A 56,095-nucleotide genomic window follows, 5' to 3' on the forward strand; every position below is an offset into this window, starting at 1 on the left:
AGTTCGAGCGAGAACGCGTCCCAGGGCGCGGGCGCCGCCTGCATCATGGCGGTGCCCGGCCCGAAGGCGAGCGGGCCGTCCGCCGCGAAGAGGCGCGTGGTGGCCGCGTGCGGCGACACCACGCCCTTGGGGGCGCCGCTGGTGCCCGAGGTGAAGAAGACGGCGGCGGGCGTGTCGCCCGGTCCGTCGTACGCCGTGAACCCCCCTGCCCGCCCGTCGGCCCAGTCCGCGCGGGGCGTCGCGCCGGCCCCCGCCGGACGGTCCGGGCCCGTGCCGTCGCCCGCATCGCCCGCGTCCAGGGCCGGGGGGTGCCACACGCGCCCGGCGCCGGGCGTGTCCCGCGCGTCGCTCACCAGTACCGGCGCGTCCAACTGCCGCAGCACGCCCTCGACCCGGGCGTCGGGCCAGCGCGGGTCCAGAGCCGCGTACCCGGCGCCGCACTTGAGGACCGCGAGCAGGGACACGTACAGGGCGGCCGATCGCGGCAGCAGCACCGGGACCAGCGCGCCGGGCCCCACCCCGGCACGGGCCAGCCGCTCGGCCCAGGCGTCGGCCAGGGCGTCGAGAGCCGCGTACGAGAGACGTGTGGCGCCGTCCACCACCGCGACCGCGTCCGGCGTCAGACGCGCCTGGCGGTTGACGGCCTGATGAATGAGCACAATTCCCACGGAACATCCCTCCGATGCGTCGGGCTGATAAACCTAGGCGCCCGAGAGGCCCTTTACACCCGTCGCCCTGTCCCCGGTTCTGGGGACAGCGGACGACATTGACGCCGGATCCCGTGGCAGGGAGATTAATCCCGGTCCGGCGAAGAAGAGCGTTCCTCCGGGACGCGACGCCCCGCCGGTCCACCGTCACATCCACCGCCACAGTCGCCACCACGTCACCGCCACCGCATTCGGTCTTCCGGTCCTTCCCCATGGGGGTTTATTCGATGAGCGCTCTCGATCCGGCGGCAGCCGTCCTTCCCGACCCGGCCCTCGCGGCCGCCGGCGGCACCGTCGAGCTCCTCGACTACGACGCCGTGCCGGGCCGGCCGGGCGCGGGCGGAGCCCCGGGGCACATGCTCCTGCTGCACGGATTCGGCGGCGACAAGGAACAGCTGCGTCCCGTCGGTGACGCGCTGTGCGGCGAGAATTCCGTGGCCGTCTACCCCTCCCTGCGGGCCCACGGCGACAGCCACAAGCCGGCGTGGGGCTATTCGGCCCTCGACTTCTCCGCCGACCTGCACCGATTCGCCGACGCCCTGCCGGACGAGCTGCACCTGGTCGGCTACTCCTACGGCGGCCTGGTGGCGGCGGTCTCCGCGATCACCTGGGGCGCGTCGCGGGTGCGCAGCCTCGTGGTCGTCGACCAGTCCTTCGACGCCCACCCCGACTGGCACGTCGCGGACGAGTGGGCCGAGGGAAGCCTGCTGCGCTGGCACTACGACTTCGGCCACCTGCCGGACCTCCTCGAACGCCTGGGCATCCCCGTCCTCGTCCTGGCCGCCGCGGAGAGCCCCAACATTCCGGCCGACGAGCGCGAGCGCCTGTCCCGTCGCGACAGCGCCCTCTTCTCCCTGGAATTCATTCGGGGTACGCATGCGGACTGCCATCGCAATACCGGCGAGATAACCTCCGCCATGCGCGATTTCTATCTCCGTCATTTCGACGGGACGAACGAAAAGGAAAGCGTCGAATGAAAACCGGATTCATCGAGCAGGGGCCCGGTCGAACCCTGCTTGCGGGAACGCTCGCCAATTCGCTCGGAAACGGTGTGTTCCTGACGGTTTCGGCGCTCTATTTCACCCGGATCGCGGGCTTCTCGGCGGCACAACTCGGCCTTGGACTGAGCATCGCGGGCGTCGCCGGCCTCTTCGCGGGCGTGCCCTTCGGCCACCTCGCGGACCGCAGGGGCGCCCGCGGCACCTCCGCCCTGCTCCTCGTGCTGGCGGGACTCGCCACCGCCGCGTACCTCACCACCGACTCGTTCCCGCTGTTCGTCGTGATCGCCTTCTTCTACGCGATGTTCGAGCGCGGCGCACACGCCGCCCGGCAGGCGCTGATACCCGCGGTACTGAGCGGCGAGAGCCTGGTCCGGGTCCGTGCCAAGATCCGTGTCGTCACGAACGTCGGCGTCTCGGCCGGCGCGGGCTTGGGCGGGCTCGCCCTGCTGTGGGACACGAGCACGGCGTACCACCTCACCTTCGCGCTCAACGCGGTCAGCTTCGTGGCGTGCGGGCTGCTGTTCCTGCGGCTGCCCGCGGTCGCTCCCTCCACGCGGCGCGCGCCCGGCGAGCCCCGGCTCGCGGTGCTCCACGACCGCCCGTACGCGCTGCTCGCCCTGATCAACATGGTGATGCTGCTGCACATCCCCATCCTGGAGGTCGTCCTCCCGCTCTGGATATCCCTGCACACCGGCGCACCCCGCTCGCTGACCGCGGCACTGCTGCTGCTCAACACCCTTGCCGTGGTGGGGCTCCAGGTACGGCTCACCAAGAGGATCGACGCCCTGGAACCGGCCGTCCGCGCCTTCCGCACGGCCGGAGTGGTGCTCCTCGCCTCCTGCACGGCCTTCGCCCTGTCCGCCGGCCGCGGCGCCGTGACGGCGACGGCGGTCCTGATCGTGGCCGCCGCCCTGCACGTGTACGGCGAGATGGTCCAGTCCGCCGGCTCCTGGCTGATCGGTTACGAGCTGGCCCCCAAGGACCGGCAGGGCCAGTACCAGGGCCTGTTCAACACGGGCATCGCGGCGGTCCAGATGTTCGGGCCGGTCTCGCTGACCCTGCTCCTGATCGACTGGGGCACCCCCGGCTGGCTGGTGCTCGGCGGGGTGTTCCTGGCCGGCGGGGTGCTCATGGCGCCCGCCGTGCGGTGGGCACAGCGCCGCGCCGCCGCCACCGCCGACGGAGCCGGTCCGACCGCGCTCACCACTGCCTGAGCCGTCCGAGAGCCGCCACCTACGAAGACGGCCGCGCGGCCCGCCAGGGCCCGCGCGGCGAATGGGGGAAAGACCATGGTCCACTGGGACGTCGCCACCACCGAGCCGGCCTCCGCCGACCGGGGCAGGGACGGAGTGGAACTCCAACTGTGCGACGTGTGGCGCAAGTTGCTGGGCCGCACCGATGTCGGGATCCACGACGACTTCTTCTCGCTGGGCGGCCACTCGCTGCTCGCGATCCGCCTCACGGTGGAGGTGCGCCGGCTCTTCCAGGTCGACCTGACCGCCGCCGACCTGCTCGCCGCGGCCACCGTGGCGGAGCTCGCCGAGATCGTCCGCCGGGGCTCGGCGGGCGGCACCGGACAACTGGTGCGCATCCAGGCCGGTTCCGGCGGCAGCCCCGTCTACGCCCTGCCGCCGGTCTCCGGCACGGTGCTCCTCTACCCGCCCATCGCCCGCGCGATGGGGACCGACCAGCCCTTCTGGGCCGTGCAGTCGGTCGGCCTGCTGCCCGGCGAGACGCCGCTGGCGTCGCTCGAAGAGATCTCCGAGGCCTTCATCGAGCAGCTGCGCGCGGTCCACCCGGAGGGCGCCGAGTGGAACCTGATCGGCTACTCCATGGGCGGCCTGCTCGCCTACGAGACCGCCCGCAGGCTGAAGGAGCGCGGCGAACGGGTCGGGCTCGTGGGCCTGCTGGACACCCGGATCGTCGTGGAAGCGGGCGCCGACCCCGACTTCGCCCTGCGTGCCCTGCTCTGGCGCGGGCTCAAGCTGGAGGTGGACGTCGACTGGCTGCGCTCGCTCACCCCGGAGGAACGGGCCAAGGAGCTGGTGGAACGGGCCGTCGCCGCCGGGACCATGCCGGCCGACTTCGACGCGGACCGGCTGCGCCGCATGATCGACATGTACCAGTTCAATCTGGACGCCCTCGCCGCGTACCGGATCGAACCCTACGACGGCACGGTCACCGTCTTCCGCGTGACGGACCGCTCCATGGAGGACGGCACGCTCCCCGAGGACCTGGGCTGGAGCGAGGTGGCCGCCCGCGCCGTGGTGTGCGACGTGCCCGGCGACCACTTCACGATGGTCGAACCCGGCCAGGTCGAAGTCCTCGGCCGCCGCCTCAGGGAACAGCTCGCCCTCGCCGGCGACGCGCCCGACACGGCGCTCGCCTGATGCCCCCACAGGAGGGAACAGCCCCCATGACACAGGAGCAGGACGCCGGCGCGCCCCGCGTGACGCGGGACCAGGAGGCCGGCGCGGTGCCCGGCGCGTACCTCGTGCGTCCCATCGGCACCGTCCGCTCGCCCCGCAGCGTGCCGAGCCACGACCACTGGGGTGCGGTCGGCGCGCTCATCGAACTGGACCCCGCCCAGCTGCGGCCCGACGCGGTCGCCGGCCTCGACCTCTTCTCCCACCTCGAAGTGGTCTTCCACTTCCACCTGGTGCCCGACTCCGCCACCGTGACGGGATCGTGCCACCCCCGGGGCCGGACGGACCTGCCGCGCCTGGGAATCCTCGCCCAGCGGCTCAAGGAGCGCCCCAACCGGCTCGGTGTGTCCCGCTGCGAACTGGCCGGCGTCGACGGCCTCACGCTCCACGTACGAGGCCTTGACGCGCTGGACGGCACCCCGGTGCTCGACGTCAAGCCCTACCAGCAGATCTTCCAGCCGGAGCCGGAAGCAGTGCGCGAGCCGACCTGGCTCCGGGCGGCCATGTCCGCCTACTACTTCTGACCGCTCCCGCCCTGCCCGGCCACGAGCCGCCCGCGGACGTCCACAGCAAGGAGACCCCCTTGTCCAGCATGCCCAGCCTGTCCAGCCCCGCCACCGACGGCAGCGCGGCCCCCGTCGACCTCGAACTGAACCTCGGCCGCCTCCTGGACCGCAACCCGCAGCTCCAGATCCCCCGCGACGAGTACAACATCAACGTCACCTCGAACGAGGGCGACCGGCTCGAAAGCGACGAACTCGCCGCGCAGTACGGCACGTTCCCCGGCGCCGGCCACCCCGCCCACCTGTACTTCCACCTCCCGCTGTGCAACTACATCTGCCACTTCTGCAACTACGTCAAGCGCCTGGTGCCCCGGGGCAAGGAGGACCCGTCGCTGCGCCTGTGGTCCGACCTCCTCATCGAGGAGTCGCGCCGCTACCTGGACCGCTTCGACTGGATACCCCGGGCCCGCATCGAGTCCTTCTACATCGGCGGCGGCACCGCGGCGCTGCTGCTCAACAGCCCCGAGTACATCGAGCCGCTGGTGCGCCACGTCCGCGAGAACTACGACCTGTCCGGGAGCGTCGAGTTCAACATCGAGGGCAATCCCGAGAACTTCCAGCGCCACCACCTGGAGACGGCGCAGGAACTGGGCTTCAACCGGTTCAGCCTCGGCGTCCAGTCGCTCCAGGACGAGGTCAACGACTTCACCAAGCGCCGGCACTCCGCGGCCCAGTCCATCGAGGCCATCGAGAACCTGCTGGCCACCGGAAGCCCCTTCAACGTCGACATGATGTTCGGCCTGCCCTACCAGACCCCGGAATCCGTACGCCACGACATGACGGTCCTCACCGATCTCGGCGTCCCGACCATCACCATCTACCGGCTCCGCAACGCCGACCGCGAGGAGATGGGCATCGGCAACCGGGCCGTCTGGAACAACCCCGCGGTCCGCGAACGCCTCATCAGCGAAGGCCGGTTCCCCGACCTGGACTCGACGTACGCGATGCGCCAGGAGGCCGTCGAAGTCCTGCTGGAGAAGGGCTACTACCCGAGCCCCTGCGGCTGGTGGAGCCGCCCCGGCACCTACGAGGGCGGGAACATCCCGCAGACCTCGAAGAACAAGTGGGAGCACTACAACACCATGATCGCGTACGGTCCCGGCGCCTACGGCTGGCTGACCGGAGACCAGGAGGAGTTCCTCCAGACGCACAACATCACCGACATCGGCAAGTACGTCTCCTTCATGCAGAAGAACGAGGGCCTGCCCCTGAACTTCGGCCGCAGGCTGTCCGGGCACAAGGCCATCGGCACCGCGCTCGGCTTCAACTTCAAGGCCAACCAGCCCATCGTCCTCGACCGCTACCGCGACCGGTTCGGCGCCGACCTGATGGAGATGGAACCCTTCGCCTCCGCCTTCGCGGAACTCCTCGACCGCGGCCTGGTCGAGACGGTCGGCGACGGCACCGCCCTGAAGCCCACCCTGGACGGCGAGGCGCTGCACGAGGAGATCATCTTCCACTACTTCCACCAGCGCATCGGCCTGTCCGACGCCCCCGTCTGCCGGCGGTGACCGTGCACTACGCGACCACGGCGGCCCCGGCCGCCCCCGCCACCGCCGCGCAGCGGGCCGAGGCGGCGTTCGCGCGGCTGCACGGCGCCGATGCCGCGCTGCTGCTCCCCAGCGCCGTGACGGCCACCACGGCCGTGCTGCTGGCCCTCAGCAATCCGGGCGGCCACATCATCGTCTCCGACCAGACCTGCGACCCGCTGCGCGCGGCCCTGGACGCCGAACTCACCGGATCCAGACGCACGGTCACCTTCGTCGACTGCACCGAGGTCGACGCGGTCGTCGCGGCCGTGCGGCCCGCCACCCAGGTGGTGTACACCCCGTCCCTGAGCGATCCGCTGATGCGCCTCGCCCCGCTGGGCGACCTCGCCACCTACGCGCAGATGAACGATCTGCTGCTCGTCGTGGACAACACCGCGTTGTCGCCCGCCGAGGTGCGGCCCCTGGAGACGGGCGCCGTCGTCGTCATCGAGGACTCCTCGCCCTGCCTCGACGAGTGGGGCGACGTCAGCGCGGCGTTCGTGACGGGAGCGGGCCGCCACCTGGCTCCCGTGCGGGAACAGGCCGCGCGTTTCGGGGGCCAGGTGGACCCCTGGGCGGCCCACCTCCTGGAACGGTCCCTGTCCACCCTCGGACTGCGCCTCGCGGCCCGCCGGCACAACGCGGAGCGGGTCGCCGACGCGCTGCGCGGACACCGAGCCGTACACGCCGTGCACCGGCCCTCGTTCGACGACGCGCCCTGGGCGCTGGAGACCCACGACGGCTTCGGCGGCCTGCTCGCCTTCGAGGTGGCGCCCGAGGTCCACGACCTCGGGGCCGTGCTGGACGCGTGCGCCGGGGACGCCGGGGACGGTGGGGCCACGGCCAGCACACTGCGTCTTCCCGCACTCACCACGCACGCCCACCTGAGCGAGCGTGTACGCCAAGAGGGCGGAATATCACGGCAGTTGGTGCGTGCGTCGATCGGTACGCAGGACCCCGCGCCGCTGATCCGCGGACTGCGCAGGGCCCTCGACGCGGCCGCCGAGCCCCGTCCCCGTCCCCGGACCGGAGGAGAGCGATGCTGAACGGGGTCGATTTGATGGCCCGTCAGGCCCTGGCCGAGCAGATCCGGGAGGATTCCTGGGAGGCACAGCTGAGCATCGGCGTGCACGCCCGTCCCGGGCCCGGCGGAGAGTGCCGGGTGGACACCGAGCCCATGCGCCTGGGGTCGAGCCGCGTCGCGCGGTCCTTCACCCTCCACCAGAGCCGCGGGGCCGGCCCCGGATCCTCCTCCGGGCCCGCGCCCACCAGCGCCGCGCCCGCGGCTTCCGGAGCGGCGGGCTGCCTCGACCCGGTCGGGTCGGTCCTGGTCGGCCTCGGCGCCTGCGTCGCCGACGGCGTCGTGACCCGGCTGACCGGGGAGGGCTGCCGCCTCACCGCCCTGGAGGTCGTGCCCGTGGCGGAGGTGGGCGGCGGTTCGGCGCACCTTTCCTACGTGGTGCGCGTCGAGGGCGAGGTCTCCGCGGAGCAGGCCCGCCGCGCGGTCCGCGCGGCACGTGAGCGGGGCAGCGGCCACCGCACCCTGGAGGACCCCAACGAGATCCGCGTCGTGGTCCAGACCGAACAGGACGTGCACCTCACCGCCCGTCCCGCCGAGGCCGCCGCGCAGCTCTCCGCCCCGGCCCGGCGCCGCACCGCGCGGGTGGCCTGGGAGGTGGGCGCCCATGTGATCGCCGAGGCGGACGGCGTGCGTGCCGAGTCCGACCAGCCCAAGCAGCTGTTCGGCGCCGACATCGCGCCGAGCGCCCAGGAGTACTTCCTGTCCGCGCTCGCGGCCGAGGCGCTGCTGTTCGCGGCCGACGCCGACGCCGGGTCCGGGACCGGGTCCGTATACGACGCCGGGTCCGCTTCCGACGCCGAGGGCCCCGGCCCCCAGAACGCCGTACACGCCTCGGGCCGCATCGACCTGCGCGGTCCGTACTCCACCCAGGACGCTCCGGCCGGCCTGCGCAACGTCCTCGTTCAGCTGCTTCCCGCCGACCCGTCGGCCAAGGACGGCGGCGGCGGCCCGGCCGACGCCATGCGCGGCTGGCTCGCGGAGGGGGACGCCCTCCGCCTGATCAGGGACGCGCACCCGATACGGGTCGAGGTGGTCCTGAACGGAACACCGATCGCTTCCGGCCCCGACGGGGTCGCCACCGACACCGGTACCGACATCGACACCGGTACGCACGACACGAAGGAGCAGCACAGTGCCCCGTGAATGGGACGCCAAAACGTACGACTCGCTTCCCCTGCCGCACCAGCAGTGGGGCAAGCGCACCCTGGGCCGTCTCAACCTGCGGGGGACCGAGACCGTCCTGGACGCCGGGTGCGGGACGGGCCGCGACACCGCGTCCCTGCTCGACCTGGTGCCCGGGGGCCGGGTGATCGGCGTGGACGGGTCGAGCCGGATGCTGGACCAGCTGCGCGCCAAGCTCGCGGACCGTCTCGACCGCCTCGACGTCATCGAGGCCGACCTCACCAAACCGCTTGACCTCGGCACCCAGGTCGACGCCGTCTCCAGCGTGGCCACGTTCCACTGGATCACCGACCACGCCGCGCTCTTCGCCAACCTGGCCCAATCCCTGCGCACCGGCGGCCAGTTCGTTGCGGAGTGCGGCGGCGAAGGCAACGTCGCGCGGATCAACGCCGCCGTCGAGGAGGTGCTCGGAGCCACCGGTGAGCGCGAGAAGGTCTGGTACTTCGCCGGGGTGGACGAGACGACCGAGCGGCTGGAGGCGGCCGGCTTCACCGACATCGAGGTCAACCTGCTGCCCGACCCCGCCCGCCTGGAGCCGGGCGAGCAGCTGTGGAGCTACCTCGCGACGGTGGTGCTCGGTTCGCACCTGGACCGGCTGCCCGAGTCCGACCACGAGGACTTCGTCCGCTCGGTCGCCGCCCGGCTCCCGGAGCCGGTCGTGGACTACGTCCGCCTGAACATCACCGCACGCCGGGCCTGAGCCGCGCGCGGGGCGGCCCGTGCGCGGACGATCCCGCGCCCGGGGCGCCCCGAACCCGTACCCTGCCCGCACCTCCACTCCCCACCTCCACTCCCCACCTCCACTCCCCACCCCCTTCCTGTTCGCCCCCTCCCCGTGACCTGCGACCGGAGGCCGCCCCATGGGCCCTGCCCGCCCGCGCCGAGCGCCGTCCCCACCCCCCGAACTGCCCCTGCTCCTCCTGGTGCACGACCAGGGTTCCGCCGCGCCCATGCGGGTCCTCGCGGCGGCCCGCGGCCTGTGCCGGGTCGTGCTGCTCTGCGAGCAGGGGGACCCGGAGCTGGCCGCCGGGCTGCGCAGTGTGGCGGGGCACGCCGACATCGTGGACCTCACCGGCCTCGACGACGAGAGCGTGTGCCGCCTGGCCGCCGGCCTCTCACCGGCCGGCGTGGTCACCTTCAGCGAACGGCGCCTGCGCCTCACCGCGTTGGTGGCCGCCGCGTGCCGGCTGCCCTTCCACCGCCCCGAGACCGTGGACGCCCTCACCGACAAGTTCGAGCAGCGGCGGATCCTTCGGAACGGCGGGGTGCAGGACACCCGCTGCGCCCTGGTGCGCGACCCGGCCGGCCTCGCCGGCGCGCTCGCCCTCGTGGGACTGCCGGCCGTGCTCAAGCCGAGGTTCGGAGCGGGCAGCGTCGACACCTGCCTGGTCCGGTCGGAGCGGGAGTGCGGGTCCCGGCTCGCCGAGTTCACCGAGGGCGGCGACCCCGCAGGGCAGCGGGACTTCGTCCTGGAGGAGTACCTGCACGGGGATCCCGACGGGGCCGGCCACGGGGTCGGCGACTACGTATCCGTGGAGTCCGTGGTGGTCGACGGTGAACCGCGGACCGTCGCGGTCACGGGCAAACCCCCGCTCGTTCCTCCCTTCCGGGAGACCGGGCACATCCTGCCCGCACCGCTGGCGCCCCCGCTCGCGGCGGACGTCATCGGCCTCGAACAGCGGGCGATCCGCGCGCTCGGGGTGTGGCACGGCGTGACCCACACCGAGGTCAAACTGACTCCCGACGGGCCGAGGATCATCGAGGTCAACGGACGCCTGGGCGGCCACGTCGCCGAGATCGTGCAACGCGCCCTCGGATACGACCTGGTGGCGGCGGCCCTGCGCGGGGCGCTGGGCCTGCCGGTCGCCGAGCCCCGGCCGGCGCCCTGCGAGCCGGCGTCCCAGCGGCACGGCCGGGTCGCGTTCCAGTACATGCTGGTCCCGCCGGCCGACGCACGCGGGGCGGTCCGCCCGGCGGAACTCGTCGAGGAGCTGGCCGGGCTTCCCGGCGTGGACCTGGTCGACGTGCCCGGGACCGACGGGCGGCCCGCCCATTGGCGCGCGGGCACGGCCGGCGCCCTCGGCATCGTCTACGGGTCCGCCGACGACCACACCGCGCTGCGGGCCCTGCTGGATCAACTCCAGGTCAAAATGGCCGCGTTCTGGCTGAAACCCTCCGTAGAACCCGTCTGACACCCCCGCCGCGCACCCCCGTACGCGGCGTACGGTGGACCATGATCGCTCCCTCCTTGTGAAAGGCGCAGCACATGTCAGAGAGCAGCACCCGGGTCGAGGTCGTCTCCGATCCGGTCGGCCGGGTGGTCGGCGGCCGGGCCGAGGTCCGCGACGACGAATGGGGAGAGGTGTCCGCCGTGATCCGCCTCGACGAGGCGCGGTTCGGACCGGAGGCCCTCGCCGGCCTCGACTCCTTCTCGCACGTGGAGATCGTCTACCACTTCGACCGGGTCCCGGTCGCGAAGGTGGAGACCGGTGCCCGGCACCCGCGCGGCAACACCGACTGGCCCCTGGTCGGCATCTTCGCCCAGCGCGGCAAGAACCGGCCCAACCGGCTCGGTGTCTCCCGCTGCCGCCTTGTGCGCGTCGACGGACTCGACGTCCACGTCCAGGGCCTGGACGCGGTCGACGGCACGCCGGTGCTCGACATCAAGCCCTACATGGCGGAGTTCGGCCCCCGCGAGGCCACCACGCAGCCGGACTGGGCCACCGAGATCATGCGCGAGTACTACTGACACCGCCCCCCCCGACCGGCACGCGGCTCGGGCCTTCGTCCGCAACGGCGCAGGCCCGAGCCCCGGGGCCTTCACAGGATTCTCGCTCGCGCTGCCGAACGACCCCTGCGTAGGATTGCGGGCATCCCGCTGGAGGGCGACCCCCACACGGCCGGGACGAGGGGGATCCGCATGCGTGCCAACGTTGACCGAAGCCGGCTGGACCGTACGGTGTACGGACTGATCTACCGGAACCCCGGATGGGGCACCGCCGAGGTCTCCACCGGTGCGGACTGCTCGCCCGCCGAAGTGGAAGAGGCCTGCGACCGGCTGCTCGCCACCGGCCTCCTGAGCCCCGCCCCCACGGCCCGGTGCGGTTTCGCGACGGTGGAGCCGGAAGCGGCACTCAGCCGCCTGTTCGCCTCCGAGGAACGGCAGGCCGCCGCTCACGCCGAGCGGCTGACGCGGATCAGGTCCGACATCGCCGCCCTCACCGTCAACTTCGCGGACCTGCGCAACGAACGACGCGCCCCGGTCGAGGTCGAGACCCTGGCCACACCCGCCCTGGTCAACTCCTTCCTCGAAGACGCGGGCAGCATGGTGCGCAGCCGCATGCGGTCGATGCACCCGGGCGGCCCCCCGCCCGAGGACGTCATCGACGAGATGCTCCTGCGGGACAAGGAGATGGCGGGCCGGAACATAGAGGTCGAGGTCCTCTATCAGCGACGTGCCGCCGAAGTCCCTTATGTGGCCGCCTACTTGATGGACGCGGCCCGCCGGGGCAGGGAGGCCCGCACGGCGGAGTTCCTGCCCATCCGCATGATCCTCTTCGACGACGACCTCGCGGTCCTGCCCATCAACCCGGCCGACAGCAGCGAAGGCGCGCTCGCCGTCCACGGCCGCGCCCTCATGAGTTCGCTGCACGCCTTCTACGACCACTGCTGGCACAACGCCACCCTTCCGCGCCGGCCCCAGGAGGGCCGGGCCAGCCGGCCGGTCCTCGACAGTCAGGAGCTGATCGTGGTCCGTCTGCTGGCCGACGGCGTCAAGGACGAGGTGATCGCCCGCCACCTGGGCGTCTCCTCCCGCACCCTGAGCCGTCTCATCTCCGGTCTGCTGGAGCGCCTCGGCGTCCAGACCCGCTTCCAGGCGGCGCTGCGCATCGCGGAACTCGACCTCCTGGCGCAGTGACCCGGACCGCGGGGGAGGGCGTACGCGGCGGCCGCCGGCCGGGGCCGCCGCTGGTGCCCCTATCGCCCGTTGTTCGCGTAGCGACGCACCGCGAGCGGTACGAAGACGAGCAGCAGGAAGCCGCACCAGGCGAGCGAGCCCGCGACCGGGTGGGCCACCGGCCAGGCGGCGTCCGCGGCGGGCGCGGCGTTGCCACAGAGGTCGCGCACGGCCGAGGCGACGGCGCTGATCGGGTTCCACTCGGCGATGGCGCGCAGCCAGCCGGGGAGGCGGTCGGTGGGAATGTAGGCGTTGGAGAGCAGCGGCAGCATGAAGGTGGCCGAGCCGAGCTGTCCCGCGGCCTCCTCGCTGCGGGTCGCCAGGCCGAGGAACAGGCCCGTCCAGGTCGCCGCGAGGCGCAGCAGCATGAGGAGCCCGAAGGCGCCGAGGGCGCCGAGCGGCCCGGAGTCGACGCGCCAGCCCACCGCGAGACCCACGAGTATCAGCGGGACCATGCCGAGGGCGGTGGTCAGCAGGTCCGCCGCGCTCTGGCCCACCGGGACCGCGGCCCGGCTCATCGGCAGGGTGCGCAGGCGGTCCATCACCCCGCGGTGCGAGTCCTGGGCGGCCTGGAACATCCCGGTCATCAGGCCGTTCGCGGCGGTGGCGACCAGGAGGCCGGGCACGAGATAGGCGCGGTAGTCCTCGCCGGGCATGGCGAGCGCGCTGCCGAAGACGTAGCCGAAGAACAGCAGCATCGAGATCGGCATGGTCTGGGTGAGGATCAGCACGCCGGGCGCGTGCTTGATGCGCTGGAGCTGGCGGCCGAACATGGCCGTGCTGTCGTAGGCGAGCGAGGTCATGTCACGAGCTCCTTGCGGGAGTGGGAGGAAGAGGTGAGGCGCAGGAAGACCTCGTCGAGGGTGGGCGGGCGCAGGCTCACGTCGAGGATCGGGACCGCGGCGCCGTCCAGTTCGCGCACCAGGCGGGGCAGGGTGAGCGTCGGGTCCATGGAGACCGCCCCCACCGTTCGCGTGGCGGCGTCGAGTTGGGGCTCGGCTCCCGTCAACCGGTCGAGCACCGCGGCTGCTTGCGGCATGACGTCCTCGACCGCCACGACGACCTGGGCGTAGGACCCGATCCGGGCCTTCAGTTCGGCCGGAGTTCCGGTGACGGCGGCGCGGCCCTGGTCGACGAGCACGATGTGATCGGCGAGCCGGTCGGCCTCCTCCAGGTACTGCGTGGTGAGCAGCACCGTGGTGCCCTCGGCGGCCAGGGTGCGGACGGCGGACCAGATCTGGTTGCGGCTCGCCGGGTCGAGCCCGGTGGTGGGCTCGTCGAGGAACAGCACGCGGGGGCGGGTGAGCAGGCTCGCCGCGAGATCGAGCCGGCGCCGCATGCCGCCTGAGTAGGTGCCGGCCGCGCGGTCCGCCGCGTCCGCCAGCTCGAACCGCTCCAGAAGGTCGGCGGCCCGCTCGCGGCCCGCCGCGCCGCGCATGCCGTGCAGCTTGGCGAACAGGCGGAGGTTCTGCCGCCCGGTGAGCTCCACGTCGACGGCGGCCGACTGGGCGGTCACGCCGATGGAGCGGCGTACCGCGTCCTGTTCGCGTACCACGTCGTGCCCGGCCACCCGTGCGGAGCCGGCGTCGGGCGCGAGCAGTGTCGTCAGCAGGCGTACGGCCGTCGTCTTGCCGGCGCCGTTGGGCCCGAGCACCCCGCAGACCGTGCCCTCGGGCACGGCCAGATCGAGCCCGCGCAGGGCACGGACAGGTCCGAAGCGCTTCTCCAGACCCTCACTAAGTACAGCGTACGTAGTTGTCATGCGGCCCACCGTAGCGCACTACGTACGGTGTACGTAACTACGATGGAGGGCGAGGTGATGATCCATGGCAGGGCGACCTGCTGAACCAGAAGTGATCTGGGCGCGCCCCGAGCGCGCCGGACGGGGCCCCAGGCCCGCATTCAGCCGTGCCGACATCGCGGCCGCCGCCGTGCGCATCGCCGACGCGGAGGGCATCGACGCGCTGTCCATGCGCCGCGCCGCGGCCGAACTCGGCTGCGGAACGATGTCCCTGTACAACTACGTGCCGCGCAAGGAGGACCTGTACGAGCTGATGGTGGACGCGGTCAGCGCCGAGTACGACCTGAGCGCCCCGACCGGTGACTGGCGGGCCGACATGCTCGCCCTCGCCCACCAGACCCGGGCCATGATGCACCGCCACCCGTGGGTGCCCCGCCTGATGTCCCCCGTGTACGGCTTCAGCCCGAACGCCCTTCTCTACCTGGAACACTGCATGACGTGCCTGGACCCGCTGGAGGCGCGGTTCGGCACCAAGATGGAGCTGATCGCCTCGGTGAACGGCGTGGTCACCACCTACGTCGCCAACGAGATCGCCACCGCCGAGCGGACCCGCTCGCTGCCCTGGTCGCCCGAGCAGGAGCACGGCGTGCGGACCGCCTACCTCCTCAGCCAGGTCGCCACCGGCCGCTACCCGCGCCTTGCCGCCGCCTTCACCGAGGACTCGGGCCCCATCGACATGGACGCGGTCTTCGACCGGGCCCTGACCAGGACGCTCGACGCCTTCGGTGAGTAGCGGGGCGGGCGGTGCGGATTTCCGGCTGGGCCCCGGTCCGGGCAGGATGGCCCCATGACCGAGATCCGCACCCCCCGCCTCCTGCTGCGCCGCTGGACCGACGACGACCTCGTCCCCATGGCGGAGATCAACGCCGACCCGGAGGTCATGCGCTGGATCGGCGACGGCTCGGTCCGCGACCTGGACAGGACCGCCGCGGACATCGAGAGGTGGGAGGAGGAGTGGGACGACGAGGGCTTCGGGCTCTTCGCCGTCGAGCTTCTCGGATCCGGCGAGATGATCGGCTTCACCGGCCTGTCCGTGCCGCACTTCCTGCCCGAGGCCGAGCACGAGGTCGAGATCGGCTGGCGGCTCGGCCTGCCCTTCTGGGGCCAGGGGTACGCGTCCGAGGCGGCCCACGCCGCGCTGGAGTTCGCGCTCCAGGACCGCGGGCTCGACCGTGTCATCAGCGTCTCGCGCGTGGGCAACGACGCCTCGGAGAACGTGATGCGCAAGCTCGGGATGAAGCTGGAGCGCGAGACCGTCCACCCGGAGTTCGGGCACGCCCTGAACATCCACTCCATCGACCTGAGCGAGTACGCGGCCTGAACCCCGGCCGCCCCGCCCGCGGTTCAGGGCGCGTCAGACGAGGGCGAACTGCCCGCCGGGCCCCTCCTCGTGATGGTCGAGCACGGACGCCGGGCGCCGCGCGGCGTCCGGCACGGGCAGGACGCCGGCGGCGCGCAGTGCCTCCCGCGTCACGGTCTTCGTCACGGCGCGCGTCAACTCGGCCTGCTGTGACCGCAGTTCGTCCAGGAGCGCCAGTACCGTGATCAGCTCGAGCAGGTCGGACGTCCATTCCTGGGGCCAGCCGGCCGGGCCGACCGCGGCGAGCGTGCCCGCCTGCGCGGGACCGGTACGCCGCTCGAACCACAGCTCGAGGATGCGCAGTCCGTCCACCCGGAACTCCCACGCCTCCGGCGGCACCGGTGCGATGCGGCCGCCGTCGCCGATGTGCAGCACCTCCTCGGCGGCGTCGTAGCGCAGCTCCCGCGGGCGCGCCGGGACGGCCGCGCGCACATAGGGCCGCCGCCCGCCGGGCAGCCGCGGCTTGTCGCCGCCGCGCGCCCCGCGTGTCGTCAGCTCGCTCACCCGCTGCCCCAACGCCACTCCGGTGGACCAGAGGTGAGGGTCCTCCGGCAGGGGTACGAGGCAGCCCGCCGCGCTCGGCCGGGCCGCCGCGACGGCCCAGGCGGTCACCTCGTGCGGCGCGACCGCGCGATCGTGGATCCCGGAGAGGAACGCGAGCAGGCCGGGCGCGAGGTTCGGCTCCCGTCCGGCCGGGCGGCGGTACAGCGGGCGGATGCGGCCGGGGCGCCCGGCGGGGGAGCGGCCGTCGGGCAGCACGGCCGAGACGCTCAGGGCGGGCCCGTCGGCCTTGGGCACGTATCCCCGCTCGACCAGGAAGAGCTGGTGTCCGTCGGCCACCCGCCACAGTTCGGGCCGGGCGGCGTCGATCAGGCGCTGGTCCGGGAGCAGCCACTGCTCGTCGAAGGGCCCGTGCCGGAAGCGGACGGGATCGGGGCACGGGCCCCGCTCCTGCGCGAACGGCCCGGTGCCGCGGGCGCTTCCGGGCAGGGCCGCCACCGTGGTGCGCGGCGTACGGGCCCGGCTCGCGCCGAACAACCGTTCCCGCTCGGCCCCTTCGGACCGTACGAGCAGGTCCCAGCGTGCGCGCAGGGTCCGCTCGTCCGGCGCCGTCACCCAGTCGCGGCCCAGCCGCGGCGGGGCCACCGACCAGGGCATCAGGTCGTCGAGGAGAGGCAGGTCATCGCTCACGCCCAGCATGCTAGTGACGGCGCCGCGCCCGTATCAGTGGGCCTCCACGGTCATCGAGAACGAGAAGCGGTCGCCGCGGTAGTGGATGCGGGCCACATCGACGACGTCGCCCTTCCCGTCGTAGGTGACCCCGGTGTAGTGCAGGATCGGGGAGAGCAGCGGAACCTGGAGCAGCTCGGCGGTGACGGGGTCGGCGAGGCGGGCCTCCACGGTGTCCGTGATGCGGGAGATGTCCACACCGACCGCGTCCCGCAGCACCTTGGTCATCGGCCAGCGCGTCAGATCGGCGAGGTCGATCGCCGCGGCCACCTCCGGACGGACCGCGTTGCACGCCCAGTTGGTCGGCTCGCCGCTCTCGTCGTCGCAGCGCAGCCGCCGGTACGTCACGACCTGCGCGCACCCGGGGAAGTACTCCGTGAGATCGCCCGGCACCGGTTCCGTGCCGTGGCCCAGGATCGTGGTGCGCTCGCCCGACTGCTGGGCCACGATCGCGTCGATCGAGCCGAGCAGCCGGACCGGGGAGGCCCGGCGGGCCGAGGGCTCGATGAACGTGCCGCGCCGCCGGTGCCTGCTGATCAGACCCTCCTCCTCCAGCTCCTTGAGCGCCTGGCGCATCGTGAGCACGCTCACCCCGTAGTGCGCCGCCAGCTGCTCCTCGGTGGGCAGGCGCAGCGAGGCGTCGGGGGAGCGCCCCAGTATCGAGGCGCGCAGCGACTGGGACACCTGGTACCAGAGCGGGAGCTTCCGGTTCAGGAGCAGCGAGTCGGGCGCGAAGGAGGAGGTCACAGGGACTCCGTATCAGGTGGTGCTCAGGAGCGGAAGTGGCGCTGAAGACCCTGCCACACGTCGTCGTAACCCCGCTGGAGGTGTTCGGCGGTCGCCGCCTGCGCGGTGGCGGTGACCGGCCAGCGCGTCTCGAACATGAAGGCGAGGCCGTCGTCGATCTTCTGCGGCTTCAGCTCGGCACCGCTGGCCCGGTCGAAGGTGTCCCGGTCCGGGCCGTGCGCCGACATCATGTTGTGCAGCGAGCCGCCGCCGGGCACGAAGCCCTCCGCCTTGGCGTCGTAGGCGCCCTCGATCAGGCCCATGTACTCGCTCATCACGTTGCGGTGGAAGTACGGCGGCCGGAAGGTGTCCTCGCCGACCAGCCAGCGCGGCGCGAACACCACGAAGTCGACGCCGGCCAGGCCCGGGGTGTCCGACGGCGAGGTGAGCACGGTGAAGATCGACGGGTCGGGGTGGTCGTAGCTGATGCTGCCGATCACGTTGAAGGTGCGCAGGTCGTAGACGTACGGCGTGTGGCTGCCGTGCCAGGCGACGACGTCGAGGGGCGAGTGGTCGTAGGTCGCGGTCCAGAGGTTGCCGCAGAACTTGTTGACCACCTCGACCGGGCCCCGCTCGCCGTCGAGGTCCTCGTACGCGGCGAGCGGGGCCCGGAAGTCCCGCGCGTTGGCGAGGCCGTTGGCGCCGATCGGGCCGAGCTCGGGCAGCTCGAAGGGCCGGCCGTAGTTCTCGCACACGTACCCCCGGGCGCTGGCGTCGAGCAGCTCGACGCGGAAGCGGACGCCGCGCGGGATCAGGGCGACCTCGCCGGGGCGGGCGGCGAGCAGGCCGAGCTCGGTGCGCAGGAGCAGCCCGCCGCGCTCGGGGACGATCAGGAGCTCGCCGTCGGCGTCGCTGAACACCCTCGACTCCATGGCGGAGTTGGCGTGGTAGAGGTGCACGGCCATGCCGGTGCGCTGCGTGGCGTCGCCGTTGCCGCCCAGCGTCCACAGACCGGCCAGCCAGTCGGTGCCTGCCGGGGGCTCGGGCAGCGGGTTCCAGCGCAGCCGGTTGGGGTCGGGCGCGGTCTCGGTGAAGGGCGCCGTGCGGATGCGGCCGTTGTCGGTGCGGGTGAACGGCGGGTGCGCGGCCGATGGCCGGATCCGGTACAGCCAGGAGCGACGGTTGCTCGCGCGCGGCTCGGTGAAGGCGGAGCCGCTCAGCTGCTCCGCGTACAGGCCGAGCGGGGCGCGCTGAGGTGCGTTGCGGCCGTGCGGAAGAGCGCCGGGGACCGCTTCCGAGCTGTGCTCATTGCCGAATCCGCGGGAGTGGCCGAGGCCCTCCGCGATCTTCCTCGCCTGGTCAACGGTAGATGACGTCATCGTGCGCTCTCCTGCTCCCGTGTGCTCCCGCGCCGAAATCCTATGCTCAACCGTAGGATTACGATGCGGTCGCGTCAACGGGAAAACCGGCCGCGCGGGGGATGATGGGCGCGTGTCTCCTGCTCCTGACCTCCACGCCAACCTCCGCAGGGCGCCCGTGCAGCAGCGCAGCGCCGAGCGGCTGTCCCGGATACTCGACGCCTGCGCCGAGCTCCTCGACGAAACCGGTTACGAAGACCTCTCCACACGGGCCGTCGCCCAACGCGCCGGGGTGCCCATCGGCTCGGTCTACCGCTTCTTCGGCAACAAGCGCGCCATGGCCGAGGCCCTCGCCGCCCGCAACCTCGACCGCTACGCCGGCATGATCAACACGCGCCTCGAAACGATCGACGCGGCCGACTGGCGGGGCGCCGTGGACGCGGTCCTGGACGAGTACCTCGTCCTGAAACAGACGGTGCCCGGATTCAACCTGGTCGATTTCGGCGGCCCCCAGCCGGTGCCCGACCCGGACGCCGACGCCAACCACCTCCTGGCCGCGCGCCTGTCCGAACTCCTCCCGGCGCAGTTCGGCCGCACCCTGGACGCGGATCTGCGCCGGACCATCCTGGTCGCGGTGGAGGCGGCCGACGCGACCCTGCGCCTGGCCTTCCGCACGAATCCGCAGGGCGACCCGCAGATCGTCGCCGAGACCCGGCAGCTCCTGCACGCCTATCTCGCCCGCACCCTGGACTGACCCCGCCCGGGGCCTCCCGCACATGCCTACCGGTCGGTATGCTCCGATGGCTCGCGCGTCGCCGCCCCGGGAGGACGAATGTCCCGCACCGCCCTGCGTATCTGCCCGCTCTGCGAAGCCACCTGCGGGCTGAGCCTCACCATCGAAGGGGCCCGGGTCACCGGCGCCCGCGGAGACGCGGACGACGTGTTCAGCCGGGGGTTCATCTGTCCCAAGGGCGCCTCCTTCGGAGAGATCGACGCCGACCCCGACCGCCTGAGCGGACCGCTCGTGCGCCGCGACGGGGTGCTGCGGGAGGCCACGTGGGACGAGGCCTTCGACCTGATCGCGGCCCGGGTGCGCCCGCTCGTCGAGACGTACGGGCCGAACGCGGTCGGTGTCGTGCTCGGCAACCCCAACGTCCACACCATGGCCGGCGCCCTCTACCCGCCCGCCCTGCTCGGCGCGCTGCGCACCCGCAACCTCTTCACCGCGAGCACCCTCGACCAGATGCCCAAGCACGTCTCCAGCGGGCTCCTGTTCGGCGACCCGTTCGCCATCCCGGTGCCCGACCTCGACCGCACCGACCATCTGCTGCTGCTCGGCGCCAACCCGCTGGAGTCCAACGGCAGCCTCTGCACCGCCCCCGACTTCGCCGGGAAGCTGCGCGCCCTGCGCCGGCGCGGCGGCACCCTCACCGTGGTCGACCCCCGGCGCACCCGCACCGCGAAGCTCGCCGACCGGCACGTGGCGATCCGGCCCGGCACCGACGCCCTGCTGCTCGCCTCCATCGCCCAGGTCCTCTGCGAGGAGAAGCTCACCGCGCCCGGCGCCCTTCGAGCGCGGGCCGAGGGCCTCGACGAAGTGGCGGACGCCGTAAGGGAGTTCACGCCCGAGGCCGTCGGGCCCCGGTGCGACGTGGAACCCGACGCCATCCGCGCCATCGCCCGGGAACTGGCCGCCGCGCCCACCGCCGCCGTCTACGGCCGGATCGGCAGCTGCACCGTCGAGCACGGCACCCTGGCCAGCTGGCTCGTCGACGTGCTCAACATCCTCACCGGCAACCTGGACCGGCCAGGCGGCGCCCTCTTCCCGCTCTCCGCCACCGACCGGGCACCCCGGCCCGCGGCCCCCGGCAAGGGCTTCGCGCTCGGGCGCTGGCACAGCCGCGTCGGCCACCACCCCGAGGTGAAGTCCGAACTGCCGCTCGCCGCGCTCGCCGAGGAGATCGAGACCCCGGGCGAGGGACGGATCCGTGTCCTCATCGCCTCCGCCGCCAACCCGGTGCTCTCCGCGCCCGACGGGGACCGGCTCGACCGGGCGCTCGCCGGGCTCGACTTCATGGTGAGCATCGACCCGTACCTCAACGAGACCTCGCTGCACGCCGACGTCGTCCTGCCCCCGCCGCCGCCCTCGCAGAGCGCGCACTTCGACTTCGCGTTCAACGGCTTCGCCGTGCGCAACCAGGTCCGCTACACCCGGCCCGCCGTGCCGCTCGCCGAGGGGCGCATGGACGAGTGCGAGATCCACGCCCGCCTGGTGCTCGCCGTGAGCGGCCCGCACGGCGCCGGACCGGGCGCGGTCGACGCGATGATCGTCGAACGCACCCTCGGCAAGGAGGTCGCCGATCCCCACTCGCCCGTGCACGGCCAGGACGCCGCCGCCCTCGCCGCCCGCCTCACCGGCACGGGCGGCCCCGAGCGCCGCCTCGACCTCATGCTCAGGCTCGGCCCGTACGGCGACGGCTTCGGCGCGAACCCGGACGGCCTGAGCCTGGAACGCGTGCTCGCCCACCCCCATGGCATCGACCTCGGACCGCTCACGCCCCGCCTCGCGCAGGTCCTCAGGACCCGCAGCGGCCGGATCGAGCTCCTGCCCGCCCCCATCGCCGCGGATCTGCCCCGGCTGCGCGCCGCCCTCGACGCGCCGACCGACGCGCTCGTCCTGGTCGGCCGGCGCCATCTGCGCTCCAACAACAGCTGGCTGCACAACATCCCTGCCCTGAGCGGCGGTTCCAACCGCTGCACCCTCCAGATCCACCCCGAGGACGCGGCCCGGCACGGCCTCGCCGACGGCGCCGACGTACGGATCACGGCGGACGGGGGAGCGGTCGTGGCGCCGGTGGAGATCACCGACAGCGTCCGCGAGGGCGTGGTCAGCCTGCCGCACGGCTGGGGACACAGCAGGGCCGGCAGCCGGCTGACGATCGCCGCCGGCCGCCCCGGCGTCAACGTCAACCAGCTCCTGGACGGCTCACGGCTCGACCCCCTGTCGGGTACCTCCGTGCTCAACGGATTCCCCGTCACCCTGGCACCCCTGCCGTGACCTGGAGTTTTGCTCGTATTGCTCGCGTGTCAACGTCTTGTTAAGGAGGGAAACGGCCACCTAGCGTCATCCGGACCGCCAGCCCCTGGCGGGAGTTCAAGGGTGAACGTTAGGTGTCCTCCATGCTGACCATCCTCGGCTTCGGCATGATCGCGACCTTCCTGGTCCTGATCATGCTGAAGAAGATGTCGCCGATCGCGGCGCTGGTTCTGATCCCCGCTCTCTTCTGCGTCTTCGTCGGCAAGGGAGCACATCTCGGCGACTACGTGATCAAGGGCGTGGGTTCGCTCGCACCGACCGCCGCGATGCTCATGTTCGCGATCATCTACTTCGGCGTGATGATCGACGTCGGCCTCTTCGACCCGGTCGTGCGAGGCATCCTGCGCTTCTGCAAGGCCGACCCGATGCGGGTGGTGGTCGGCACCGCGGTGCTCGCCGCGATCGTCTCGCTCGACGGCGACGGGTCCACCACCTTCATGATCACCGTCTCGGCGATGTATCCGCTGTACAAGCGGCTCGGGATGAGCCTCGTGGTGATGACCGGCGTCGCCGCGATCGCCAACGGCGTGATGAACACCCTGCTCTGGGGCGGCCCCACCGCCCGCGCCGCGACCGCGCTCAAGGTGGACGCCTCCGACATCTTCGTGCCGATGATCCCCGCCCTCGCGGTCGGCCTGGTCGCGGTCCTTGTCCTCTCGTACGTCCTCGGCCTGCGCGAGCGCAAGCGCGTGGGCCACCTCTGTCTCGACAAGGTCCTCCAGCCCGAGAGCGAGCCCGAGACCGTGCTCGTGGGGGCCGGGGGCCCCGGCGGGGCCCCGCGCACGACGGGCGGCGGCGTAGGGCCGGACGCCTCCGAGGGCGACGACGACGGCTTCCAGGGGCTCGACTCCGCACGCGAGACCCTGCGGCCCAAGCTGTACTGGTTCAACGCACTGCTCACCGTCGCCCTGCTCACCTCCATGATCATGGAGTGGCTGCCGATCCCGGTGCTCTTCCTCATCGGCGCCGCCCTCGCGCTGAGCGTGAACTTCCCGCACATCCCGGCCCAGAAGGCCCGCATCGCCGCCCACGCCGACAATGTCGTGAACGTCTCCGGCATGGTCTTCGCGGCCGCCGTCTTCACGGGCGTCCTCAACGGCACCGGCATGGTCAAGCACATGGCCGACTGGCTGGTCGGCGTGGTGCCGGACAGCATGGGTTCGCACATGGGCCTGGTCACCGGCGTGCTCAGCCTGCCGCTCACGTACTTCATGTCGAACGACGGCTTCTACTTCGGTGTCGTGCCGGTCCTGGCCGAGGCCGGCGCCGCCCACGGGGTCTCCTCCCTGGAGATCGCCCGCGCCTCGCTCGCCGGCCAGGCCCTGCACATGTCGAGCCCGCTGGTCCCCGCGGTGTACGTCCTGGTCGGCATGGCCAAGGTGGAGTTCGGCGACCACACCCGTTTCACCGTGAAGTGGGCGGCCCTGACCTGCCTCGTCGTCCTGGGATCGGGCATCCTGTTCGGCATCGTCTGACCCTTCGCGCGGTCCGGTCCCGCCGGCCGCCCCTGGCGCCCAAAAACTAACAGCGCTAGTTTGAGCGGCGGAGGACAACGGTTCGGCTCGGGAGGAATGTGATGAAGGCCCACGACGGCATGTACATCGGCGGCGCGTGGCGGGCCGCCGCGGGCCATGACGGCATCGCGGTGGTGAACCCGGTCGACGAACAGGTCATCGCCGAGGTCCCGGCCGGCACGGCCGAGGACGTCGACGCCGCGGTACGCGCCGCGCGTGCCGCCCTGCCCGGCTGGGCCGCGACCCCGCCGGCCGAGCGCGCGGCGAAGCTCGCGGCGCTGCGCGACCGGCTGGCCGCCCGCAAGGACGAGATCGCCGAGACGATCAGCGCCGAGCTGGGCGCCCCGCTGCCGTTCGCCCAGGCCGTGCAGGCGGGCCTGCCCATCGCCGTCGCCGGTTCCTACGCGGAACTCGCGGCCACGTACGCCTTCGAGGAGAAGGTCGGGAACTCCACGGTCCACCTGGAGCCGGTCGGTGTCGTCGGCGCGATCACGCCCTGGAACTATCCGCTGCACCAGATCGTGAACAAAGTGGCACCCGCGCTGGCGGCGGGCTGCACGGTCGTCCTCAAGCCCGCCGAGGACACGCCCCTGACCGCGCAGCTCTTCGCCGAGGCGGTGCACGAAGCGGGCCTGCCCGCCGGTGTGTTCAACCTCGTCACGGGTCTCGGGCCGGTCGCGGGCCAGGCGCTCGCCGAGCACGAGGGCGTCGACCTCGTTTCCTTCACCGGTTCGACGGCCGTCGGCAAGCGGATCGGCGCGACGGCCGGCGCGGCCGTCAAGCGCGTCGCCCTCGAACTGGGCGGCAAGTCGGCCAACGTCATCCTGCCCTCGGCCGACCTCGCGAAGGCGGTCGCCGTGGGTGTCGCCAATGTGATGGGCAACTCCGGTCAGACGTGCAGCGCCTGGACGCGGATGCTGGTCCACGCCGGTCAGTACGACGAGGCCGTCGAGCTGGCCTCGGCCGCCGCGGCCAAGTACACCGTCGGCGACCGCGTCGGCCCGCTCGTCAACGCCAAGCAGCGCGAGCGCGTGCGCGGCTACATCGAGGCGGGGGTGCGCGAGGGCGCCCGCATCGTCGCGGGCGGCGCCGACGCGCCCCTTGAACGGGGCTACTACGTCGCGCCGACCGTTTTCGCCGACGTCACCCCCGACATGACCATCGCGCAGGAGGAGATCTTCGGCCCGGTCGTCTCGATCATCAAGTACGAGGACGAGGACGACGCCCTGCGGATCGCCAACGGCACGGTGTACGGCCTGGCCGGCGCGGTCTGGGCGGGCGACGAGGCGGAGGCGGTCGCCTTCGCGCGGCGCATGGACACCGGCCAGGTCGACATCAACGGCGGCCGCTTCAACCCCCTGGCCCCCTTCGGTGGTTACAAGCAGTCGGGGGTCGGCCGCGAACTCGGCGTCCACGGCCTGACCGAATACCTCCAGACGAAGTCGCTCCAGTTCTGAGACCCGCCTCCGCCCCGCTTCCCACCGCTCGCCCAGGAGTCAAACCCACCATGGTTCGCGCCGCCGTACTGCCCGCCGTCGGCTCTCCGCTGGAGATCACCGACATCGACCTCCCCGAGCCCGGCCCCGGCCAGGTGCGGGTCCGCCTGGCCGCCGCCGGGGTCTGCCACTCCGACCTCTCGCTCACCAACGGCACGATGAGGGTTCCGGTCCCCGCCGTCCTCGGCCACGAGGGCGCGGGCACGGTCGTCGCCGTCGGCGAGGGCGTCACCTCCGTCGCGCCCGGCACCCAGGTCGTCCTCAACTGGGCGCCGTCCTGCGGCAGTTGTCACCCCTGCTCGCTCGGCGAGGTGTGGCTCTGCGTCAACGCGCTGAACGGCGCGGCCTCGGTGTACGCACGCACCGCGAACGGCACGGAGCTCCACCCGGGCCTGAACGTCGCCGCGTTCGCCGAGGAGACCGTCGTGGCGGAGAACTGCGTGATCCCCCTCCCCGCCGGCATCCCCCTCACCGAAGCGGCGCTGCTCGGCTGCGCGGTCCTCACGGGATACGGCGCGATCCACCACTCGGCGCGGGTGCGCCAGGGCGAGACGGTCGCGGTGTTCGGCGCGGGCGGCGTGGGCCTGGCCACGCTCCAGGCCGCCCGGATCGCGGGCGCGGGGCAGATCGTCGCCGTCGACGTCTCCCCGGACAAGGAGGGGCTGGCCCGCGAGGCCGGGGCCACCGACTTCGTCGTGGCGTCGGACACCACCGCGAAGGACATCCGCCGGCTCACCGGCGGCCAGGGCACGGACGTGGCCGTCGAGTGCGTGGGCCGCGCGGTGACGATCCGTACCGCCTGGGAGTCGACCCGGCGCGGCGGCCGCACCACGGTCGTCGGCATCGGCGGCAAGGACCAGCAGGTCACCTTCAACGCCCTGGAACTCTTCCACTGGGGACGCACCCTGGCAGGCTGCGTCTATGGCAACTGCGACCCGGCGAAGGACCTCCCGGTCCTGGCCGACCACATCCGAGCGGGCCGCCTGGACCTGAACTCCCTGGTGTCCGAACACATCCCCCTGGACGCCATCCCGAAGGCCTTCGACAACATGCTGGCCGGCAAGGGCGGCCGAGCGCTGGTCGTGTTCTGAGCGGAGGCCCCACGGGGGACCCCATGACAGGCTGAGGCGGCCTGCACTGGGCACCCCGCCAAGGTCAATCCCGCCAGGGGCGCGGGGAACGGCGCGGGACGCGGGCACGGTCCGCACACGAAGGCGGTTTCAGGGGCGCGGGGAACGGCGCGAGAAGCGAGCACGGTCCGCGGACGTGAGCGGGGTCAGGGGCGCGGGGAACTGGGCGACCGGTCACACACGACCCGCACCCAACCCGAGCAACCCGCCCCCGCCCCACCTCAAACCCGCCCCCGCCCCACCTCAGTCGACCCGCCCCACACCCACTTCCCCCGCCCCCTCGCCAGAGGAAGGGGAAGAGGAAGCGGACCCCGGAACCGGCCCCGCCACGACCGCCGCCGTCGCCCCGGCCGCGCGCGAGCGCGAGCGCGAAACAGCCACCCCCGCAAGGCAGATCGCCCCGCCCACCAGCGTCAGCACCCCCGGCACCTCGTCGAGCACCGCCCACGACATGAGCACGACCATCGCCGGCACCACATACGTCGTCGCGCCCATCCGGCTCGCCGAGGTGCGGGCCAGCGCGTACGCCCACGTCGTGAAGGCGAGCGCGGTGGGGAACACGCCGAGGTACACCATGTTGAGCGTCGCCGAAGCGGGCGCGTGCGCGGCGTCCGACAGCAGCTGTCCGCTGAACGGCAGGCAGGCCACCGCCCCCACCAGGCAGCTGAAGAAGGTGACTTGGAGCGGGCTGCCGTGGCGCAGCGCGGGCTTTTGCAGGACGACGCCGGCCGCGTACGTGGCCGCGGCGAACAGGCACAGCGCCACGCCGAGGACGGACGCGTGCCCCTCGCCCGACTTGGAGAGCCCCACCGCGACGGCGCCCGCGAAGGACACCGCCATGCCCGCGATCAGCCGGGGCGGCAGCGCCTCGCCGAGGAAGCGCGAGGCGAGCAGCGCCATGAGGATGGGGCCGATGTTCACGATCATCGCGGCGGTCCCGGCATCGACCTGCTGCTCGCCCCAGTTGAGGGCCACCATGTAGCAGGCGAACCACAGCACACCGGAGGCCGCGATGCCCGGCCAGGCGGCCCGCGGCGGCAGCCCCTCGCGGCGTATGAGGAGCAGGAGGCCGAGCACGACCGCTCCGGCCAGCAGCCGGCCCAGGGCGAGGGCGCCGGGCGAGTAGGCGGCTCCGGCGCTGCGGATGGACACGAAGGCGGAGGCCCACAGCACCACGGAGACCCCCGCGGCGAGGAGGGCGAGCCGAGCGGACCGCTGCTCGGGTGAGGAGTTCGTCATGTCAGGACAGTAGGCGCAGGACGCTTTGGCCCTCGCCGAATTTTCGCCCCCGCCCCCGGGCCCCCGGATGCCGGCGGAGGCGGGACCTGCCCGTCGCCGGTACGGGACCTGCCCGTCGCCCGTACGGAACCTGCCCGTCGCGCCCCATGCCCGCGAAGGCCCCGTCAGGCGCCGAGCGCCTCGTACTGCAGCGCGAGCCCGTCGAGCAGCGCCCGCAGGCCCGTTTCGAAGGCGCCCTCGTCGATCTTCTCCTGCCGTTCGGCGAGGAGGTGCGCCTGGCCCAGGTGCGGATAGGCCGCCGGGTCGTACGCCGCCTCGTCGTCCACGAAGCCGCGGGCGAAGGAGCCGAGAGCGGAGCCCATGATGAAGTACCGCATCAGCGCGCCGATGCGGGTCGCCTGGGCGGGCGGCCAGCCCGCCGCGACCATCGCGCCGAACACGGCGTCCGCGAGCCGCAGCCCCGCCGGACGCCGGCCGGGGCCCTGCGCGAGCACCGGAACGATGTGGGGATGCCGGGTCAGGACCGCGCGGTAGGCGACCGCCCAGTCGTGCAGCGCGGAGCGCCAGTCGCGGCCGTCGTCCTCGTCGAACATCGACAGGTCGACCTGCGCGGAGGTGGCGTCCGCGACGGCCTCGAGGATGTCGTCCTTGGTGCGGAAGTGGTTGTAGAGCGAGGGCCCGCTGACGCCGAGCTCGGCGGCGAGACGCCGGGTCGACACGGCCGCGAGGCCCTCCGCGTCCACGAGCGCGCTCGCCGCCGCCACGATGCGGTCGGTGCTCAGGAGGGGCTTGCGCGGTCGGGCCATGCGGCACATAGTAGGCCTGCCAACCGAAAACTAGCAGTGGTAATTAAATTTGGGGTGCAGGGACATGAACCTGGAGCTGAGCGAGGAACAGGAAGCCGTGCGCCGGCTCGCCAAGGACTTCGTCGACCGTGAGATCACCCCGCACGTCGTCGACTGGGACCGCTCCGAGAACGTCGACAAGTCGATCATGAAGAAGCTCGGCGCGCTCGGCTTCCTCGGCCTCACCATCGACGAGGAGTACGGCGGTTCGGGCGGCGACCACCTCGCCTACTGCCTGGTCACCGAGGAGCTCGGCCGCGGCGACTCCTCGGTCCGCGGCATCGTCTCGGTCTCGCTCGGCCTCGTCGCCAAGACGATCGCGTCCTGGGGCGATGAGGAGCACAGGCGCGCGTGGCTGCCGCGGCTCACCTCCGGCGACGCCATCGGCTGCTTCGGCCTCACCGAACCCGGCACCGGCTCCGACGCCGGCAACCTCGCGACCAGGGCGGTCCGCGACGGCGGCGACTACGTCATCGACGGCGCCAAGATGTTCATCACCAACGGCACCTGGGCCGATGTGGTGCTGCTCTTCGCCCGCACCAACGACACCCCCGGCCACCGCGGCGTCTCCGCTTTCCTCGTCCCCACCGACACCCCGGGCCTGACCCGCCGCACCATCCACGGCAAGCTCGGCCTGCGCGGTCAGGCCACCGCCGAGCTGGCCCTGGAGGGCGTACGGGTCCCGGCGAGCGCCCTTCTCGGCCCCGAGGGCAAGGGCTTCTCCATCGCCATGTCCGCGCTCGCCAAGGGCCGGATGTCGGTCGCGGCCGGCTGTGTCGGCATCGCCCAGGCCGCGCTGGACGCGGCGGTCGGGTACGCCGGGGAACGCGAGCAGTTCGGCAAGCCGATCGCCCACTACCAGCTCGTCCAGGAGCTGATCAGCGACATCTCCGTCGACGTCGACGCGGCCCGGCTGCTCACCTGGCGGGTCGCCGATCTCATCGACCGGGGTGAGGAGTTCGCGACCGCCGCCTCCAAGGCGAAACTGTTCGCCTCCGAAGCCGCGGTCCGCGCCGCCAACAACGCCCTCCAGGTCTTCGGCGGCTACGGCTACATCGACGAGTACCCGGTGGGCAAGCTGCTGCGCGACGCCCGCGTGATGACCCTCTACGAGGGCACCAGCCAGATCCAGAAGCTGATCATCGGCCGCGCCGAGACGGGGGTCTCCGCCTTCTGAGCGCCGGGCCTTCCGGGAGTCGGGCCGTCTGAGTACGTCCTGAGTACACGAGCGGATGTGGCACGGGCCACATCCGCTCCATGCTGTCCGTCATGAGTGAGACACAGGTCAAGCAGCAGAACACCGCCGCCTACTACGGGCAGGCCGTCGCCGCGTTCGCGATCGCGCTCGGCGCCACCGCGCTCGGCATCCTCCGTCTCCAGGCCGACGCCTGGGTGCGTGCCTTCCTGGGCATGGCCGTCCTCTACCTCGTGACGTCCGCCTTCACCCTGGCCAAGGTGATCAGGGACCGGCAGGAAGCCGGCCAGATCGTCAGCCGCGTCGACCAGGCACGCCTGGAGAAGCTCCTCGCCGAGCACGACCCGTTCCAGAAGCTCTAAGCGCTTGCTCACCTTCGGGGTATGGTGTTCGTCCTGCTGAACGACGGTGCTGACGGGCGAGAGGGGCGAGCGATGGACATGGCCGACGTGACCGACGAGATGGCCGGCGGCGAGGAAAAGCCGTGGGGCGAGGTCACCCCCGAGGCCGCCAGGAGGCTGCTCGTCGCCGCCGTCGAGGCCTTCGCCGAGCGCGGCTACCACGCCACCACCACCCGGGACATCGCGGGCCGGGCCGGCATGAGCCCGGCCGCGCTCTACATCCACTACAAGACCAAGGAAGAGCTGCTCCACCGGATCAGCCGGATCGGCCACGACAAGGCCCTGGAGATCCTCCGGTCCGCGGCCGAAGGCGAGGGCGGCGCCGCCGACCGGCTCGCCGCCGCGGTGCGCTCCTTCGTCCGCTGGCACGCGGGCCACCACATGACGGCCCGCGTGGTCCAGTACGAACTCGACGCGCTCGGTCCCGAGCACCGCGCCGAGATCGTCGAACTGCGCCGCCAGAGCGATGCGGCGGTGCGCCGCATCCTCAACGACGGGGTGGCGGCGGGGGAGTTCGACGTACCGGACGTGCCCGGCACCACGCTGGCCGTGCTCTCGCTCTGCATCGACGTGGCCCGCTGGTTCAACACCGAGGGCCGCCGCACGCCCGACGAGGTCGGCGCGCTCTACGCCGGCCTGGTGCTGCGCATGGTGGGCGCCCAGGCATGACGGGGCCGGGCCCGGCCCGCCCCGAGGGGCACGCCGGGCCCGGGGGTCCGCTCAGAAGTAGTAGCGTGAGACCGATTCCGCCACGCACACCGGCTTGTCGCCGCCCTCGCGTTCCACGGTGACCTTCGCGGTGACCTGGACACCACCGCCCGCCTCCACGACCTCCGTCAGCGCCGCGGTGGCCCGCAGCCGCGACCCGACCGGCACGGGGGAGGGGAAACGGACCTTGTCGGTGCCGTAGTTGATGCCCATCTTCATGCCTTCGACGCGCAGCACCTGCGGGACCAGCGTCGGCAGTAGCGAGAGCGTGAGGTAGCCGTGCGCGATCGTCGTACCGAACGGTCCGGCGGCGGCCCGCGCGGGGTCGACGTGGATCCACTGGTGATCGCCCGTGGCGTCGGCGAACAGGTCGATCCGCTTCTGGTCGATCTCCAGCCAGTCGCTGTGCCCGAGCTGCTCGCCCACACCGGCCTTCAGCTCCTCGGCGGACGTGAAGATCCTCGGCTCTGCCATGCCCTGGTCCCTGCCTCTCGCGACGCTCTCGCGGTCATGTCCAAGCGCTTGCTCAGCTAGCTCAGCATGGTTGGGGCCGCCGGTCCTGTCAACGACGTGCGGCACCGAGCGGGCGGAGGGAAGCGCGGGGAGGCGGTGGGCGGCGCGGGGGGCGGCCAGTAGGGTTCGAGGGGTGCCGCAGATTCCAGAGAAGGTCCACGAGCTCACGGTCGGGCAGTTGTCCGCGCGCAGCGGGGCAGCCGTGTCCGCCCTGCACTTCTACGAGTCCAAGGGCCTCATCACCAGCCGCCGCACCTCGGGAAACCAGCGCCGCTACGGCAGGGACATCCTGCGCCGGGTCGCCTTCGTACGGGCCGCGCAGCGCGTGGGGATTCCCCTGGCCACGATCCGGGACGCGCTGGCCGGGCTTCCCGAGGAGCGGACCCCCACGAGGGAGGACTGGGCGCGGCTCTCCGAAACCTGGCGGACCGAACTCGACCGGCGGATAGCCCAGTTGGGCAAGTTGCGCGATCACCTCAGTGACTGCATCGGCTGCGGCTGCCTCTCGCTCGACACCTGCGTCCTGTCCAACCCGGACGACGTGTTCGGCACCGGCCTCACCGGCTCCCGCCTCCTGGCCGAACGCACGACCTGACACATTCCGCACGGCCCGCCCCCGCTACGAACAGGCCAGGGCCGCCGTCACCAACTGGGCGTTGCAGCGCGCCCGGCGGCCGTCCGGCAGAAGCAGCACGTCCTCCAGGCCGATCCGGGTGTCGAGCCCCAGCCGCCGCGCCAGGCGCAGCACCGGCCAGGCGCCGTCGTCCTCGCCGTGCAGGAGGACCGGCCCGTCGTGGGCGGTGCCGAGCTCGGCGAGGAGGGCGCGGGCCGCTGACTCGGCGGCCTCCTCGGTCGTCCCGGTCACCTCGGCGAGGACGCGCAACACCTTCGGCGCCGACCGGGAGCGCAGGAAGCGGCGGGCGCCGTCCGTGCCGGACCAGACGCCCGCCTCGACGCCCACCCCGCGGTCGAGCAGCGCGGTCGCCACCTCCTCGGCGCCGTCCTCGTGCCAGTTGACCGACGCGTAGTCGGGCAGCACGGTCCAGGACCGCACGTGCGCCACCCGTCGCGCCGGGTCCGGCTCCGCCCAGGCGCCCGTGGTCACTCCCACCGGCACCCGCACGGCGGCCCGTATCGCCTCAAGTGCCGGGCCCACCACGCCAGGAGAGAGCGAATCGCTTCCGCAGGGCGTCTTGGGGTGGACATGGATCTCGGCGGCGCCGGCCGCCACGGCCGCCGCCGCGGACTCGGCAAGGGCGGCAGGGGAGAGCGGAACCGCCGCGCCGTCCCGCGCGCTCCGCGTGCCGTTCAGACAGACCTGGATCATGGCTTCGATGGTGCCAGGCACCACTGACAGCGCGCGGCCGCCGCCGGGAGGTCCGTACACCACGCGGGGGCGAGCCGGCTCGCCCCCGCGTGCCTCATGCCGCCGATGCCAGCGCTCCGCGCCGTGCCGCCTTGGACCGTGCCAGCGCCTCGCAGGTCAGCACCGGCTGCGGGACCAGGATTCCGCACCCCGTGCAGACCGGACCGAACCAGGGGTCGTGGTCCAGGTCCTGGCTCCACACCAGCCGGCTGGTGTCGCAGACCGGGCAGTGCGCGCCGGGCTCGGCCCGCAGCGCCGAGATCATGCGGCCGAGGACCTCGGCCAGCGGTCCGTCGGGATGGGTGCCGGGGTCGTCGCACCACGCCACCCCGAAACCGCCCCAGGTGCGCCGGTGCCAGTCGTCGAAGGAGCCGGGGCGCCGCAGCCCGGCGTGCTTCTCGCGCTTGCGGCGCTTGGCGAACTCCACTTCGTAGGCGAGCCAGACGGCCCGTGCCGCCTCCAGCTCGTCGAGCGCGGCCACCAGCCGCGCCGGATCGGGGGCCCGGTCCTCGGGTCCGATGCGGTGCCTGCCGCACAGATGGTCCCAGGTCGCCCGGTGCCCGTAGGGAGCGAATCGCTCCAGACACTTGCGCAGCGAATACCGCCGCAGCGCGAGATCGTTGCGCGGGTCGCGCACCTGTCTTGCCAGACTGCGGAAACCAGCCATGGCCCTGCCACCTCCGTCGCTCGTACTTCGGCGTCGACGAATGGACGTACCCGAAGGCGATCCGGCTCCATCGAATTTCCGATGACGTCCATTACGGGGGTTTCGCCTACCCTGCCCCAAGGGTTGGAATCCGTTTCTCACGAACTCCTCAGAACGTGGCCCATATGCAGCGGTCACCCCGCCCACCTGCTGGAACGGCCGAAGTGCCAGGCAGGGGGCGGGGCGAAGGAAGATCCCCGGACGGCGAGGAGCCGCGCCCCCGGCACCTCCGGAGTCCCTTCAACCCATCTGTTCCCTACGGGCACTTGGGCCCCAGGGGCACCTGCGGCATTTCCCCGTCCCGCGGCGCACCCGCCGCGGCCCGGATCACGTACGCGTGCCGACGCGGGCGCGAAGGGCGCGGCTTCCGCAGGCGACCGTCGTGATCGCGGAGGGGATCGGGCGGCCCTGTGCCGGCGTGTGGGGATTCGGAGAAGGTGACGCATGTTCACCTTACGCGGCGCCGTACTCCTGAGTAGCCTCCCGCGCATCGGCCCCCACTAGGAGCGCGCATGCGACGACGCACCGCAAGGCTCAGAACCGACCGCCAACTCACCAGTGCCGGAACGGGACTCCACCGTCCGAAACAAGGTGCCGGACGGGGCGGCACCGCGCGCGGCAGGATCGCCGCCTGCGCCGCCACCGTCACCGCCCTCTGCGCCGCACTGCTCGGACCCGTGGTCCCGGCCGGCGCCGCCGAGCCCGCCGACGGCGACCACTGCCAGGGGCAGTGCTCCGACATCCTGCCGCCCGGCGCCAACGGCAATGCCACCCTCGCCGAGATCCTCGCGAACAAGGTGTTCGGGACCCACCCCGCTCACAGCGACGACGAGCTCGGCAAGTACGACGCCCTGGTGGCCGGCCAGTCCTCGCTCACCGACGACAAGCTCAACACCTTCTTCAACGACGCCTCCTTCGGGGTGCCCGGCGGGCAGGTCCAGTCGACCGCGTCGCCCCGCCCCGACGTCACCATCACCCGCGACAAGGCGACGGGCGTCCCGCACATCAAGGGCACCACGCGGTACGGGACCGAGTACGGCGCCGGGTACGCGGCCGGGCAGGACCGGCTGTGGCTCATGGACCTCTTCCGCCACATCGGCCGCGGCGAACTCACCTCGTTCGCGGGCGGCGCCCTCGCCAACCAGGGCCTTGAGCAGGAGTTCTGGCCGCAGGCTCCGTACACGGAGGCCGATCTCCAGGCGCAGGTCGACCGGATCCGCACCGCCAACGGCGCCCGAGGCGAACAGGCCATGGCCGACGCCCAGGCCTACGTGGACGGCATCAACGCCTACGCGAAGCAGTCCAAGGACGGCCGCTACTTCCCCGGCGAGTACGTCCTCACCGGCAAGATCGACGCCATCACCAACGTGGGGGAGATCCAGCCCTTCAAGCTCACCGACCTGATCGCGCTCGCCTCCGTGGTGGGCGGCCTCTTCGGCGGCGGCGGTGGCGGCGAGGTGCAGGCCGCGCTCTCGCTCCAGGCCGCGCAGGCCAAGTACGGCGTGGCCGACGGCACCAAGGTCTGGGAGTCCTTCCGTGAGCGCAACGACCCCGAGGCGGCGCTCACCGTCCACGACGGCACCAGCTTCCCGTACGCCGGCAAGCCCGCCGACGCCAAGGGCGCCGCGATGCCCGACCCGGGCTCCGTCGTCCCCGAACAGCTCGTCTACGACCGCTCCGGCTCGGCGGTCACCGGTGCCAAGGCCGCCGTGAAGGTGCCGCCGAAGCTGAAGCCGCTGGAGGGCATGTACGACAGCGGGGCGCTGCCCGGCGTCGACCTCGGCAAGCCGCGCGGTATGTCCAACGCCCTCGTGGTGTCCGGTTCGCACACCGCGAGCGGCAACCCCGTCGCGGTGTTCGGCCCCCAAACGGGCTATTTCGCGCCACAGTTGCTGATGCTCCAGGAGATCCAGGGGCCCGGCATCAGCGCCCGTGGCGCCTCCTTCGCCGGCGTCGGCATGTACGTCCAGCTCGGACGCGGACAGGACTACGCCTGGTCGGCCACCTCCGCGGGCCAGGACATCACCGACACCTACGCCGTCGAGCTCTGTCAGGACGCCACCCACTACCTGTACCGCGGTGTGTGCACGCCCATGGAGAAGATGGAGAAGACCAACTCCTGGAAGCCGACGGTCGCCGACACCACCGCGGCCGGCTCCTACCGGATGCAGGTGTGGCGCACCAACTACGGCATCGTGACCGCCCGCGCCACCGTCGGCGGCAAGCCCGTCGCCTACACCTCGCTGCGCTCCACCTACCGCCACGACGCCGACTCGATCATCGGCTTCCAGATGATGAACGACCCCACCTTCGTCAAGGACGCCGCGTCCTTCCAGCAGGCGGCCCAGTCCGTCGACTACACCTTCAACTGGTTCTACGCGGACTCCCGCACCGCCGCGTACTACAACAGCGGCCTCAACCCGGCGCGCGACCCCGATGTCGATCCCTCGCTGCCCGTCAAGGCGGAGCAGGCCTACGAATGGCAGGGCTTCGACCCGGCGAACAACACGGCCGCCTACACCCCGCCCGCCCAACACCCCCAGTCCGTCGGCCAGGACTACTACGTGTCCTGGAACAACAAGCAGGCCAAGGACTACTCCACGGCCGGCTTCGGTGACGGCTCCGTACACCGCGTCAACCTCCTCGACGACCGGGTGAAGTCGCTGGTCGCGCAGGGCGGCGTCACCCGCTCCTCGCTCACCCGGGCGATGGCCCAGGCCGCCGTCACCGACCTGCGCGGCGAGGACGTCCTGCCCGAGCTGCTCAAGGTGCTGCGCAGCGCTCCCGTCACCGACCCCCAACTCTCTACCGCGGTACAGCAATTGGAGTCATGGCAGGCCGACGGCACGCAGCGCCGCGAGACCTCGCAGGGCTCGCACACGTACACCCACCCCGACGCGGTGCGCCTGATGGACGCCTGGTGGCCGCTGCTGGTCGAGGCCGAGTTCCGCCCCGGGCTCGGCGACCCGCTCTACGCCGCCCTGACCGCCAACCTCGGCACCGACGAGGCGCCGTCCGCCGGGCACGGCCCGACCGGCTCGCACGCCGGTTCCGCCTTCCAGTACGGCTGGTGGAGCTATGTCGACAAGGATCTGCGTACGGTGCTCGGGGAGCCGGTGCAGGGCCCGCTGGCCCGCGCCTACTGCGGCGGCGGCACGGTGGACGCCTGCCGCGAGAGCCTGCTCGGCACGCTGAAGCAGGCCGCCGCCAAGACCCCGGCCCAGGTCTATCCGGGGGACGCCGGCTGCAAGGCCGGTGACCAGTGGTGCGCCGACTCCATCGTGCAGCGTCCGCTCGGCGGCATCACCCAGTCCGCGATCAACTGGCAGAACCGGCCGACCTACCAGCAGGTCGTCGAGTTCCCCAGCCACCGCTAGAGGTGCCCGGCCGCGGGTCAGGTCGTGACGATCCGGCCCGCGGCAAGCACCACCCGGGCCAGCTCCGGATGGCAGATGTCGCTGTGCGCACCCGAGGGCGGCCCGCCGCTCTTCACCACGGCGGCCGCGTCCACGCTCACGCACCCCGAGTCGGGCACGCCGTCGCGCAGCGCCTCGGCCAGCGTCAGCGTGGTGCAGGGGCTCACGGCCTGGATCCCGTCGTGGCCGATCGCCCACCACCGTCCGTCCTGGCCGGGCAGGGCGCTCGCGTAGTCGCCGGACAGTGCGGAGGCCAGTGGGTAGATGACGCCGAGCGCGGTGTCGAAGTGCGAGTAGCAGGAGACGACCGGCCCGTCGAGCCCGTTCTGCGCGTCGCTCAGGGCGCCGGCACCCGTCAGGCCGTCCGGTAGCCGTTCGGCGAAGACGTAGTGCGAGAAGGCCCCTTCGAGCAGGGTCACCGACTTCAGATTGCGCGCCCCCCGCGGCAGCCCCTTCAGTGCGAACGCGACCAGGCGCGCACCCTGACTGTGTCCGACCAGGTGGACGCGCAAGTCGGGCCGGGAAAGGGCGAGTTGATCGATCAGCGGCCCGAGACCGCGCTGCCCCACCGTGCCGGCCCGGTGCTTCATCTCGTAATAGGTCGTCTGGCGCAGCACCTCCTTCGCGCCGTCCCAGAGGTGCTTGAGCGAGCCGCCGATCGAGAACGAGGGGCCCGACGGTCCGGGCCGCACGTCCATGCCGGTCTCGGCCAGCGCGGACGTGAACCTCTGGCACAGCTCCAGCGCCGGGTCCGTCAGCAGCGCGGGCACGGCACCGGGACCGTCCTCCAGGGCCAGGTCGCCCCCGGAGCCGGCCCGGCCCGCCGAACCCGACGCCGTCACCAGTTGCCGGGTCAGCCGTCCGAAGTCGGTGAACGCCGCTTCGGAGTCGGGTTGTTCCCGCAGATAGGAGGCGATCGTGTCGAGGGCCGCGTCCTGACCGGGGAAGAACCCCTTGAGCGCGGAGACGGTCGCGGCATCGAGGCCGGGGCCCGCCGCGGGGGCCGCGGCGGGCGGGAAGTCGGGGATGGTCTCGTCGGTGAAGCGGATCGAGGGCCAGGTCACGCCGCCGTACGCGAGCCGCACCCCGGGCGAGCCGGCCACGAGCGGGGGGAACGCCGCGAAGAACGCCCGGTACATGCCGCGGGCGGTGCTCGGCGTGTTGTTCCAGCCGTGCGCGAACAGCACCAGATCCGTGGCGTCCACGCCGGTCAGAGCGGTGCGCTCGGCGGGATCGGCGTCGCCGTCCGCGTCGAAGGTGATCTCCCGGTACGGCTCGACCCCGATGTCCGTCATGACGCGACCTCCGGTCCGCTCGACGATGAGCGCCTCCATCGTCCTGCGGCAGCACGGACCTGGCCATATGCCGGACGGCACCGATGTGCCGCGCCGGGCGCGCGGTCCGGGGCCCGTCCCGGCCCGGCGGTCCGTCCCCGGCTCAGGCGTACATCAGATACCTCCCGCGTACGGTGCGGAACGCCGCGAGTCCCGGCTGCCAGGCCGCCACGATCTCGTCCGCACCGGCCCCGGCGTCGATCATCGTCCGTACCAGGGCCGAGCCGGTGAGCTTGTCGATCCAGTGGTCCGGGCGCCAGGCGAAGCCGCTCCACACCCGTTTCGCGGTCACGAGCAGCGCGATGCCGGTGCGTACGGGATCGAACGACTCCCGGTCGTACACGTGCAGTTGGAGCCCGCCGGCCGTCCTTCCCTGATACTTGGAGAACGTCGGCGCGAAGTACGCCTCGCGGAAGTGGACGCCGGGCAGGGCGAGTTCGCCGAGCGCGGCGGCCCAGCGGCCGTCGATCCCCTCGGCGCCGAGCAGTTCGAAGGGCCGTGTCGTGCCGCGTCCCTCGGACAGGTTGGTGCCCTCGAAGAGACAGGTGCCGGAGTAGACCAGGGCGGTGTCGGGCGTCGGCATGTTGGGGCTCGGCGGCACCCAGGGCAGGCCGGTCGCGTCGAAGAAGTCCGAGCGCCGCCATCCGGTCATGGCGACGGTCGTGAGCCGCACCTGGCCGCCGAGGAATTCGGCGTTGAAGAGCCGGGCGAGCTCGGCCGCGGTCATCCCGTGCGCCTGCGCGACGGGCCTGCGCCCGACGAACGTCGCGAACGCCGGGTCGAGGACGGGGCCCCGTGCCGCGCGGCCCGTCACCGGGTTCGGCCGGTCGAGCACCACGAACCGCTTGCCGGCGAGCGCGGCCGCCTCCATGCAGTCGTAGAGCGTCCAGATGTAGGTGTAGAAGCGGGCACCGACGTCCTGGATGTCGAAGAGGACGGTGTCCACGGCGGACGCGGTGAAGACGTCCGCGAGGGGCCGGCCGCTCTTGGTGTACGTGTCGTACACGGGCAGCCCGGTCGCCGGGTCGTCGTAGCGGCCCTGCGAACCGCCGGCCTGGGCGGTGCCGCGGAAGCCGTGCTCGGGGCCGAAGACGGCGGTGAGGTTCACCCGGGGGTCGGCGTGCATGACGTCCACGACGTGGCGGACGTCGCGGGTCACGCCGGTGGGGTTGGTGACGATGCCGGTCGCCTGGCCGGCGAGGGTGGAGTAGTGGGATTCGGCGAGGTGGTCGAAGCCGGTGCGGGTGGGGTGGGCGGGGCGGGTTCTTCTGGGGCCGCCCGGTGTTGCCGTGGCGGCCGTGCCGGCGAGGACGGTCCGTCTGGTCAGGCTCATGCGGCCAGGGTGCCAGCCGCACGCCGAACTCCGACCTACCTGTGCGGCGGGTTCCGGTCCCGCCCCTCCCCGGGGCTCCGCCCCGGACCCCGTTCGCGCGTTTTCCCACCCACCTCCCGTGCGACGGGTTGAAGGGTGCGGCTCCCTGGGGCTCCGCCCCAGACCCCGCATCGCGCCTGAAGGGCGCTCGTCCTCCATCTCCCCCAAGGCCTCAAGGGCCAGGGGGGACCCCCATAACGGGCTGAGGATGCCTCTGCCGAGCCCCGTCAGGGGTGCGGGGAACTGCGTGAGCAAGCGGGCACGGTCCGCACGCGGAGGGGGGTTCAGGGGCGCGGGGAACTGCGCGGGACGCGGGCACGGTCCGCACGCGGAGGCGGGTTTAGGGGCGCGGGGAACTGCGCGAGCAAGCGGGCACGGTCCGCAGACGAAAGCGGGGTTTTTAGGGGCGCGGGGAACTGCGCGGGACGCGGGCACGGTCCGCACGCGGAGGCGGGGTTCAGGGGCGCGGGGAACTGCGTGAGCAAGCGGGCACGGTCCGCACGCGGAGGGGGGTTCAGGGGCGCGGGGAACTGCGCGGGACGCGGGCACGGTCCGCACGCGGAGGCGGGTTTAGGGGTGCGGGGAACTGCGCGGGACGCGGGCACGGTCCGCACGCGGAGGCGGGTTTAGGGGTGCGGGGAACTGCGCGGGACGCGGGCACGGTCCGCACGCGGAGGCGGGGTTCAGGGGCGCTGGGAACTGCGTGAGCAAGCGGGCACGGTCCGCACGCGGAGGGGGGTTCAGGGGCGCGGGGAACTGCGCAAACGGCCGGGGGCCTGCCTGGGTGTTGCGGGGATTCGGGGGTTCCCCCGGGACATACCGACCGGTTAGTCTGCCGGAGGCATCGGCAGAGAGGCAGGTCTCCATGAGCACGGCACAGTCGGACCAGCGCACCACGGTGGTGGTCACGGGGGCAGGTGGCGGCATCGGCGCCGCCCTCGCCCGCAGATTCGCCGAGGACGGCGCCCGCGTCGTCGTCAACGACCTCGACGCCGACAAGGCCCGCAGCACCGCCGACGAGATCGGCGCCATCGCCGTGCCGGGCGACGCCTCCACCGTCGTCGGCGCCGCCCGCGCCGCCCTCGGCGGCCGCATCGACGTCTACTGTGCCAACGCCGGCCTGGGCTCGGGCGGTTCGGAGGCCGCCCCCGAGGACGTGTGGGCGGCGGCCTGGGACGTCAACGTCATGGCCCACGTGCGGGCGGCGAAGGAACTGCTGCCCGACTGGCTGGAGCGCGGCAGCGGACGCTTCGTCTCGACCGTCTCGGCCGCCGGCCTGCTCAGCATGATCGGCGCGGCCCCGTACAGCGTCACCAAGCACGGCGCGCTCGCCTTCGCCGAGTGGCTTTCGCTGACGTACCGGCACCGGGGCGTCCATGTCCACGCGATCTGCCCCCAGGGCGTACGCACCGACATGCTGGCCGCCACCGGGACGGCCGGCGACCTCGTCCTCAGGCCCACCGCGATCGAGCCGTCCGAGGTCGCGGACGCGCTGTTCGCCGCGATGGCCGACGACCGCTTCCTCGTGCTGCCGCACCCCGAGGTGGCCGACTATTACACCGCCCGCGCCGCCACCCCGGACCGCTGGCTGACCAGCATGAACCACCTCCAGCAGAAGTGGGAGACGGACGCCGGATGACCTCGATCTACGCGGCCAAGCCCTGGCTCGCCCAGCTCAGCGCGGCCCAGCGGGCGGACATCAGCCCGCCCGAGACGGTGCTGGACGCCTTCGACGCCGCCGTCGCCCGCGCACCCGGGCGCACCGCGCTCGCCTACTTCGACGGCCGCCTCACCTATCGCGAGGTCGATGAGCTGTCCGATTCCGTGGCCGGCCATCTCGCCGGGCGGGGCCTGGCCCGCGGCGAGCGCGTCGCGCTCATGCTCCAGAACACCCCGCATTTCGTGATCGCCCTGCTCGGTGCCTGGAAGGCCGGCGCCGTCGTCGTGCCGCTCAACCCGATGTACAAGTCGGGCGAGGTCACGCACGTGCTGCACGACGCCGACGCCGCCGCGCTGATCTGCTCCGACCGGGCCTGGGAGGAGTACCTGCGCGACACCGCCGCCGATTCCCCGGTGCGCGTCGCGCTCACCGCCTGCGCGCTCGGCCTCCAGACCCGCGACGACCCGCGCGTCCTCGGCTTCGAGCGGCTGCCCGTGCCCGCCGGCGCCGACGATCTCCTCACCGTCGCGCGGCAGGGTCTGCCCGCCCCGGGCGGGCGCCGGCCCGAGGGCGGCGACACGGCGTTGATCAGTTACACCTCCGGCACCAGCGGGACCCCCAAGGGCGCGATGAACACCCATCGCGGCATCACCTACAACGCGGAGAGGCAGCGCACCGGACACCCCATCGCGCAGGGGTCGGGTTATTTCGCGCTCGCGCCGCTGTTCCACATCACCGGCATGGTCTGCGAGCTCGCCACCTGCCTCGCCAACGCGGGCACCCTGATCCTGACCTACCGCTTCCACCCGGGCGTCGTGCTCGACGCGTTCACGGAGCACCGACCCGCGTACACGGTCGGCCCGTCCACGGCCTTCATGGCGCTGGCCGCCACACCCGGCGTCACGCGGGACCACTTCGCCTCGTTCGAGCTCATCTCCTCGGGCGGCGCCCCCCTGCCGCCCGCGCTGGTGGAGACGTTCCGCGAAGGGTTCGGGCCGTACATCCGCAACGGCTACGGCCTGACCGAGTGCACCGCCCCCTGTGCCTCGGTCCCGCCCGAGAAGGAAGCGCCGGTCGACCCCGTCTCGGGCACCCTCTCGGTCGGCGTGCCCGGACCCCGGACGGTCGTACGGATCCTCGACCCCGCGGGCAACGAGGTGCCCTTCGGCGAACAGGGCGAGATCGTGGTGCGCGGACCGCAGGTGGTGCCCGGCTACTGGCGCCGCCCCGACGCCACCGCCGAGGCGTTCCCCGACGGCGAACTGCGCACCGGCGACATCGGGTTCATGGACCGCGACGGCTGGCTCTACGTGGTCGACCGCATGAAGGACATGATCAACGCGTCGGGCTTCAAGGTCTGGCCGCGTGAGGTCGAGGACGTGCTCTACACGCACCCGGACGTGCGCGAGGCGGCCGTCGTGGGCGTCCCCGACGCCTACCGGGGCGAGAGCGTCAAGGCGTACGTCTCCCTGCGCCCCGGCGCCGAGGCCGGCCCCGCCGATCTCGCCGCGTACTGCAAGGAGCGGCTCGCCGCCTACAAGTACCCGCGCGAGGTGGAGATCCTGGCGGAGCTTCCCAAGACGACGAGTGGGAAGATCCTCAGGCGGGAACTGCGCAGCCAGGCGTAGCGACCGGAGCGCCGGCGCAGCAGGACCGGAACAGGGCGGGGGGCCGCGGCCCCCCGCGCACGTACGAGAGAAAGGTGGCGGCGATGGCCAAGGCGACGGACACGAGCGGCACCACACCCGTCCCCCAGCGGCTGCTCGCCGCCGCCACCCGCCTGTTCGCGGAGAACGGCTACGACCGCACCTCCGTCCAGGAGATCGTCGAGGCGGCCGGCGTCACCAAGGGTGCGCTCTACCACTACTTCGGCTCCAAGGAGGACCTCCTCCAGGAGGTGTACTCCCGGGTGCTCCGCCTCCAGCAGGAGCGGCTCGACGCGTACGCGGGCGCGGACGCGCCGATCGAGCAGCGGCTGCGCGAGGCGGCCGCGGACGTGGTGGTGACCACCATCGACAACCTCGACGACGCGGCGATCTTCTTCCGGTCGATGCACCAGCTGAGCCCGGAGAAGAACAAGCAGGTGCGCGCCGAGCGCCGCCGCTACCACGAGCGGTTCCGCGCGCTCATCGAGGAGGGCCAGGAGGCCGGGGTGTTCTCCACCGCGACCCCGGCCGACCTGGTGGTGGACTACCACTTCGGCTCCGTCCACCACCTGTCCACCTGGTACCGGCCGGGCGGCCCGCTGACCCAGCAGCAGGTCGCCGACCATCTCGCCGACCTGCTGCTGCGCGCGCTGCGGCCCTGAACTCGAACTACCGGACCGGCGGCCCGAACTACCGGACCGGCGGCCCGAACTACCCTTCCGCTAGAGGTACTTCTTCAGTTCGCGGCGGGCGAGCGAGCGCTGGTGCACCTCGTCGGGGCCGTCCGCGAGCCGCAACGTCCGTGCCGCGGCCCACAGTTCGGCCAGCGGGAAGTCCTGGCTGACGCCGCCCGCGCCGTGCAGCTGCACCGCGTTGTCGATGATGCCGACCACGGTGCGCGGAGTGGCGATCTTGATGGCCTGGATCTCGGTGTGCGCGCCGCGGTTGCCCACGGTGTCCATCAGCCAGGCCGTCTTCAGAACGAGCAGGCGCAACTGCTCGACCGCGACACGGGCGTCCGCGATCCACTCCTGCACCACGCCCTGCTGGGCGATCGGCTTGCCGAACGCCGTACGGGACACGGCCCTTCGGCACATCAGCTCGATGGCCCGCTCGGCCATCCCGATCAGGCGCATGCAGTGGTGGATCCGGCCAGGACCGAGCCGCGCCTGCGCGATGGCGAAGCCGCCGCCCTGCTCGCCGACGAGGTTGCTCGCGGGCACCCGGGCCCCGTGGAAGACGACCTCGGCGTGACCGCCGTGGTAGTGGTCCTCGTAGCCGTACACCTGCATGGCGCGGCGGATCTCGACGCCCGGGGTGTCGCGCGGAACAAGGATCATCGACTGCTGGCGCCGCACGTCGTCGTTGGCCGGGTCGGTCTTGCCCATCACGATGAAGATCGCACAGTCCGGGTTCATCGCGCCGGAGATGTACCACTTGCGCCCGGTGATGACGTAGTCGTCACCGTCCCGCTCGATGCGCGTCTCGATGTTGGTGGCGTCCGAGGAGGCCACCTCCGGCTCGGTCATCGCGAACGCCGAGCGGATCTCCCCGGCGAGCAGTGGCTCGAGCCACCGCTTCTTCTGCTCGTCCGAGCCGAACTGCGCCAGCACCTCCATGTTCCCGGTGTCCGGGGCCGCGCAGTTGAGGGCGGTCGGCGCCAAGTGCGGGGAGCGGCCGGTGATTTCGGCCAGCGGGGCGTACTGGAGGTTGGTGAGCCCGGCGCCGTGCTCCGGGTCGGGCAGGAAGAGGTTCCACAGGCCCTGGCGGCGCGCCTCGGCCTTGAGGTCCTCCACCACCCGCGGGGTGTCCCACGGCGAGGCGAGCAGCGCGCGCTGCTCGTGCGCGGTGGTCTCGGCGGGGTGGACGTACTCCTCCATGAAGGCGAGGAGCCTGGTCCGCAGTTCTTCGGTACGGGCGTCGAATGCGAAGTCCATGGCGGGGTCAGCCTTCCTGAAGGGTGGTGAGACCGTGCTCGATGAAGACGGGGACCAGCTCGCCGATGCGGTCGAACCCGGCGCCCACGGTCTGGCCGAGGGTGTAGCGGTAGTGGATGCCTTCGAGGATCACGGCGAGCTTGAACCAGGCGAACGCCGTGTACCAGGCGATCGCGGAGGTGTCGCGGCCGGAGCGGGCCGCATAGCGCTCGATCAGCTCGGCGGGGGAGGGGTGCCCGGCGGCGCCGGCCGTGGTGGAGACCGGGGAGTGCGGGAGCTCCAGCTTCGCGCTGTACATGACGAGGAGCCCGAGGTCGGTCAGCGGGTCGCCCAGGGTGGACATCTCCCAGTCGAGCACGGCGTTGATCCGGTCGTCGTCCCCGATCAGGACGTTGTCCAGGCGGTAGTCGCCGTGGACGACGGTGGGCGCCGGCGAGGCCGGCAGGTCGCGTCCGAGGGCGGCGTGCAGTTCGTCGATGCCGCCGAGGGGCCGGTTGCGGGAGGCGTCGAGCTGCTTGCCCCAGCGCCGCAGCTGCCGGTCGAGGAACCCCTCGGGGCGCCCGAAGTCGCCGAGCCCGACCGACTCGGGGTCCACGGCGTGCAGCTCGACCAGCGTGTCCACCAGCGACAGCACGGCCGCCCTGGTCCGCTCGGGGCCGAGCGGCGCGAGCTGTTCGGCGGTGCGGTACGGCGTCCCGGCCACGTACTCCATGACGTAGAACGGCGAGCCGAGCACCGACTCGTCCTCGCAGAGCAGCACCGGCTCGGGCACCGGAACGGCGGTCGGGTGCAGCGCGCTGATCACCCGGTGTTCGCGCTTCATGTCGTGCGCGGTGGCGAGCACATGGCCCAGCGGCGGCCGCCGTACGACCCACTGCCCGGTGCCGTCCGTGACGACATAGGTCAGGTTCGACCGGCCGCCCTCGATCAGGCGGGCACGGAGCGGTCCGCTCACGAGGCCCGGACGGGCGCGGTCCAGATGGGCCCGCAGCCGCTCCGGATCGAGGCCTGGCGGGGGGACTGCGCTCATGTTCGGCACCTCCACGGCGGGATCGGTCGTCCTGTGACGAGAACACGCTACCGACCAGTCGGTATGCCGTCCAGAGCGGGCCCGGCCGGATTCGGGCGGGCGCGCCGTGGCGCGGCGTTCACCGACCGCGTCACCGACGGCATTCACCGACCGCGTTCAGAACAGCATGGCGACGGCGAGACAGGCCAGGGCCACCGTGCACGCGGCCGCCGCGAGGGCGGCGCGCACCCCGAGCACCCGGGGGCGGGCGCCGCCGCTCAGCGTCTGGATGCGGCGGTGCGCCACCGCGAGGAAGCCGAGCCACACCAGCGCGCCGAGCGTCACCGCCACCAGCGCGAGGGGTGAACTTCCCCGGTGCACGGCCTGTTTGGCGGCGAGCACGGCGGCCACCGTGCACGACAGGGTGGTACGCCGCCACGCGAGCCGGGTCCGCTCGGGCTGGAGCCCCGGGTCGCGTGCGGGCACCCGTGCGGGCATCAGCCCGCCCAGCCGAAGACCACGACCACCACCATCGACACGGCGACCAGGGCCACCGCGAGGCTCAGGACGGTCGGGAAACGCGACACCGGCAGGTCCTCGCCGCGCCGCATGGCCCGCTCGCACCGCACCCAGTGGTTCACCGCCCGCAGCGCGCACAGCACCCCCGCGGCGAGCAGCGCGAGCGCGAGCGCCACCCGGATGCCCCGGCGCAGGTCCGGCAGGAACTGGTCGACCGCGAAGCCGCCGCCGACCAGCGCGAGCGAGGTCCTGATCCAGGCCAGGAAGGTGCGCTCGTTGGCGAGCGAGAACCGGTAGTCGGGGGTCTCGCCCTCCTCGCCGATCCGCTGGGGCGCGAACCACAGCCGCAGCGTCTGCACGATCGTGATCACTCGCCGCACCCTACCCGGCGGCCCCTCAGGACAGCGCGAGCCCCGAGGCGCGCAGCCGCCGCCACGCCGCGAGCCCGTCCGGCACCCACTCCCAGTCGTCGATGCGGCGCTCCAGCTCGTCGAGCGGCAGGAAGGCGTGCCAGGCGACCTCCTCCACCTGCGGGTCCACGGGCAGCTCGCACCGCACCTCGTACACCGACGACCACCAGCTCTGCTCACCGTTGTCGAAGAGGAACTTGAACAGCGGCACCGGCCGCGGCAGCCCGCGCACCCCGAGCTCCTCCTCCGCCTCGCGCAGCGCCGCGTCGTCGTACGACTCGCCGGCGCCCACCACCCCGCCGACGAACAGGTCGTACAGGGAGGGGAAGACGAGCTTGTCCGGGGTGCGGCGGTGGACGAAGATCCGGCCCGCCGCGTCCCGGGCCAGGATGAACACGCAGCGGTGCCGCAGGTTCCGCGCGTAGGCGTCGGCCCGCCGGGCCTGCCCGGTCACGGTGTCGTGCTCGTCGACGATGTCCAGGATTTCATCAGCCGGATTCATGGAGCCATGAAACCACCGCCCCGGCGGCCCTCCACCGGCCCCGTCGCCCCGCCCCCGCGCCGCCCACCGGGACGCTCAGTGCGGCTGGAGGTCACAGGTCTCCTCCTGCGGCGCGGTGCCGGACGGCATCGCGGGGTGCATCCCGAGCAGCACGATCCCCGCCACGATCGCCGCGAGCCCGGCCGCCTCCCAGGCCAGCGCCCCCGTGTCGGTACGCAGCCGGTCCCCGAGGAAGCCGACCGCGCAGGCGATCCCCGCGAGCGGCTGCGCCGCCGTCAGGGCGGGCAGCGACATCCGCAGCGGAGCCGTCTCGAAGGCGCTCTGCACCAGGACGAGCCCGGTGATCCCGAGCGCGATCACCGCGTACGGCTGCCAGCTCGTCATCAGCTCCGGCCAGCCGCCGCGCGACAGGCGCTGCCCGCTGATCCGGGTCAGCGCGTCCTGGAGGCCGTACAGCATGCCCGCGGCGAGGGCCAGCAGCACCGGCGCCGCCACGCTGAGCCGGTCGTGCTTGGCGAGCGCCGCGAGCACCAGCGCGGTGCCGACCACGATGCCCACGATCAGCCAGTGCCGCAGCGCACCCGCGACGGCGACGCCGCCCTGCGGCTGGCCCGCCACGATGAACGCGGTCACCCCGCCGGCGAGCAGCACGAGCCCCGCCCAGCCCTGACGGCCGAGCGGCTGGCGGGTCCACAGCCGCGACAGCCACATCGCGAAGAACAGGTTGGTCGCCACCAGCGGCTCGACCAGCGACACCTCGCCGTAGCCGAGCGCGAGGGCGCTCAGCACCATCCCCGCCACCATCAGGCCTATCCCGGCCAGCCAGCGCGGCATCCGCACCAGGTCGAGCAGCAGCCTCGGGGAGAGGAAGTCGCTCAGCGGGGCGTGCTGCGCCGCGTTCTGCTGCAGCACGAAGCCCGAGCCCAGACAACACGCTGCGCTCACGGCGAGGACGAGGACCAGGACCGACACGACGTACACCTCAAGTACGGCCGGGGGGCGCTGTTTTGGCCGACGATAGCGCCCCGGCGACGCGGCTGCCTCCCGGGTGCCCGCCGCCGGGCGGTTGACGCCGGGTGACGGCCCGCCGAAGATCTGACCCACGGGTAACCTGGCGGACGAGCGGAATGAGCGGCCGATGGCGTACGACGCCGATGTGATCGTGATCGGGGCGGGCCTCGCGGGCCTGGTGGCCACCGCCGAGCTGGTGGACGCCGGCAAAAAGGTGATCCTGCTCGACCAGGAGCCCGAACGGTCCCTGGGCGGCCAGGCGCACTGGTCCTTCGGCGGTCTCTTCCTCGTGGACTCGCCCGAGCAGCGCCGTATGAGGATCAAGGACAGCCGGGCGCTCGCGCTCCAGGACTGGTACGGCACGGCCGGCTTCGACCGGGACGAGGACCACTGGCCACGCGAGTGGGCCACGGCGTACGTCGACTTCGCGGCGGGCGAGAAGCGGGCGTGGCTGCACGCCCAGGGGGTCCGGTTCTTCCCCGTGGTGGGCTGGGCCGAACGGGGCGGCTACGACGCCACCGGGCATGGCAACTCCGTTCCCCGCTTCCACATCACCTGGGGCACCGGGCCGGGCATCGTCGCCCCGTTCGAGCGGAGAGTGCGGGAGGGCGCCGCCCGGGGACTCGTTCAGTTCGCGTTCCGCCACCGGGTCACGGGGCTCGGCCGCAGCGCCGGAACCGTCGACACCGTCACCGGCGAGATCCTGGAGCCGTCCGGTGCCGCGCGCGGGACCGCGTCCACCCGGACCGTCACCGGCTCCTTCGAGCTTACGGCGCAGGCGGTGATCGTGACCAGCGGCGGCATCGGAGGCAACCACGACCTCGTGCGGGCCCAGTGGCCCGAGCGGCTCGGCACCCCGCCCGAACACATGCTCTCCGGGGTGCCCGCCCATGTGGACGGCCTCATGCTCGGCATCACCGAACGGGCCGGCGCCCACCACATCAACCGCGACCGGATGTGGCACTACACCGAGGGCATCCAGAACTGGAACCCGATATGGGCCCGGCACGGCATACGCATTCTCCCCGGCCCCTCCTCGCTCTGGCTGGACGCGCGCGGCAGCCGGCTTCCGGTGCCGCTCTTCCCCGGCTTCGACACGCTCGGCACGCTCGACCACATCATGAAGACCGGGTACGACTACACGTGGTTCGTCCTCGACCAGAAGATCATCGGCAAGGAGTTCGCCCTGTCGGGCTCCGAGCAGAACCCCGACCTGACGGGCAAGTCCGTACGCGGTGTCATCGGGCGGGCCCGTGCCGATGTGCCGGGGCCGGTCAAGGCGTTCATGGACCACGGCGCCGACTTCGTCGTCGAGAAGGACCTCGCCTCGCTGGTGCGCGGCATGAACGCGCTCACCGAGGAGCCCCTCATCGACGAGGCGGCGCTGCGCCGCGAGATCGTGGCCCGCGACCGTGAGATCGCCAACCCCTTCACCAAGGACCTCCAGGTCACCGCCCTGCGCGGGGCCCGTGCCTATCTCGGCGACAAGCTGATCCGCACCGCGCCCCCGCACCGCATCCTCGACCCGGAGGCCGGCCCGCTGATCGCGGTGAAGCTGCACATCCTGACCCGCAAGTCGCTCGGCGGCCTGGAGACCGATCTGTCCTCGCGCGTCCTCATGGCGGGCGGCGAGCCGCTGCCGGGCGTGTACGCGGCGGGGGAGGCGGCCGGGTTCGGCGGCGGAGGCGTCCACGGCTACCGCTCCCTGGAAGGCACCTTCCTCGGCGGCTGCATCTTCTCCGGGCGTGCGGCGGGCCGTGCGGCGGCGAAGGCCGTCTCGTAGGGGGGCCCGTGCCCCGGGCGGGGAATTTCTGACGGAACGGTGACGTGCGGCCCCGGCCCCTGGCAGGACCGGCCCGCGGGTGTTCGAATCATGGGGTGACACCAGAACCAACGCCTCCGCCCGAGCGGGGCGCACCCGTCGGGCGCCGGCTCGTGCTCGGCATGCTCGGACTCGGCGTGGCCGGCGTCGCCTCCGCCCGCTACCTCCAGGGCGGCCTGGAATCCTTCCTCGGCGCCGCCGCCGACAAGGACCCCACCGGGCTCACCAGCCTGCTGCCCAACGGCGGCGGCTTCCGCTACTACTCGGTCACCTCGTCGGTGCCGAACAAGAGCGCCGCCGACTACCGCCTGAGCGTCGACGGCCTGGTGACCAGGCCGACGTCCTACACACTGGACGCGCTGCGCGCGCTGCCGCAGACCCGCCTGGTGCGCGATGTGCAGTGCGTGACCGGCTGGCGGGTGCCCGGCACCCCCTTCGCCGGGGTCCAGCTGTCCCGCCTCCTGGACGCGGCGGGAGTGCGCCCCGGCGCCGGCGCGGTCCGCTTCACCTGCTTCGACGGCGCGTACAGCGAGAGCCTCACCCTCGAACAGGCGCGCCGCGACGACGTGTTGATCGCCCTGAGCATGCAGGACAAGCCGGTCAGCCACGCGCACGGCGGCCCGGTCCGCCTGTACGTGGCGCCCATGTACTTCTACAAGTCGGCGAAATGGCTCTCCGGGATCACGGTGACGGAGAAGGTCGAGCGGGGATTCTGGGAGGAGCGAGGCTATGACACCGACGCCTGGGTCGGCCGGTCCAACGGACGCGAAGACACCCCCACCGCCTCCTGAACTCCCCTACACGGTACGGAGGTTCACGCCCGGCGTGCGATGGGTGCACCGGGCCACGGCCTGGCTGATGGGCGCCTGTGTGGTCACCGCCGCGATCCTGTACGTCCCGCAGTTCGCCGAGGCGGTCGGCCGCCGTGAACTGGTGGTGCGGGTGCACGAGATCTGCGGGGTGCTGCTGCCCGTGCCGGTCCTGGCCGGGCTCGTGTCGCGCGCCGTCCGGGCGGATCTGGGCCGGCTCAACCGCTTCTACCCGTACGACCGCACCTGGCTGCGCAGCGCCCTGCGCCGGCTGCGCGAGCCGCGGCCCGCTGACAAGTTCAACGCCGGGCAGAAGGTGTACGCGGGCTGGATCGCGGGTGCCTGCCTGGTGATGCTGGGCACCGGCCTGGTGATGTGGTTCACGCACCTCGCGCCCATCGAGGTGCGGATCGGGTCCACGTTCGTCCACGACTGGCTCTCGCTCGCCGTCGGCATCGTCGTCGCCGGACACGTGTGGATGGCGTTCGGCGACCCGGAGGCACGCCGTGGCATGCGTACCGGGTCGGTCGAACGGCGGTGGGCGGAGCGTGAACACCCCTTGTGGGAACCGGGAGGGGACGACGCGGGTCCGGAACCCCGGCTAGACGACGAGTGACAGGAGCAGCACGAAGCCGAGCGACACCACGGAGATGATCGTCTCCATCACCGACCAGGTCTTGACCGTCTGGCCGACGCTCATCCCGAAGTACTCCTTCACCAGCCAGAACCCGGCGTCGTTGACGTGGCTGAAGAAGAGCGAACCGGCGCCGACGGCGAGCACGAGCAGCGCCGCGTGCGCGGTCGACATGTCGGCCGCGAGCGGTGCCACCAGACCCGCGGCGGAGATCGTCGCGACCGTCGCCGAGCCCGTCGCGAGCCGGATCGCGACCGCGATCAGCCAGGCGAGCAGCAGCGAGGGAATCGCCCAGTCCCTGGAGAAGTCCAGGATCATCCGGCCGACACCCACGTCGATCAGCGTCTGCTTGAAGCCGCCGCCCGCGCCCACGATGAGCAGGACGCCCGCGATCGGCGCGAGGGACTTCTCGACGGTCGTCGAGATCCGCTCCTTGGTGAACCCGGCGGCCCGGCCGAGTGTGAAGAGGGCGACCAGGACGGCGGCGAGCAGCGCGATCAGGGGCGAGCCGATGACGTCGGTGACCCGCTGGAGGTGGTTCTTCGGGTCGTCGATCACGATGTCGACCAGCGCCTTGGCCAGCATCAGGACGACCGGAAGCAGCACCGTGGCGAGGGTCGCGCCGAAACTGGGGCGCTTCTCCAGGTCCTCCGAGGGGCGGCTGGGGACCATCGCGTCCGGGGCGGGGATGTCGACCCAGCGGGCGGCGTACTTCGAGAACACCGGGCCCGCGATGATCACCGTAGGAATGGCCACGACCACGCCGAGCGCGAGCGTCACCCCCAGATTGGCGCCGATCGCGTCGATGGCGACGAGCGGCCCCGGGTGCGGGGGAATCAGGCCGTGCATCACCGAGAGGCCGGCGAGCGCGGGGATGCCGATCCGCATCAGGGAGTAGTTGCCGCGCTTGGCGACGAGCAGCACCACCGGGATCAGCAGCACGATGCCGACCTCGAAGAAGAGCGGCAGCCCGATGATCGAGGCGATGGCCACCATCGCCCAGGGCATCGCCCGCCCGCCGGACTTGCCGGCCTTGGCCAGGATGGTGTCGACGATCTGGTCGGCGCCGCCGGAGTCGGCCAGCAGTCTGCCGAGTATGGCGCCGAGCGCGATGAGCACTCCCACGCCGGCGACGGTGCTGCCGAGGCCCGCGCTGAAGCTGGTGATGACCTTGTCGAGGGGCGCGCCCGCGAACGCGCCGAGCGCCAGCGAGCCGATGGTCAGCGCCAGGAAGGCGTGCAGTTTGAAGGTGGTGATGAGCAGGACGATGACGGCGATGCCCGCGAGTACGGCGATGCCCAGCTGGGTGTGGCCGGCCGAGGTGATCGGCTGCGTGGCGTCCGCTGCCAGGAACTCGACGCTGAGTCTGGTCACGGTGGGGATTCCTTAGGTGGTGAGCGTGCGCAGCGCGGCGGCGGCCCGCTCCGCGATGTCCTCGGGGGTGCCGGACACGTCGACGGCGACGCCCGCCTCGTCCGCGCCCAGCGGCTGAAGGGTGGCGAACTGGGAGTCGAGCAGCGCGGCCGGCATGAAGTGGCCCTTGCGCTCGGCCATCCGCCGCTCGATGAGCGCGCGGTCCCCCGTCAGGTGCAGGAAGACGATCCCGGGGGCGGCCGCCCGCAGCCGGTCGCGGTAGCTCCGCTTGAGCGCGGAGCTGCTGACGACGCCGCCGAGCCCGGCCCGGCCGTGCGCCCAGGCGCCGATCGCGTCGAGCCAGGGCCCGCGGTCGGCGTCGTCCAGGGCGATGCCCGCGGACATCTTGGCGACGTTGGCCGCGGGATGGAAGTCGTCGCCCTCGGCGTAGGGGACGCCGAGCCGTGCTGCGACCAGCGGTCCGATGGTGGTCTTGCCGGTCCCGGCAACGCCCATCACCACGATGGTCAGGGGGGAGTTCATGCGGGTGGTGCCTCGCTGTCCTCATCGACATCGATGTCCGTCGCGGCCCACTCAAACTCATTAGGTACGACATATTCAAGAGGTCGTGATGTAAAAGTCATACTTTTAAGGCCCGGGTTCGCGCCCGTAGTCTTGGCCCATGACGACTGGGGCCCGGGGCCTTCACACGCATGTGCTCGACAGCCTGGGCCTGGCCATCACCGCGGGCGAGTACCCGCCCGGCAGCGTGCTGCGCACCGACGAGCTCGCGCAGCGCTTCGACGTCTCGCGCACCGTGGTCCGCGAAGTGGTCCGCGTCCTGGAATCCATGCATCTGGTCGAGTCGCGGCGCCGGGTCGGCGTGACGGTCCGGCCGGCGGAGCAGTGGAACGTGTACGACCCGCAGGTCATCCGGTGGCGTCTGGCCGGCGCCGACCGGCCGCGCCAACTGCGCTCCCTGACCGTGCTGCGCTCGGCCGTGGAGCCGGCCGCGGCCGGGCTCGCCGCCCTGCACGCCACCCCCGCGCAGTGCGCGGCCCTCACCGAGGAGGCCCTCGGCATGGTGGCCACCTCGCGCGGGCGGCAGCTGGAGGCCTACCTCGTGCACGACGTCGCCTTCCACCGGATCGTGCTCAACGCCTCCGGCAACGAGATGTTCGCCCGGCTCGGCGACGTGGTCGCCGAGGTCCTCACCGGCCGCACCCACCACCAGGTCATGTTCCCCGACCCCGACCCGGCAGCCGTCACTTTGCACGTGCGGGTGGCCGCGGCGGTGCGCGAGCGCGACGCCGCGGAGGCCGAACGGCTGACCCGGGAGATCGCGCTCGGCGCCCTCCAGGAGCTCGACGTCCTCGCGCCCTAGGTACGCTGAGCAACAAAAACGCGCACCGGATACCTTTCGGTTACCTCAGAAACAGCTCAAATCTGCCCGTACGTGACATTGGCCACTGCCAAACTGTGCAGACAGCGGGGACTATGGGCGCCGCCGGCTCGTGCCAGGGTGACGACCTGCATCACCGACGCGACCGGTCCCGCACGACCGCATGACCCCTCACAAAGGCGAACTACTCCATGAGTGACCGCACCATGCCTGCGGCCGAGCCCCAGAGTGCCCCCGCGGGGGCGACGACGGGCACCCCCCACATCGACGCCGGTGACGCCGGTTACAGCAAGGACCTCAAGTCCCGCCACATCAACATGATCGCCATCGGCGGCGCGATAGGCACCGGCCTCTTCCTCGGTGCCGGCGGCCGTCTCGCGGGCGCGGGCCCCTCGCTCGCGATCGCCTACGCGGTCTGCGGCGTCTTCGCCTTCTTCGTCGTACGGGCCCTCGGTGAGCTCGTGCTCTACCGTCCCTCCTCGGGCGCCTTCGTCTCCTACGCCCGCGAGTTCATGGGTGAGAAGGGCGCCTACACGGCGGGCTGGCTGTACTTCCTGAACTGGTCGACCACCGCCGTCGCCGACATCACCGCGGCCGCGACCTACGCCCACTTCTGGGCCATGTTCAGCGACGTACCGCAGTGGGTCTGCGCGCTCGTCGCGCTCGCGGTCGTCCTCACCGCCAACCTCATCTCGGTGAAGTACTTCGGCGAGATGGAGTTCTGGTTCGCGATCATCAAGGTCGTCGCACTGGTCGCCTTCATGCTCGTCGGCATCTACCTCGTGGTGACCCAGCACGACGTCGACGGCTCCACGCCGGGCTTCGCCAACATCACCAGCCACGGCGGCATCTTCCCGATGGGCATGCTGCCCATGCTGCTCGTCATCCAGGGTGTCGTCTTCGCGTACGCCTCGGTCGAGCTGTGCGGCGTCGCCGCCGGCGAGACGGAGAACCCGCAGAAGATCCTGCCCAAGGCCATCAACTCGATCATGTGGCGCGTCGGTATCTTCTACGTCGGCTCCGTGGTGCTGCTCGCGCTGCTGCTCCCGTACACCGAGTACTCCGAGGGCCAGAGTCCGTTCGTCACCGTCCTCGACAAGCTCGGCGTGCCCGGTGCGGCCGGCGTGATGAACCTCGTGGTCCTCACCGCGGCGCTCTCCAGCCTCAACTCCGGCCTGTACTCCACCGGCCGCATCCTGCGCTCGATGTCGCTCGCGGGCTCCGCGCCCAAGTTCGTCGGCGTCATGAACAAGGGCAAGGTGCCCTACGGCGGCGTCCTGTTCACCGCCTTCTTCGGCATCCTGGGTGTCGCCCTGAACGGCGTCGTGCCGGACGACGCCTTCGAGATCGTGCTCAACTTCGCCTCCATCGGCATCCTCGGCACCTGGGCGATGATCATGGTCTGCTCGCTGCTGTTCTGGCGCCGCGCCAAGGAGGGCCATCTGGAGCGGCCCTCCTACAAGCTGCCCTGGGCGCCCTACACGCAGATCGTGACGTTGGTCTTCCTCGCCACCGTGGCCTTCTTGATGTGGTACGGCGGGGGAGTGGGCCGCACCACGATCTACTGCCTGCCGATCATCGCGGCGCTGCTCGTCGGCGGCTGGTACGTCGTGCGCAAGCGGGTCGGCGCGATCGCCTCGGGCGAATAGGCCCCGGCCACCGCGCGGGCGCACGGCCCCGGACACGGCCACGCGGCGCCGGCCTCCCGGCGCCCCGGAAGGGCGGCATCCCCGAACCCGGGACGCCGCCCTTCCCCATGCCCGCAGAACGCGCTTCGTCATGCCCCTACGTGCTGCAAGCGGGCGGCGGCCGACGCCAGCATCATCTCCAGGGCCGCCGGATAGGCACTGCGGCCCATCTCCGCGACCAGGGTCGGCGCCGTCGCCGCCACGTTCGGATGAGTGTCCGCGCCGAGCCGTGCGTACCGCTCGCGCCAGGTGCGCTCCTCCAGGGTCCGTGACTCCTTCGGCAGGGTGAGCACGGTCGCGTCGAGGGCCGCGAACGCCAAGGTCTGGTCCACGAACACGTGGTAGATCCGCACCGCCTCGGCGTCCGGGAAGCCGGCCCCGCGCAGGATCGCCAGGATCGTCTCCACCGACCGCATCTCGTGCACCCGCCCGGTCACCC

The 56,095-nt window shown here is 72.2% G+C and carries 53 protein-coding genes (2 of these 53 only partly in view); 31 read left to right on the plus strand and 22 right to left on the minus strand.

Annotation, left to right across the window (positions count from 1 at the left end; genetic code table 11):
* Positions 1–659: the 5' portion of an amino acid adenylation domain-containing protein gene (locus tag OG432_RS28125; protein ID WP_328313751.1), read on the minus strand. The gene continues 901 nt to the left of window position 1, outside the view; only the first 659 of its 1,560 coding nucleotides appear in the window; it begins with the start codon at positions 657–659; its stop codon lies beyond the left edge, outside the window.
* Between the two features lie 275 nt (positions 660–934).
* On the opposite strand from OG432_RS28125, the gene OG432_RS28130 reads away from it, so the two are divergent.
* The 11 genes from OG432_RS28130 (at position 935) to OG432_RS28180 (ending at position 12,408) form a co-directional block, all read left to right on the plus strand.
* A complete protein-coding gene (locus OG432_RS28130; protein ID WP_328313752.1) occupies positions 935–1,684 on the plus strand; it encodes an alpha/beta fold hydrolase in 750 nt (249 codons plus the stop codon).
* The gene (locus OG432_RS28135; protein ID WP_328313753.1) at positions 1,681–2,922 is read left to right on the plus strand and encodes an MFS transporter; all 1,242 of its coding nucleotides are present in this window, start codon (positions 1,681–1,683) and stop codon (positions 2,920–2,922) included. Before OG432_RS28130 ends, OG432_RS28135 begins: the two co-directional genes overlap by 4 nt.
* A 75-nt stretch (positions 2,923–2,997) precedes the next feature.
* A complete protein-coding gene (locus OG432_RS28140) occupies positions 2,998–4,098 on the plus strand; it encodes a thioesterase domain-containing protein (RefSeq protein WP_328313754.1) in 1,101 nt (366 codons plus the stop codon).
* Positions 4,099–4,124: 26 nt separating this feature from the next.
* On the plus strand, positions 4,125–4,658 hold the full coding sequence (locus tag OG432_RS28145) for an SAM-dependent methyltransferase (protein WP_328313755.1): 534 nt from the start codon (positions 4,125–4,127) through the stop codon (positions 4,656–4,658).
* 68 nt (positions 4,659–4,726) lie between these two features.
* Positions 4,727–6,208, plus strand: a complete 1,482-nt coding sequence (locus OG432_RS28150) for a radical SAM protein (protein WP_328315277.1) — start codon at positions 4,727–4,729, stop codon at positions 6,206–6,208.
* Entirely contained in the window at positions 6,205–7,272 is a 1,068-nt protein-coding gene (locus OG432_RS28155; protein WP_328313756.1) for a PLP-dependent transferase, read from the plus strand. The genes OG432_RS28150 and OG432_RS28155 overlap by 4 nt, the downstream gene beginning before the upstream one ends.
* Entirely contained in the window at positions 7,266–8,450 is a 1,185-nt protein-coding gene (locus tag OG432_RS28160) for a hypothetical protein (protein WP_328313757.1), read from the plus strand. The genes OG432_RS28155 and OG432_RS28160 overlap by 7 nt, the downstream gene beginning before the upstream one ends.
* Positions 8,440–9,189 (plus strand): class I SAM-dependent methyltransferase, encoded by a 750-nt coding sequence (locus tag OG432_RS28165; RefSeq protein ID WP_328313758.1) that lies wholly within the window; start codon positions 8,440–8,442, stop codon positions 9,187–9,189. The genes OG432_RS28160 and OG432_RS28165 overlap by 11 nt, the downstream gene beginning before the upstream one ends.
* 160 nt (positions 9,190–9,349) lie before the next feature.
* The gene (locus OG432_RS28170; RefSeq protein WP_328313759.1) at positions 9,350–10,681 is read left to right on the plus strand and encodes an ATP-grasp domain-containing protein; all 1,332 of its coding nucleotides are present in this window, start codon (positions 9,350–9,352) and stop codon (positions 10,679–10,681) included.
* A gap of 74 nt (positions 10,682–10,755) precedes the next feature.
* On the plus strand, positions 10,756–11,238 hold the full coding sequence (locus OG432_RS28175; RefSeq protein WP_328313760.1) for an SAM-dependent methyltransferase: 483 nt from the start codon (positions 10,756–10,758) through the stop codon (positions 11,236–11,238).
* Between the two features lie 171 nt (positions 11,239–11,409).
* Positions 11,410–12,408: a helix-turn-helix transcriptional regulator gene (locus tag OG432_RS28180; RefSeq protein WP_328313761.1), complete on the plus strand. Its 999-nt coding sequence runs from the start codon at positions 11,410–11,412 to the stop codon at positions 12,406–12,408.
* 59 nt (positions 12,409–12,467) lie between these two features.
* Here the strand turns inward: OG432_RS28180 and OG432_RS28185 are convergent, their stop codons facing one another.
* Together OG432_RS28185 and OG432_RS28190 are read right to left on the minus strand one after the other, a co-directional pair.
* Positions 12,468–13,250, minus strand: a complete 783-nt coding sequence (locus tag OG432_RS28185; protein ID WP_328313762.1) for an ABC transporter permease — start codon at positions 13,248–13,250, stop codon at positions 12,468–12,470.
* Complete coding sequence (locus tag OG432_RS28190; RefSeq protein ID WP_328313763.1) at positions 13,247–14,209, minus strand: ATP-binding cassette domain-containing protein; 963 nt, start codon at positions 14,207–14,209, stop codon at positions 13,247–13,249. Before OG432_RS28190 ends, OG432_RS28185 begins: the two co-directional genes overlap by 4 nt.
* 64 nt (positions 14,210–14,273) lie before the next feature.
* Between OG432_RS28190 and OG432_RS28195 the strand changes: the two genes are divergently transcribed.
* The gene (locus OG432_RS28195) at positions 14,274–14,981 is read left to right on the plus strand and encodes a TetR/AcrR family transcriptional regulator (protein ID WP_328313764.1); all 708 of its coding nucleotides are present in this window, start codon (positions 14,274–14,276) and stop codon (positions 14,979–14,981) included.
* A 54-nt stretch (positions 14,982–15,035) separates the two neighbouring features.
* Complete coding sequence (locus OG432_RS28200) at positions 15,036–15,569, plus strand: GNAT family N-acetyltransferase (RefSeq protein WP_328313765.1); 534 nt, start codon at positions 15,036–15,038, stop codon at positions 15,567–15,569.
* Positions 15,570–15,602: 33 nt separating this feature from the next.
* On the opposite strand, the gene OG432_RS28205 is transcribed toward OG432_RS28200, so the two are convergent.
* From OG432_RS28205 to hmgA, 3 genes are read right to left on the minus strand one after another with little or no spacing between them, the layout of a single operon-like run.
* Entirely contained in the window at positions 15,603–16,808 is a 1,206-nt protein-coding gene (locus OG432_RS28205; RefSeq protein ID WP_328313766.1) for a type ISP restriction/modification enzyme, read from the minus strand.
* 24 nt (positions 16,809–16,832) lie between these two features.
* Positions 16,833–17,585: a GntR family transcriptional regulator gene (locus OG432_RS28210; RefSeq protein WP_328313767.1), complete on the minus strand. Its 753-nt coding sequence runs from the start codon at positions 17,583–17,585 to the stop codon at positions 16,833–16,835.
* Positions 17,586–17,608: 23 nt separating this feature from the next.
* Positions 17,609–18,943: a homogentisate 1,2-dioxygenase gene (hmgA, locus tag OG432_RS28215; RefSeq protein WP_328313768.1), complete on the minus strand. Its 1,335-nt coding sequence runs from the start codon at positions 18,941–18,943 to the stop codon at positions 17,609–17,611.
* Between the two features lie 112 nt (positions 18,944–19,055).
* On the opposite strand from hmgA, the gene OG432_RS28220 reads away from it, so the two are divergent.
* From OG432_RS28220 to OG432_RS28240, 5 genes are all read left to right on the plus strand, one after another.
* Entirely contained in the window at positions 19,056–19,676 is a 621-nt protein-coding gene (locus OG432_RS28220) for a TetR/AcrR family transcriptional regulator (RefSeq protein ID WP_328313769.1), read from the plus strand.
* Positions 19,677–19,754: 78 nt separating this feature from the next.
* Positions 19,755–21,980, plus strand: a complete 2,226-nt coding sequence (locus OG432_RS28225; protein WP_328313770.1) for a molybdopterin-dependent oxidoreductase — start codon at positions 19,755–19,757, stop codon at positions 21,978–21,980.
* A gap of 122 nt (positions 21,981–22,102) precedes the next feature.
* On the plus strand, positions 22,103–23,494 hold the full coding sequence (locus tag OG432_RS28230) for a CitMHS family transporter (protein ID WP_328313771.1): 1,392 nt from the start codon (positions 22,103–22,105) through the stop codon (positions 23,492–23,494).
* Between the two features lie 101 nt (positions 23,495–23,595).
* Entirely contained in the window at positions 23,596–24,990 is a 1,395-nt protein-coding gene (locus OG432_RS28235) for an aldehyde dehydrogenase family protein (protein WP_328313772.1), read from the plus strand.
* A gap of 50 nt (positions 24,991–25,040) precedes the next feature.
* Positions 25,041–26,120: a Zn-dependent alcohol dehydrogenase gene (locus OG432_RS28240; protein ID WP_328313773.1), complete on the plus strand. Its 1,080-nt coding sequence runs from the start codon at positions 25,041–25,043 to the stop codon at positions 26,118–26,120.
* A gap of 282 nt (positions 26,121–26,402) precedes the next feature.
* Here the strand turns inward: OG432_RS28240 and OG432_RS28245 are convergent, their stop codons facing one another.
* Positions 26,403–27,398 (minus strand): DMT family transporter, encoded by a 996-nt coding sequence (locus OG432_RS28245; protein ID WP_328313774.1) that lies wholly within the window; start codon positions 27,396–27,398, stop codon positions 26,403–26,405.
* A 164-nt stretch (positions 27,399–27,562) separates the two neighbouring features.
* On the minus strand, positions 27,563–28,204 hold the full coding sequence (locus OG432_RS28250) for a TetR/AcrR family transcriptional regulator (RefSeq protein ID WP_328313775.1): 642 nt from the start codon (positions 28,202–28,204) through the stop codon (positions 27,563–27,565).
* A 64-nt stretch (positions 28,205–28,268) separates the two neighbouring features.
* On the opposite strand from OG432_RS28250, the gene OG432_RS28255 reads away from it, so the two are divergent.
* The 3 genes from OG432_RS28255 to OG432_RS28265 all read left to right on the plus strand — a co-directional run bounded on the left by OG432_RS28255 (position 28,269) and on the right by OG432_RS28265 (position 30,508).
* Positions 28,269–29,420, plus strand: a complete 1,152-nt coding sequence (locus OG432_RS28255) for an acyl-CoA dehydrogenase family protein (RefSeq protein ID WP_328313776.1) — start codon at positions 28,269–28,271, stop codon at positions 29,418–29,420.
* 92 nt (positions 29,421–29,512) lie between these two features.
* The gene (locus tag OG432_RS28260; protein WP_328313777.1) at positions 29,513–29,800 is read left to right on the plus strand and encodes a YiaA/YiaB family inner membrane protein; all 288 of its coding nucleotides are present in this window, start codon (positions 29,513–29,515) and stop codon (positions 29,798–29,800) included.
* Between the two features lie 72 nt (positions 29,801–29,872).
* Complete coding sequence (locus OG432_RS28265; RefSeq protein ID WP_328313778.1) at positions 29,873–30,508, plus strand: TetR/AcrR family transcriptional regulator; 636 nt, start codon at positions 29,873–29,875, stop codon at positions 30,506–30,508.
* Between the two features lie 51 nt (positions 30,509–30,559).
* Here OG432_RS28265 and OG432_RS28270 read toward each other — a convergent pair whose 3' ends face one another.
* Positions 30,560–31,021, minus strand: coding sequence for a MaoC family dehydratase (locus OG432_RS28270; protein WP_328313779.1), 462 nt, complete (start codon positions 31,019–31,021; stop codon positions 30,560–30,562).
* Between the two features lie 172 nt (positions 31,022–31,193).
* Here OG432_RS28270 and soxR point away from each other — a divergent pair, with 172 nt between their 5' ends.
* A complete protein-coding gene (gene soxR / locus OG432_RS28275; RefSeq protein WP_328313780.1) occupies positions 31,194–31,655 on the plus strand; it encodes a redox-sensitive transcriptional activator SoxR in 462 nt (153 codons plus the stop codon).
* A 24-nt stretch (positions 31,656–31,679) separates the two neighbouring features.
* On the opposite strand, the gene OG432_RS28280 is transcribed toward soxR, so the two are convergent.
* Positions 31,680–32,387 (minus strand): 3-keto-5-aminohexanoate cleavage protein, encoded by a 708-nt coding sequence (locus tag OG432_RS28280; protein ID WP_328313781.1) that lies wholly within the window; start codon positions 32,385–32,387, stop codon positions 31,680–31,682.
* Positions 32,388–32,481: 94 nt separating this feature from the next.
* A complete protein-coding gene (locus OG432_RS28285; RefSeq protein ID WP_328313782.1) occupies positions 32,482–33,093 on the minus strand; it encodes a hypothetical protein in 612 nt (203 codons plus the stop codon).
* Positions 33,094–33,644: 551 nt separating this feature from the next.
* Here OG432_RS28285 and OG432_RS28290 point away from each other — a divergent pair.
* Entirely contained in the window at positions 33,645–36,509 is a 2,865-nt protein-coding gene (locus OG432_RS28290) for a penicillin acylase family protein (RefSeq protein ID WP_328313783.1), read from the plus strand.
* 17 nt (positions 36,510–36,526) lie between these two features.
* Here OG432_RS28290 and OG432_RS28295 read toward each other — a convergent pair whose 3' ends face one another.
* Together OG432_RS28295 and OG432_RS28300 are read right to left on the minus strand one after the other, a co-directional pair.
* Entirely contained in the window at positions 36,527–37,843 is a 1,317-nt protein-coding gene (locus OG432_RS28295; protein ID WP_328313784.1) for a serine-threonine protein kinase, read from the minus strand.
* Positions 37,844–37,985: 142 nt separating this feature from the next.
* Positions 37,986–39,215, minus strand: coding sequence for an exo-beta-N-acetylmuramidase NamZ family protein (locus tag OG432_RS28300; protein ID WP_328313785.1), 1,230 nt, complete (start codon positions 39,213–39,215; stop codon positions 37,986–37,988).
* A gap of 904 nt (positions 39,216–40,119) precedes the next feature.
* Here OG432_RS28300 and OG432_RS28305 point away from each other — a divergent pair.
* From OG432_RS28305 to OG432_RS28315, 3 genes are all read left to right on the plus strand, one after another.
* A complete protein-coding gene (locus OG432_RS28305) occupies positions 40,120–40,893 on the plus strand; it encodes an SDR family oxidoreductase (protein ID WP_328313786.1) in 774 nt (257 codons plus the stop codon).
* Complete coding sequence (locus OG432_RS28310) at positions 40,890–42,542, plus strand: class I adenylate-forming enzyme family protein (protein WP_328313787.1); 1,653 nt, start codon at positions 40,890–40,892, stop codon at positions 42,540–42,542. The genes OG432_RS28305 and OG432_RS28310 overlap by 4 nt, the downstream gene beginning before the upstream one ends.
* 83 nt (positions 42,543–42,625) lie before the next feature.
* Positions 42,626–43,222, plus strand: a complete 597-nt coding sequence (locus OG432_RS28315; protein WP_328313788.1) for a TetR/AcrR family transcriptional regulator — start codon at positions 42,626–42,628, stop codon at positions 43,220–43,222.
* Between the two features lie 60 nt (positions 43,223–43,282).
* On the opposite strand, the gene OG432_RS28320 is transcribed toward OG432_RS28315, so the two are convergent.
* The 6 genes from OG432_RS28320 to OG432_RS28345 all read right to left on the minus strand — a co-directional run bounded on the left by OG432_RS28320 (position 43,283) and on the right by OG432_RS28345 (position 47,909).
* A complete protein-coding gene (locus OG432_RS28320) occupies positions 43,283–44,497 on the minus strand; it encodes an acyl-CoA dehydrogenase family protein (RefSeq protein WP_328313789.1) in 1,215 nt (404 codons plus the stop codon).
* Between the two features lie 7 nt (positions 44,498–44,504).
* Positions 44,505–45,527: a phosphotransferase family protein gene (locus OG432_RS28325; protein ID WP_328313790.1), complete on the minus strand. Its 1,023-nt coding sequence runs from the start codon at positions 45,525–45,527 to the stop codon at positions 44,505–44,507.
* 156 nt (positions 45,528–45,683) lie between these two features.
* Complete coding sequence (locus tag OG432_RS28330) at positions 45,684–46,004, minus strand: DUF202 domain-containing protein (protein WP_328313791.1); 321 nt, start codon at positions 46,002–46,004, stop codon at positions 45,684–45,686.
* Entirely contained in the window at positions 46,004–46,396 is a 393-nt protein-coding gene (locus tag OG432_RS28335; RefSeq protein WP_328313792.1) for a YidH family protein, read from the minus strand. The genes OG432_RS28330 and OG432_RS28335 overlap by 1 nt, the downstream gene beginning before the upstream one ends.
* A 25-nt stretch (positions 46,397–46,421) precedes the next feature.
* Complete coding sequence (locus OG432_RS28340; RefSeq protein ID WP_328313793.1) at positions 46,422–46,937, minus strand: NUDIX hydrolase; 516 nt, start codon at positions 46,935–46,937, stop codon at positions 46,422–46,424.
* A 75-nt stretch (positions 46,938–47,012) separates the two neighbouring features.
* Positions 47,013–47,909, minus strand: a complete 897-nt coding sequence (locus OG432_RS28345; RefSeq protein ID WP_328313794.1) for a DMT family transporter — start codon at positions 47,907–47,909, stop codon at positions 47,013–47,015.
* A 166-nt stretch (positions 47,910–48,075) separates the two neighbouring features.
* Between OG432_RS28345 and OG432_RS28350 the strand changes: the two genes are divergently transcribed.
* The 3 genes from OG432_RS28350 to OG432_RS28360 all read left to right on the plus strand — a co-directional run bounded on the left by OG432_RS28350 (position 48,076) and on the right by OG432_RS28360 (position 51,195).
* Positions 48,076–49,731, plus strand: a complete 1,656-nt coding sequence (locus OG432_RS28350) for an FAD-binding dehydrogenase (RefSeq protein ID WP_328313795.1) — start codon at positions 48,076–48,078, stop codon at positions 49,729–49,731.
* A gap of 95 nt (positions 49,732–49,826) precedes the next feature.
* Positions 49,827–50,561 (plus strand): molybdopterin-dependent oxidoreductase, encoded by a 735-nt coding sequence (locus OG432_RS28355; protein WP_328313796.1) that lies wholly within the window; start codon positions 49,827–49,829, stop codon positions 50,559–50,561.
* Positions 50,500–51,195 carry a cytochrome b/b6 domain-containing protein gene (locus OG432_RS28360; protein ID WP_328313797.1) on the plus strand — a complete coding sequence of 232 codons (696 nt, stop codon included), beginning with the start codon at positions 50,500–50,502 and terminating at the stop codon, positions 51,193–51,195. The genes OG432_RS28355 and OG432_RS28360 overlap by 62 nt, the downstream gene beginning before the upstream one ends.
* Here OG432_RS28360 and OG432_RS28365 read toward each other — a convergent pair.
* Together OG432_RS28365 and OG432_RS28370 are read right to left on the minus strand one after the other, a co-directional pair.
* Positions 51,181–52,587 carry a GntT/GntP/DsdX family permease gene (locus OG432_RS28365; protein ID WP_328313798.1) on the minus strand — a complete coding sequence of 469 codons (1,407 nt, stop codon included), beginning with the start codon at positions 52,585–52,587 and terminating at the stop codon, positions 51,181–51,183. The two genes, OG432_RS28360 and OG432_RS28365, sit on opposite strands and share 15 nt — an antisense overlap.
* A gap of 12 nt (positions 52,588–52,599) precedes the next feature.
* Entirely contained in the window at positions 52,600–53,109 is a 510-nt protein-coding gene (locus OG432_RS28370; RefSeq protein ID WP_328313799.1) for a gluconokinase, read from the minus strand.
* 139 nt (positions 53,110–53,248) lie between these two features.
* Here OG432_RS28370 and OG432_RS28375 point away from each other — a divergent pair, with 139 nt between their 5' ends.
* Together OG432_RS28375 and OG432_RS28380 are read left to right on the plus strand one after the other, a co-directional pair.
* Positions 53,249–53,950 carry a FadR/GntR family transcriptional regulator gene (locus OG432_RS28375; protein ID WP_328313800.1) on the plus strand — a complete coding sequence of 234 codons (702 nt, stop codon included), beginning with the start codon at positions 53,249–53,251 and terminating at the stop codon, positions 53,948–53,950.
* 209 nt (positions 53,951–54,159) lie between these two features.
* Positions 54,160–55,617, plus strand: a complete 1,458-nt coding sequence (locus tag OG432_RS28380) for an amino acid permease (protein WP_328313801.1) — start codon at positions 54,160–54,162, stop codon at positions 55,615–55,617.
* A 128-nt stretch (positions 55,618–55,745) separates the two neighbouring features.
* Here the strand turns inward: OG432_RS28380 and OG432_RS28385 are convergent, their stop codons facing one another.
* Positions 55,746–56,095, minus strand: partial view of a TetR/AcrR family transcriptional regulator gene (locus tag OG432_RS28385; RefSeq protein ID WP_328313802.1) — the end only. 358 nt of this gene lie beyond the right edge of the window; the window shows 350 of its 708 coding nt (coding positions 359–708); the start codon falls outside the window, past its right edge; its stop codon occupies positions 55,746–55,748.

This window comes from Streptomyces sp. NBC_00442 (assembly GCF_036014195.1).
Lineage (GTDB): Bacteria > Actinomycetota > Actinomycetes > Streptomycetales > Streptomycetaceae > Streptomyces.

What these genes read in the sequence shown, in the direction of transcription:
- OG432_RS28185 (WP_328313762.1), bottom strand. Translation starts at nt 13,250, where the DNA reads ATGACCTCGCTCGCCTACGACAGCACGGCCATGTTCGGCCGCCAGCTC.
- OG432_RS28175 (WP_328313760.1), top strand. Translation starts at nt 10,756, where the DNA reads ATGTCAGAGAGCAGCACCCGGGTCGAGGTCGTCTCCGATCCGGTCGGC.
- OG432_RS28150 (WP_328315277.1), top strand. Translation starts at nt 4,727, where the DNA reads ATGCCCAGCCTGTCCAGCCCCGCCACCGACGGCAGCGCGGCCCCCGTC.
- OG432_RS28265 (WP_328313778.1), top strand. Translation starts at nt 29,873, where the DNA reads ATGGACATGGCCGACGTGACCGACGAGATGGCCGGCGGCGAGGAAAAG.
- OG432_RS28170 (WP_328313759.1), top strand. Translation starts at nt 9,350, where the DNA reads ATGGGCCCTGCCCGCCCGCGCCGAGCGCCGTCCCCACCCCCCGAACTG.
- OG432_RS28240 (WP_328313773.1), top strand. Translation starts at nt 25,041, where the DNA reads ATGGTTCGCGCCGCCGTACTGCCCGCCGTCGGCTCTCCGCTGGAGATC.
- OG432_RS28190 (WP_328313763.1), bottom strand. Translation starts at nt 14,209, where the DNA reads ATGACAACTACGTACGCTGTACTTAGTGAGGGTCTGGAGAAGCGCTTC.
- OG432_RS28255 (WP_328313776.1), top strand. Translation starts at nt 28,269, where the DNA reads ATGAACCTGGAGCTGAGCGAGGAACAGGAAGCCGTGCGCCGGCTCGCC.
- OG432_RS28320 (WP_328313789.1), bottom strand. Translation starts at nt 44,497, where the DNA reads ATGGACTTCGCATTCGACGCCCGTACCGAAGAACTGCGGACCAGGCTC.
- OG432_RS28330 (WP_328313791.1), bottom strand. Translation starts at nt 46,004, where the DNA reads ATGCCCGCACGGGTGCCCGCACGCGACCCGGGGCTCCAGCCCGAGCGG.
- OG432_RS28285 (WP_328313782.1), bottom strand. Translation starts at nt 33,093, where the DNA reads ATGGCTGGTTTCCGCAGTCTGGCAAGACAGGTGCGCGACCCGCGCAAC.
- OG432_RS28205 (WP_328313766.1), bottom strand. Translation starts at nt 16,808, where the DNA reads ATGCTGGGCGTGAGCGATGACCTGCCTCTCCTCGACGACCTGATGCCC.
- OG432_RS28135 (WP_328313753.1), top strand. Translation starts at nt 1,681, where the DNA reads ATGAAAACCGGATTCATCGAGCAGGGGCCCGGTCGAACCCTGCTTGCG.
- OG432_RS28315 (WP_328313788.1), top strand. Translation starts at nt 42,626, where the DNA reads ATGGCCAAGGCGACGGACACGAGCGGCACCACACCCGTCCCCCAGCGG.
- OG432_RS28325 (WP_328313790.1), bottom strand. Translation starts at nt 45,527, where the DNA reads ATGAGCGCAGTCCCCCCGCCAGGCCTCGATCCGGAGCGGCTGCGGGCC.
- OG432_RS28350 (WP_328313795.1), top strand. Translation starts at nt 48,076, where the DNA reads ATGGCGTACGACGCCGATGTGATCGTGATCGGGGCGGGCCTCGCGGGC.
- OG432_RS28295 (WP_328313784.1), bottom strand. Translation starts at nt 37,843, where the DNA reads ATGACGGACATCGGGGTCGAGCCGTACCGGGAGATCACCTTCGACGCG.
- OG432_RS28360 (WP_328313797.1), top strand. Translation starts at nt 50,500, where the DNA reads ATGACACCGACGCCTGGGTCGGCCGGTCCAACGGACGCGAAGACACCC.
- OG432_RS28260 (WP_328313777.1), top strand. Translation starts at nt 29,513, where the DNA reads ATGAGTGAGACACAGGTCAAGCAGCAGAACACCGCCGCCTACTACGGG.
- OG432_RS28130 (WP_328313752.1), top strand. Translation starts at nt 935, where the DNA reads ATGAGCGCTCTCGATCCGGCGGCAGCCGTCCTTCCCGACCCGGCCCTC.
- OG432_RS28375 (WP_328313800.1), top strand. Translation starts at nt 53,249, where the DNA reads ATGACGACTGGGGCCCGGGGCCTTCACACGCATGTGCTCGACAGCCTG.
- OG432_RS28160 (WP_328313757.1), top strand. Translation starts at nt 7,266, where the DNA reads ATGCTGAACGGGGTCGATTTGATGGCCCGTCAGGCCCTGGCCGAGCAG.
- OG432_RS28230 (WP_328313771.1), top strand. Translation starts at nt 22,103, where the DNA reads ATGCTGACCATCCTCGGCTTCGGCATGATCGCGACCTTCCTGGTCCTG.
- hmgA (WP_328313768.1), bottom strand. Translation starts at nt 18,943, where the DNA reads ATGACGTCATCTACCGTTGACCAGGCGAGGAAGATCGCGGAGGGCCTC.
- OG432_RS28340 (WP_328313793.1), bottom strand. Translation starts at nt 46,937, where the DNA reads ATGAATCCGGCTGATGAAATCCTGGACATCGTCGACGAGCACGACACC.
- OG432_RS28145 (WP_328313755.1), top strand. Translation starts at nt 4,125, where the DNA reads ATGACACAGGAGCAGGACGCCGGCGCGCCCCGCGTGACGCGGGACCAG.
- OG432_RS28370 (WP_328313799.1), bottom strand. Translation starts at nt 53,109, where the DNA reads ATGAACTCCCCCCTGACCATCGTGGTGATGGGCGTTGCCGGGACCGGC.
- OG432_RS28245 (WP_328313774.1), bottom strand. Translation starts at nt 27,398, where the DNA reads ATGACGAACTCCTCACCCGAGCAGCGGTCCGCTCGGCTCGCCCTCCTC.
- OG432_RS28180 (WP_328313761.1), top strand. Translation starts at nt 11,410, where the DNA reads ATGCGTGCCAACGTTGACCGAAGCCGGCTGGACCGTACGGTGTACGGA.
- OG432_RS28225 (WP_328313770.1), top strand. Translation starts at nt 19,755, where the DNA reads ATGTCCCGCACCGCCCTGCGTATCTGCCCGCTCTGCGAAGCCACCTGC.
- OG432_RS28140 (WP_328313754.1), top strand. Translation starts at nt 2,998, where the DNA reads ATGGTCCACTGGGACGTCGCCACCACCGAGCCGGCCTCCGCCGACCGG.
- OG432_RS28280 (WP_328313781.1), bottom strand. Translation starts at nt 32,387, where the DNA reads ATGATCCAGGTCTGTCTGAACGGCACGCGGAGCGCGCGGGACGGCGCG.
- OG432_RS28270 (WP_328313779.1), bottom strand. Translation starts at nt 31,021, where the DNA reads ATGGCAGAGCCGAGGATCTTCACGTCCGCCGAGGAGCTGAAGGCCGGT.
- OG432_RS28310 (WP_328313787.1), top strand. Translation starts at nt 40,890, where the DNA reads ATGACCTCGATCTACGCGGCCAAGCCCTGGCTCGCCCAGCTCAGCGCG.
- OG432_RS28195 (WP_328313764.1), top strand. Translation starts at nt 14,274, where the DNA reads ATGGCAGGGCGACCTGCTGAACCAGAAGTGATCTGGGCGCGCCCCGAG.
- OG432_RS28235 (WP_328313772.1), top strand. Translation starts at nt 23,596, where the DNA reads ATGAAGGCCCACGACGGCATGTACATCGGCGGCGCGTGGCGGGCCGCC.
- OG432_RS28300 (WP_328313785.1), bottom strand. Translation starts at nt 39,215, where the DNA reads ATGAGCCTGACCAGACGGACCGTCCTCGCCGGCACGGCCGCCACGGCA.
- OG432_RS28305 (WP_328313786.1), top strand. Translation starts at nt 40,120, where the DNA reads ATGAGCACGGCACAGTCGGACCAGCGCACCACGGTGGTGGTCACGGGG.
- OG432_RS28380 (WP_328313801.1), top strand. Translation starts at nt 54,160, where the DNA reads ATGAGTGACCGCACCATGCCTGCGGCCGAGCCCCAGAGTGCCCCCGCG.
- OG432_RS28200 (WP_328313765.1), top strand. Translation starts at nt 15,036, where the DNA reads ATGACCGAGATCCGCACCCCCCGCCTCCTGCTGCGCCGCTGGACCGAC.
- OG432_RS28250 (WP_328313775.1), bottom strand. Translation starts at nt 28,204, where the DNA reads ATGGCCCGACCGCGCAAGCCCCTCCTGAGCACCGACCGCATCGTGGCG.
- OG432_RS28290 (WP_328313783.1), top strand. Translation starts at nt 33,645, where the DNA reads ATGCGACGACGCACCGCAAGGCTCAGAACCGACCGCCAACTCACCAGT.